Annotated in this window: 52 protein-coding genes, 3 pseudogenes and 1 riboswitch (1 of these 56 running past the window's edge); of the genes and pseudogenes, 29 read left to right on the top strand and 26 right to left on the bottom strand. The window is 65.4% G+C overall.

The window, feature by feature from the left end; translation table 11 throughout:
- From DB708_RS19355 to DB708_RS19370, 4 genes are all read right to left on the bottom strand, one after another.
- Window positions 1-487, bottom strand: a 487-nt coding sequence (locus tag DB708_RS19355) for a transglycosylase family protein (protein WP_165839871.1), incomplete at its 3' end; no start/stop codon positions are given.
- An 11-nt stretch (window positions 488-498) separates the two neighbouring features.
- Window positions 499-675, bottom strand: a riboswitch (cyclic di-AMP (ydaO/yuaA leader).
- A 237-nt stretch (window positions 676-912) separates the two neighbouring features.
- Window positions 913-1,191, bottom strand: coding sequence for a MoaD/ThiS family protein (locus DB708_RS19360; RefSeq protein ID WP_108924607.1), 279 nt, complete (start codon window positions 1,189-1,191; stop codon window positions 913-915).
- Entirely contained in the window at window positions 1,184-2,269 is a 1,086-nt protein-coding gene (gene moaA / locus DB708_RS19365) for a GTP 3',8-cyclase MoaA (RefSeq protein WP_108924608.1), read from the bottom strand. The genes DB708_RS19360 and moaA overlap by 8 nt, the downstream gene beginning before the upstream one ends.
- Entirely contained in the window at window positions 2,266-2,670 is a 405-nt protein-coding gene (locus DB708_RS19370) for a YccF domain-containing protein (RefSeq protein WP_108924610.1), read from the bottom strand. Before DB708_RS19370 ends, moaA begins: the two co-directional genes overlap by 4 nt.
- Before the next feature lie 163 nt (window positions 2,671-2,833).
- On the opposite strand from DB708_RS19370, the gene DB708_RS19375 reads away from it, so the two are divergent.
- The 3 genes from DB708_RS19375 to DB708_RS19385 all read left to right on the top strand — a co-directional run bounded on the left by DB708_RS19375 (window position 2,834) and on the right by DB708_RS19385 (window position 6,285).
- Window positions 2,834-3,241: a cold-shock protein gene (locus DB708_RS19375; RefSeq protein WP_108924611.1), complete on the top strand. Its 408-nt coding sequence runs from the start codon at window positions 2,834-2,836 to the stop codon at window positions 3,239-3,241.
- A gap of 70 nt (window positions 3,242-3,311) precedes the next feature.
- A complete protein-coding gene (locus DB708_RS19380; RefSeq protein ID WP_108924613.1) occupies window positions 3,312-5,267 on the top strand; it encodes an acyl-CoA dehydrogenase family protein in 1,956 nt (651 codons plus the stop codon).
- Between the two features lie 13 nt (window positions 5,268-5,280).
- The gene (locus DB708_RS19385) at window positions 5,281-6,285 is read left to right on the top strand and encodes a glutathione S-transferase family protein (RefSeq protein WP_108924615.1); all 1,005 of its coding nucleotides are present in this window, start codon (window positions 5,281-5,283) and stop codon (window positions 6,283-6,285) included.
- 47 nt (window positions 6,286-6,332) lie between these two features.
- Here the strand turns inward: DB708_RS19385 and DB708_RS19390 are convergent, their stop codons facing one another.
- From DB708_RS19390 to DB708_RS19405, 4 genes are all read right to left on the bottom strand, one after another.
- Window positions 6,333-7,499: a GMC oxidoreductase gene (locus DB708_RS19390; RefSeq protein WP_235616858.1), complete on the bottom strand. Its 1,167-nt coding sequence runs from the start codon at window positions 7,497-7,499 to the stop codon at window positions 6,333-6,335.
- A gap of 523 nt (window positions 7,500-8,022) precedes the next feature.
- The gene (locus tag DB708_RS19395; RefSeq protein ID WP_108924618.1) at window positions 8,023-9,207 is read right to left on the bottom strand and encodes an alkane 1-monooxygenase; all 1,185 of its coding nucleotides are present in this window, start codon (window positions 9,205-9,207) and stop codon (window positions 8,023-8,025) included.
- Between the two features lie 493 nt (window positions 9,208-9,700).
- Window positions 9,701-10,189 (bottom strand): DUF2771 domain-containing protein, encoded by a 489-nt coding sequence (locus DB708_RS19400; RefSeq protein WP_108924620.1) that lies wholly within the window; start codon window positions 10,187-10,189, stop codon window positions 9,701-9,703.
- Window positions 10,186-11,841 (bottom strand): MFS transporter, encoded by a 1,656-nt coding sequence (locus tag DB708_RS19405; protein WP_108924622.1) that lies wholly within the window; start codon window positions 11,839-11,841, stop codon window positions 10,186-10,188. The genes DB708_RS19400 and DB708_RS19405 overlap by 4 nt, the downstream gene beginning before the upstream one ends.
- 99 nt (window positions 11,842-11,940) lie before the next feature.
- Between DB708_RS19405 and DB708_RS19410 the strand changes: the two are divergent.
- A pseudogene (locus DB708_RS19410) lies at window positions 11,941-12,735 on the top strand (DUF3027 domain-containing protein); the annotation flags it as partial.
- A 267-nt stretch (window positions 12,736-13,002) separates the two neighbouring features.
- Here DB708_RS19410 and DB708_RS19415 read toward each other — a convergent pair.
- Window positions 13,003-13,278, bottom strand: a complete 276-nt coding sequence (locus DB708_RS19415; protein ID WP_108924625.1) for a DUF2530 domain-containing protein — start codon at window positions 13,276-13,278, stop codon at window positions 13,003-13,005.
- Between the two features lie 121 nt (window positions 13,279-13,399).
- Between DB708_RS19415 and DB708_RS19420 the strand changes: the two genes are divergently transcribed.
- The 3 genes from DB708_RS19420 to DB708_RS19430 are packed head-to-tail and all read left to right on the top strand — an operon-like array spanning window position 13,400 to window position 14,945.
- Window positions 13,400-13,831, top strand: a complete 432-nt coding sequence (locus DB708_RS19420) for an Rv0880 family HTH-type transcriptional regulator (protein ID WP_108924627.1) — start codon at window positions 13,400-13,402, stop codon at window positions 13,829-13,831.
- Window positions 13,828-14,661 carry a TrmH family RNA methyltransferase gene (locus DB708_RS19425; RefSeq protein WP_108924629.1) on the top strand — a complete coding sequence of 278 codons (834 nt, stop codon included), beginning with the start codon at window positions 13,828-13,830 and terminating at the stop codon, window positions 14,659-14,661. The genes DB708_RS19420 and DB708_RS19425 overlap by 4 nt, the downstream gene beginning before the upstream one ends.
- Window positions 14,658-14,945: a DUF2537 domain-containing protein gene (locus DB708_RS19430; protein ID WP_108924631.1), complete on the top strand. Its 288-nt coding sequence runs from the start codon at window positions 14,658-14,660 to the stop codon at window positions 14,943-14,945. The genes DB708_RS19425 and DB708_RS19430 overlap by 4 nt, the downstream gene beginning before the upstream one ends.
- On the opposite strand, the gene sepH is transcribed toward DB708_RS19430, so the two are convergent.
- Both sepH and serC read right to left on the bottom strand, forming a co-directional pair.
- On the bottom strand, window positions 14,946-15,716 hold the full coding sequence (gene sepH, locus DB708_RS19435) for a septation protein SepH (RefSeq protein WP_108924633.1): 771 nt from the start codon (window positions 15,714-15,716) through the stop codon (window positions 14,946-14,948).
- A gap of 123 nt (window positions 15,717-15,839) precedes the next feature.
- Entirely contained in the window at window positions 15,840-16,958 is a 1,119-nt protein-coding gene (serC, locus tag DB708_RS19440) for a phosphoserine transaminase (protein ID WP_108924635.1), read from the bottom strand.
- Window positions 16,959-17,205: 247 nt separating this feature from the next.
- On the opposite strand from serC, the gene DB708_RS19445 reads away from it, so the two are divergent.
- Window positions 17,206-18,210, top strand: coding sequence for an AurF N-oxygenase family protein (locus tag DB708_RS19445; protein WP_108924637.1), 1,005 nt, complete (start codon window positions 17,206-17,208; stop codon window positions 18,208-18,210).
- A gap of 17 nt (window positions 18,211-18,227) precedes the next feature.
- The gene (locus DB708_RS19450; RefSeq protein WP_108924638.1) at window positions 18,228-19,916 is read left to right on the top strand and encodes an FAD-dependent oxidoreductase; all 1,689 of its coding nucleotides are present in this window, start codon (window positions 18,228-18,230) and stop codon (window positions 19,914-19,916) included.
- Here the strand turns inward: DB708_RS19450 and DB708_RS19455 are convergent.
- Window positions 19,913-20,371, bottom strand: coding sequence for a VOC family protein (locus DB708_RS19455; RefSeq protein WP_108924640.1), 459 nt, complete (start codon window positions 20,369-20,371; stop codon window positions 19,913-19,915). The genes DB708_RS19450 and DB708_RS19455 overlap by 4 nt on opposite strands.
- Window positions 20,372-20,499: 128 nt before the next feature.
- Window positions 20,500-21,621, bottom strand: a complete 1,122-nt coding sequence (locus tag DB708_RS19460) for a citrate synthase 2 (RefSeq protein WP_108924642.1) — start codon at window positions 21,619-21,621, stop codon at window positions 20,500-20,502.
- Window positions 21,622-21,692: 71 nt separating this feature from the next.
- On the opposite strand from DB708_RS19460, the gene pdxH reads away from it, so the two are divergent.
- Both pdxH and DB708_RS19470 read left to right on the top strand, forming a co-directional pair.
- The gene (gene pdxH / locus DB708_RS19465) at window positions 21,693-22,364 is read left to right on the top strand and encodes a pyridoxamine 5'-phosphate oxidase (RefSeq protein WP_165839872.1); all 672 of its coding nucleotides are present in this window, start codon (window positions 21,693-21,695) and stop codon (window positions 22,362-22,364) included.
- 181 nt (window positions 22,365-22,545) lie between these two features.
- The gene (locus DB708_RS19470; protein ID WP_108924644.1) at window positions 22,546-23,838 is read left to right on the top strand and encodes a citrate synthase; all 1,293 of its coding nucleotides are present in this window, start codon (window positions 22,546-22,548) and stop codon (window positions 23,836-23,838) included.
- Here DB708_RS19470 and DB708_RS19475 read toward each other — a convergent pair.
- Together DB708_RS19475 and DB708_RS19480 are read right to left on the bottom strand one after the other, a co-directional pair.
- A complete protein-coding gene (locus DB708_RS19475; RefSeq protein WP_108924645.1) occupies window positions 23,835-25,424 on the bottom strand; it encodes a phytoene desaturase family protein in 1,590 nt (529 codons plus the stop codon). The genes DB708_RS19470 and DB708_RS19475 overlap by 4 nt on opposite strands.
- Window positions 25,425-25,426: 2 nt before the next feature.
- A complete protein-coding gene (locus DB708_RS19480) occupies window positions 25,427-25,690 on the bottom strand; it encodes a DUF2630 family protein (protein ID WP_108924647.1) in 264 nt (87 codons plus the stop codon).
- Window positions 25,691-25,832: 142 nt separating this feature from the next.
- Here DB708_RS19480 and arfA point away from each other — a divergent pair, with 142 nt between their 5' ends.
- A complete protein-coding gene (arfA, locus tag DB708_RS19485) occupies window positions 25,833-26,294 on the top strand; it encodes a channel-forming protein ArfA/OmpATb (RefSeq protein ID WP_165839873.1) in 462 nt (153 codons plus the stop codon).
- 145 nt (window positions 26,295-26,439) lie between these two features.
- Window positions 26,440-26,550 (top strand): annotated as a pseudogene (locus DB708_RS28375) (sunset domain-containing protein); the annotation flags it as partial.
- Between the two features lie 51 nt (window positions 26,551-26,601).
- Here DB708_RS28375 and DB708_RS19490 read toward each other — a convergent pair.
- Complete coding sequence (locus DB708_RS19490; protein WP_108924649.1) at window positions 26,602-27,942, bottom strand: sensor histidine kinase; 1,341 nt, start codon at window positions 27,940-27,942, stop codon at window positions 26,602-26,604.
- A 24-nt stretch (window positions 27,943-27,966) separates the two neighbouring features.
- Window positions 27,967-28,677, bottom strand: a complete 711-nt coding sequence (gene prrA, locus DB708_RS19495; protein WP_108924650.1) for a two-component system response regulator PrrA — start codon at window positions 28,675-28,677, stop codon at window positions 27,967-27,969.
- A gap of 230 nt (window positions 28,678-28,907) precedes the next feature.
- On the opposite strand from prrA, the gene DB708_RS19500 reads away from it, so the two are divergent.
- Both DB708_RS19500 and DB708_RS19505 read left to right on the top strand, forming a co-directional pair.
- Window positions 28,908-30,782: an ABC transporter ATP-binding protein gene (locus DB708_RS19500; RefSeq protein ID WP_108924652.1), complete on the top strand. Its 1,875-nt coding sequence runs from the start codon at window positions 28,908-28,910 to the stop codon at window positions 30,780-30,782.
- Window positions 30,779-32,719, top strand: coding sequence for an ABC transporter ATP-binding protein (locus DB708_RS19505; protein ID WP_108924653.1), 1,941 nt, complete (start codon window positions 30,779-30,781; stop codon window positions 32,717-32,719). The genes DB708_RS19500 and DB708_RS19505 overlap by 4 nt, the downstream gene beginning before the upstream one ends.
- On the opposite strand, the pseudogene DB708_RS19510 reads toward DB708_RS19505, so the two are convergent.
- Window positions 32,695-32,889: pseudogene (locus DB708_RS19510) on the bottom strand (acetyl-CoA carboxyl transferase); the annotation flags it as partial. The gene DB708_RS19505 and the pseudogene DB708_RS19510 overlap by 25 nt on opposite strands.
- A 259-nt stretch (window positions 32,890-33,148) precedes the next feature.
- Here DB708_RS19510 and DB708_RS19515 point away from each other — a divergent pair.
- Window positions 33,149-33,937, top strand: coding sequence for an SDR family NAD(P)-dependent oxidoreductase (locus DB708_RS19515; protein WP_108924655.1), 789 nt, complete (start codon window positions 33,149-33,151; stop codon window positions 33,935-33,937).
- 31 nt (window positions 33,938-33,968) lie between these two features.
- Here DB708_RS19515 and DB708_RS19520 read toward each other — a convergent pair whose 3' ends face one another.
- The gene (locus DB708_RS19520) at window positions 33,969-35,441 is read right to left on the bottom strand and encodes a carboxyl transferase domain-containing protein (protein ID WP_108924657.1); all 1,473 of its coding nucleotides are present in this window, start codon (window positions 35,439-35,441) and stop codon (window positions 33,969-33,971) included.
- A 27-nt stretch (window positions 35,442-35,468) separates the two neighbouring features.
- On the opposite strand from DB708_RS19520, the gene DB708_RS19525 reads away from it, so the two are divergent.
- Entirely contained in the window at window positions 35,469-36,197 is a 729-nt protein-coding gene (locus tag DB708_RS19525) for an enoyl-CoA hydratase (protein ID WP_108924659.1), read from the top strand.
- Between the two features lie 5 nt (window positions 36,198-36,202).
- The gene (locus DB708_RS19530) at window positions 36,203-37,321 is read left to right on the top strand and encodes an MBL fold metallo-hydrolase (RefSeq protein WP_108924661.1); all 1,119 of its coding nucleotides are present in this window, start codon (window positions 36,203-36,205) and stop codon (window positions 37,319-37,321) included.
- Here DB708_RS19530 and mug read toward each other — a convergent pair.
- The gene (gene mug, locus DB708_RS19535) at window positions 37,299-37,832 is read right to left on the bottom strand and encodes a G/U mismatch-specific DNA glycosylase (protein WP_108924663.1); all 534 of its coding nucleotides are present in this window, start codon (window positions 37,830-37,832) and stop codon (window positions 37,299-37,301) included. The genes DB708_RS19530 and mug overlap by 23 nt on opposite strands.
- A 44-nt stretch (window positions 37,833-37,876) precedes the next feature.
- Here mug and DB708_RS19540 point away from each other — a divergent pair, with 44 nt between their 5' ends.
- The 6 genes from DB708_RS19540 (at window position 37,877) to DB708_RS19565 (ending at window position 44,354) form a co-directional block, all read left to right on the top strand.
- Complete coding sequence (locus tag DB708_RS19540) at window positions 37,877-39,463, top strand: serine hydrolase (RefSeq protein ID WP_108924665.1); 1,587 nt, start codon at window positions 37,877-37,879, stop codon at window positions 39,461-39,463.
- Window positions 39,460-41,853, top strand: a complete 2,394-nt coding sequence (locus tag DB708_RS19545) for a cation-translocating P-type ATPase (protein WP_108924667.1) — start codon at window positions 39,460-39,462, stop codon at window positions 41,851-41,853. The genes DB708_RS19540 and DB708_RS19545 overlap by 4 nt, the downstream gene beginning before the upstream one ends.
- A 94-nt stretch (window positions 41,854-41,947) precedes the next feature.
- Window positions 41,948-42,136 (top strand): antitoxin, encoded by a 189-nt coding sequence (locus DB708_RS19550; protein ID WP_108924668.1) that lies wholly within the window; start codon window positions 41,948-41,950, stop codon window positions 42,134-42,136.
- A gap of 3 nt (window positions 42,137-42,139) precedes the next feature.
- Window positions 42,140-42,613, top strand: coding sequence for a type II toxin-antitoxin system Rv0910 family toxin (locus DB708_RS19555; RefSeq protein WP_108924670.1), 474 nt, complete (start codon window positions 42,140-42,142; stop codon window positions 42,611-42,613).
- A 184-nt stretch (window positions 42,614-42,797) separates the two neighbouring features.
- Window positions 42,798-43,841, top strand: a complete 1,044-nt coding sequence (locus DB708_RS19560; RefSeq protein ID WP_235616859.1) for an SAM-dependent methyltransferase — start codon at window positions 42,798-42,800, stop codon at window positions 43,839-43,841.
- Window positions 43,842-43,919: 78 nt separating this feature from the next.
- Entirely contained in the window at window positions 43,920-44,354 is a 435-nt protein-coding gene (locus DB708_RS19565) for a hypothetical protein (protein ID WP_108924674.1), read from the top strand.
- Between the two features lie 4 nt (window positions 44,355-44,358).
- On the opposite strand, the gene DB708_RS19570 is transcribed toward DB708_RS19565, so the two are convergent.
- The 4 genes from DB708_RS19570 to DB708_RS19585 form a co-directional block, all read right to left on the bottom strand.
- Window positions 44,359-44,850: a VOC family protein gene (locus DB708_RS19570; RefSeq protein WP_108924676.1), complete on the bottom strand. Its 492-nt coding sequence runs from the start codon at window positions 44,848-44,850 to the stop codon at window positions 44,359-44,361.
- A gap of 31 nt (window positions 44,851-44,881) precedes the next feature.
- Entirely contained in the window at window positions 44,882-46,396 is a 1,515-nt protein-coding gene (locus tag DB708_RS19575; protein WP_108924677.1) for a carotenoid oxygenase family protein, read from the bottom strand.
- Between the two features lies 1 nt (window position 46,397).
- Complete coding sequence (locus tag DB708_RS19580; protein ID WP_108924679.1) at window positions 46,398-47,624, bottom strand: acetyl-CoA acetyltransferase; 1,227 nt, start codon at window positions 47,622-47,624, stop codon at window positions 46,398-46,400.
- 228 nt (window positions 47,625-47,852) lie between these two features.
- Window positions 47,853-49,274: an MFS transporter gene (locus DB708_RS19585; RefSeq protein WP_272889527.1), complete on the bottom strand. Its 1,422-nt coding sequence runs from the start codon at window positions 49,272-49,274 to the stop codon at window positions 47,853-47,855.
- Window positions 49,275-49,369: 95 nt separating this feature from the next.
- On the opposite strand from DB708_RS19585, the gene DB708_RS19590 reads away from it, so the two are divergent.
- Both DB708_RS19590 and DB708_RS19595 read left to right on the top strand, forming a co-directional pair.
- Window positions 49,370-49,675, top strand: coding sequence for a hypothetical protein (locus DB708_RS19590; RefSeq protein WP_108924683.1), 306 nt, complete (start codon window positions 49,370-49,372; stop codon window positions 49,673-49,675).
- 477 nt (window positions 49,676-50,152) lie between these two features.
- On the top strand, window positions 50,153-51,634 hold the full coding sequence (locus tag DB708_RS19595; protein ID WP_108924685.1) for a DUF4185 domain-containing protein: 1,482 nt from the start codon (window positions 50,153-50,155) through the stop codon (window positions 51,632-51,634).
- 68 nt (window positions 51,635-51,702) lie between these two features.
- Here the strand turns inward: DB708_RS19595 and DB708_RS19600 are convergent, their stop codons facing one another.
- Window positions 51,703-52,437, bottom strand: coding sequence for a potassium channel family protein (locus DB708_RS19600; protein WP_108924687.1), 735 nt, complete (start codon window positions 52,435-52,437; stop codon window positions 51,703-51,705).
- Window positions 52,438-52,620: 183 nt separating this feature from the next.
- Between DB708_RS19600 and DB708_RS19605 the strand changes: the two genes are divergently transcribed.
- The 3 genes from DB708_RS19605 (at window position 52,621) to DB708_RS19615 (ending at window position 55,997) form a co-directional block, all read left to right on the top strand.
- Window positions 52,621-54,117, top strand: coding sequence for a potassium/proton antiporter (locus DB708_RS19605; protein ID WP_108924689.1), 1,497 nt, complete (start codon window positions 52,621-52,623; stop codon window positions 54,115-54,117).
- A 336-nt stretch (window positions 54,118-54,453) separates the two neighbouring features.
- Window positions 54,454-55,530, top strand: a complete 1,077-nt coding sequence (locus DB708_RS19610; protein WP_108924691.1) for a GGDEF domain-containing protein — start codon at window positions 54,454-54,456, stop codon at window positions 55,528-55,530.
- An 80-nt stretch (window positions 55,531-55,610) separates the two neighbouring features.
- The gene (locus DB708_RS19615; RefSeq protein ID WP_108924693.1) at window positions 55,611-55,997 is read left to right on the top strand and encodes a group I truncated hemoglobin; all 387 of its coding nucleotides are present in this window, start codon (window positions 55,611-55,613) and stop codon (window positions 55,995-55,997) included.
- Between the two features lie 62 nt (window positions 55,998-56,059).
- On the opposite strand, the gene DB708_RS19620 is transcribed toward DB708_RS19615, so the two are convergent.
- Window positions 56,060-56,624, bottom strand: the 3' portion of a protein-coding gene (locus DB708_RS19620) for a helix-turn-helix domain-containing protein (protein ID WP_108924694.1). The gene runs 467 nt beyond the window's last position; the window shows 565 of its 1,032 coding nt (coding positions 468-1,032); its start codon lies beyond the right edge, outside the window; its stop codon occupies window positions 56,060-56,062.

The following is a 56,624-nucleotide window of genomic DNA, read 5'->3' on the forward strand; positions in this document are numbered from 1 at the left end:
GGGGAGGCGGCGGGGGAGGAGCGTCCGGCGGAGGCGCGTCTGGCGGAGGCGGAGCCAGTGGGCCCGGGTCGCCGTTGAGGCCCGGCACGTCGAGACCGGCCGGTGCGGGAACGACATCGCGCGGAGTGGGAGCCGACAGCCCGCCACCGCACACGGGCCAGGCGCCCCGGCCCTGCGTCGCGAGTACTCGTTCAGCGACCGCGATCTGCTGTTCCTTGGTGGCCAGCTGAGCCGACGGGGCGTACTCGCCGCCGCCATGCGAGGCCCAGGTGCCGGCGTTGAACTGCACGCCGCCGAAATAGCCGTTGCCGGTGTTGATTCCCCAGTTACCACCCGATTCGCATCGGGCTACCTGGTCCCATTCGCCATCCGTGGCAGCGGCTGCTTGACCAGTCATTGCGATGCTGCCGCCACCAAGTACCGCCCCGGTAAAGGCGATCTTGGCGACGCTGATGTTGGATGTCGTGGGCTTGCGGTGACGTCCCATACGCGCCGAAAGTTTCCTCTCTTCACGCGCCTGCGAGGTCAGCTGTCGGGTTCGGGTTAGAGAGGCCACCCGGCCAACGTCACCTCCCAAGAGCCGACGTCGGCTTCACCCCAAGGAGCCGCAAGCGACTCCAGTCCGGCGGACCGGTGGGTCCCCCGTCTCCATCCACATTTCGGTGTCCCCCGCCCATTGGATGGAGCTCGGCGCGACGGGCAGGGGAGGAACGCCACTTGGTTTAGCTGGGCGAGCCTCCGGAGACGGTAACCGGTTCTGTTGGCCCCGTCACCTTCTGCGCTACCCGGCGTTTCCCATCCGGACATCTTCGAAAGCCGCAGGAGCACCTAGAATCTGCGCAGGTCAACGCAGCCCGATATCGGGCCGTGTCCGCACCGTTATCATTCCGTTACGTGAGCTATCTCACAAAATCAACCGCCAGCGAACGGTGGTAACACGTCGATCGTGTTACCTGACCGCAACGCTTCGGTCTCGTCGCGAACCGCGATGCCGTTGCAGAGATACGAGCATCGGCTCAACACGGTTGCGAGCTGGGTACCCGGAACCGCGAGTCCTTCAACCAACTCGGCCATCGTGGCGCCCTCACGCAGCACCACCATTTGCGATTCGGCTCCGGCCGCAGCGCGTGCGGCCGCGAAGTAGCGGATCGTCACCTCGATGCCGTCCGCATCGACGGGGAGCTCAGCCACCGATCGCGCTCATCGGTCGGGCGGGCTGGACGAAGTTCGGATCGTTGATTCCATGGCCGGCGGGCTTGCCCCACATCGCGGTGCGCCAGGCGGCCTCGATCGCGTCGTCGGACGCCCCGCCGCGCAGCAGGCCTCGCAGGTCGGTCTCGTCGGTGGAGAACAGGCAGCTGCGGATCTGGCCGTCGGCCGTCAGGCGGGTGCGATCACAGGTCGAGCAGAAGGCGTGTGACACCGAGGCGATGACACCGAACTTTCCGGCCGGCGTATTCGGGCCGGTGTCGGCCAGCCAGAGCTCGGCCGGCGCTGAACCACGCGGCGCCGGGTCCGGACGCAGCCGGAAGTGCGGCAGCAGCGCCGCCAGCACGTCGTCGGCCGTCAGCGCCGCATCGCGGCGCCATCGGTGCCCGGCGTCGAGCGGCATCTGTTCGATGACGCGCAACTGGTAGTCGTGCTCGAGGCAGAACCCCAGCAGCTCAACGACATCCTCGAGGCCGGTGGCGGGATCCAGCACGGCGTTGACTTTGACCGGCGTCAGCCCCGCTGCCTTGGCGGCGGCCAGACCGGCCAGCACGTCCGCGAGCCGGTCCCGGCGGGTGATCGCCGCGAAACGCTCCCGGTTCACGCTGTCCAGCGAAATGTTGACCCGATCCAGTCCCGCCGCGGCCAGCCCGGCGGCCCGGCGCGCGAGCCCGACGGCGTTGGTGGTCACCGAGATCTCGGGACGAGGCCGCAATCCGGCTGCCGCAGCGACCACCTCTTCGAGGTGGCGGGCCAACAGCGGCTCACCTCCGGTAAAACGCACGCTGGTCACACCGAGTCGGGTCACGGCGATATGCATCAGGCGGGCCAGCTCATCGGGTCGCAGCAGCGCCTGACCGGGCAGCCAGTCCAGGCCTTCGGCCGGCATGCAGTAGCTGCACCGCAGGTTGCAGCGATCGGTCAGCGACACGCGCAGATCGGTAGCGGCCCTGCCGTAGGTGTCGAGCAGCGGGCCTTCGGTCGGTACATCCGCGGCGTCCAGCGGTGGGCCGCCCGTCGGGCTCCGCACCGTCGGCACACCCAGTGCGGTCAGCGTCATGCGGGCACCCGTGCGAGTGGAGCCGGCGAACCAACCGGAACGATCTCCTTGCCCAGCGGCATCAGCGATACCGGGATCAATTTGAGGTTGGCCAGCGCCAGCGGAATCCCGATGATCGTCGCCGCCATGGCCGCCGCGCTCACCAGATGACCGATCGCCAGCCAGACGCCGAACAGCACTATCCAGATGACGTTCCCGATCAGGGCGCCGGTTCCGGCGGTCGGCTTGTCGACGATCGTCCGGCCGAATGGCCATAACGCGTACGAGGCGATGCGCAGCGACGCAAACCCGAACGGAATCGTGATGATGAGCAAGAAGCTGACGAGCGCCGCAACGAGGTATCCGACGGCCATCCAGAGGCCGCCGAATACAAGCCAGATTATGTTCAGAATCAGGCGCATATCTCCTCCAGCAGTACTGCCAGCCTAGCGAGTAACACCGAAACTGGCGTGCTTGCCGCCCAACCACCCGAGTAGGATCTGAATCCGCATCGCGTCCTGCACAGGCGGGACGCTTCTTGTGTGTCCATTCCTAGTTATTCCTTCAGACAAGCAGGTGAGACCAGTGCCGACCGGCAAGGTTAAGTGGTACGACGCCGAAAAAGGGTTCGGCTTCCTGTCGCAGGAAGAGGGCGAGGACGTTTACGTCCGGTCGTCGGCGTTGCCCGAGGGTGTGGAGGGCCTCAAGGCAGGACAGAAGGTGGAGTTCGGCTTGGCTTCTGGCCGGCGCGGACCGCAGGCGTTGAGTCTCAAGCTGATCGATCCGCCGCCCACCCTTGCCAAGACGCGCCGCGAGACGCCGGTCGAGCACAAACACGGGCCCGATGAGCTGCACGGCATGGTCGAGGACATGATCACGCTGCTGGAGAGTGCGGTGCAGCCCGAATTGCGGAAGGGGCGTTACCCCGATCGCAAGGTGGCGCGTCGCGTCTCCGAGGTTGTCAAGGCGGTGGCCCGGGAGCTCGACGCCTAACTCGGACCGAGTACCGCGTCTAAGTTTGGGTACTCCATCCTCGCGATAATCATGTAGCGAGGAGGCTGCGATGGCACAGCAGGCGCAGGTCACCGAGGAACAGGCGAGAGCTCTCGCCGAAGAGTCTCGCGAAAGTGGTTGGGATAAACCGTCCTTCGCCAAAGAGCTGTTTCTCGGTCATTTTCCATTGGAGCTGATACACCCGTTCCCCAAACCGTCTGACGCCGATGAGGCACGCACCCGCGCGTTTCTGGCCCAAGTACGGGAATTCCTGAACACCGTTGACGGCAGTGTCATCGAGCGCGATGCGCAGATTCCCGATGAATACGTCAAGGGCTTGGCCGAATTGGGTTGTTTCGGCATGAAGATTCCGTCCGAATACGGCGGACTGAACATGTCGCAAGTCGCCTATAACCGGGCGTTGATGATGATTTCGTCGGTTCATCCCAGTCTCGGTGCGCTGCTGTCGGCGCACCAGTCGATCGGGGTGCCTGAGCCGCTGAAGCTCGCCGGCACCGACGAGCAGAAGCGGAAATTCCTGCCGCGCTGTGCCGCTGGCGCCATCTCGGCATTTCTACTCACCGAACCGGACGTGGGTTCCGACCCCGCGCGGCTGGCCGCTACGGCGACGCCGGTGGACGACGGGCAGGCCTACGAACTCGAGGGTGTGAAGTTGTGGACCACCAACGGCGTGGTCGCCGAACTGCTCGTGGTGATGGCCCGGGTGCCCAAGAGCGACGGGCATCGCGGCGGCATCAGTGCTTTCGTGGTGGAAGCGGACTCGCCCGGGATCACCGTGGAGCGACGCAACAAGTTCATGGGATTGCGCGGCATCGAGAACGGTGTGACCCGACTGCACGCCGTCCGGGTACCCAGCGAGAACCTGATCGGGCGGGAAGGTGATGGCCTGAAGATCGCGCTGACCACGCTCAACGCCGGACGGCTTTCGATCCCCGCGAACGCGACGGGGTCGTCCAAGTGGGCGCTCAAGATCGCACGTGAATGGTCCGGTGAGCGGGTTCAGTGGGGCAAGCCGTTGGCCAGACATGAAGCGGTGGCGCACAAGATCTCGTTCATCGCGGCCACCAACTATGCGCTCGACGCCGTGCTCGAACTGTCTGCCCAGATGGCCGACGAAGGGCGCAACGACATCCGCATCGAGGCAGCGCTGGCCAAGTTGTGGTCCAGTGAAATGGCGTGCATCATCGCCGACGAGCTGCTGCAGATCCGCGGTGGCCGCGGCTACGAAACCGCCGAATCCCTGGCGGCGCGCGGCGAGCGCGCGGTACCGGCCGAGCAGGCGCTGCGCGACCTGCGGATCAACCGCATCTTCGAGGGATCCAGCGAGATCATGAAGCTGCTCATCGCCCGGGAAGCCGTCGACGCCCACTTGAGCGCCGCCGGTGACCTCGCAAAACCTGACACGAAATTGCGGGAGAAGGCTGCCGCTGCGGTCGGCGCCAGCGGGTTCTATTCAAAGTGGTTGCCGCAGCTGGTATTTGGTGAAGGGCAGCGGCCCAGGGCATACAGCGAGTTCGGTGCGCTGGCGTCATATCTGCGGTTTGTCGAACGCTCCACCCGCAAGCTGGCCCGCAACACCTTCTACGGGATGGCGCGCTGGCAGGCCAAACTCGAGCAGAAGCAGGGATTCCTGGGACGCATCGTCGATATCGGCGCCGAGCTGTTCGCGATGTCGGCGGCATGCGTGCGTGCCGAGGGGCAGCGTGTCGCGGACCCCGTCTTGGGGCAGCAGGCTTACCAGCTGGCCCAGGCGTTCTGTCAGCAAGCGACCTTGCGAGTCGAGGCGCTGTTCGACGCGTTGTGGACCAACACCGACAGCAGCGATGTGCAGCTGACTCGCGAGGTGATCCAGGGCCGGTACAGCTGGCTGGAGGACGGCATTGTGGATCAGTCGGAGGGCACCGGGCCGTGGATCGCGCACTGGGAAGCAGGCGAGTCGACCGAGGCCAACCTGGCTCGGCGGTATCTGGCGGTGTCCGCGTCGACGGGCTCGGTCGCCAAGTAGCAGAATTGTCGCCATGGCCAGCTACGTTGCCGGTGCCGGCGAATACACCCGCGACACCAACTACATCGCCACCCGCATCACCGCCGACGGGCGCGACGGCTATCCGGTGGAGCCGGGGCGGTATCGGCTCGTTGTCGCCCGTGCCTGCCCGTGGGCAAACCGCGCGATCATCGTCCGGCGATTGCTGGGGCTGGAAGATGTTCTCTCCATTGGATTTTGCGGCCCCACGCATGACCAGCGCAGTTGGACATTCGACCTCGACCCTGGTGGGGTCGACTCGGTACTGAAGATCCCGCGACTGCAGGACGCCTACTTCAAGCGCTTCCCCGACTACCCCAAAGGGATCACCGTCCCTGCGATCGTCGACGTCGGAACCGGTGCGGTCGTCACCAACGATTTCGCTCAGATGACCCTGGACTTGTCCACCGAGTGGACTGCCTACCACCGCGACGGTGCGCCCGAGCTATACCCCGAGCGGCTGCGCGGCGAGATCGACGAGGTGAGCAAACGGATCTACACCGAAATCAACAACGGGGTGTACCGGTGCGGCTTCTCCGGCTCGCAGGAGGCCTACGAGGCTGCTTACGATCGGCTGTTCACCGCGCTGGATTGGGTAAGCGATCGCCTGACCAACCAGCGATACCTGTTGGGCGACAGCATCACCGAGGCCGATGTGCGACTGTTCACCACGCTAGCCCGCTTCGACCCGGTCTACCACGGGCACTTCAAATGCAACCGAAGCAAGTTGAGCGAGATGCCGGTGCTGTGGGCCTACGCGCGTGACCTGTTCCAGACGCCGGGTTTCGGCGACACCACCGACTTCGTCCAGATCAAACAGCACTACTACATCGTGCACGCCGACATTAACCCGACCCGAATCGTGCCCAAGGGCCCCGACCTGACCAACTGGCTCACTGCGCATGGCCGGGAAACACTGGGAGGAAACCCTTTCGGAGACGGAACGCCGCCCGGGCCGCCGGTCGACGGCGAGCGGGTGCCAGCCGGCCACAGCGCATGACTGGACCCGAAGGACGATCGGAAGCTGGTCAACGCAGGTGGACGGACTCACGTGCGACCTAAGAGGATTCCTTCGATGTTGCGCTCTGCGAGCGCCGTGATGGACATGAACGGGTTGCAACCCAGGTAACCCGGCAACAGGGATGCGTCGTTGACATAGAGCCTGTCGTAGCCTTTAACCCTGCCGTAGGCATCGGTGGCTTTGCCTCGAACAACTCCGCCCAGTGGATGAACAGTGTTGGCCGCGAAGGCATTTCCCTGGAAAAGGTCGTCTCGGTACTCCACGCCGTTGGCTTGTGTGACCTTGTCGAAAACGACCTGTGCCTTGTCGTGCAAGTGATCGGTGTGACCCCGCGGCCAGTTGATGGCGATCGAGTCGGAATCCGGGTTATAGACGGCCTCAGCGCGGTCACCGGTCCGCACCATGACGTAGTAACCCAACGCGAATGTCTCGACGGGAAGCGGGATGGAGAACATACTGGCGTATACCGGCTTATCCGGATCGTCGCGCCCGTCCAGATTGATCAGTCCCATCAAGGACTGCTGAGTACCCGCAGGATCGGTGGGCGCAAGTGCGTGGGCGACCATGATGTCACCGTTGTTCCCGTATCCGCGGCCGATCTCTTCGTTCAGATTGGGCAGAGTCCCGGTGTCCCGCGCACGGAGTAGCAACTCCGTTGTACCGAGCACTCCGGCGTTGAGGTGCAATTCGTTGCAGCTGATTTCGGACTGGCCGACATGTTCCCCGTATCGGCCGATTTCGCGGATGGAGATCACGTATCGACCCGACCGCTCACGCCGGATGCGGATTACCTCGGTCAGCGGCTTCAAAGTGGCCTTGCCGGTCGCCAACGCGGCTGCGATGTAGGTCTGGTCAACACTGCCGGACCTGCCATAGTTGTTCCCGAATTGTTGTTCAAAATCGAAGGCTGAGCGTGGAACCTCGCCCGCCTCTTCCTTTTTCATGTAGTCGAACGAGTAGGCGCTGCCGTTGTAGTCGACGCGGTAGCCGGCATTCGCCGCGTACTGGCGTCCCACTCGGGCGTATTGGAACCAAGGCGTCTGCTCAAACCAGTCCATGTCGCGATAGCTGATCCGCAGCATCCTCTTGGCGCGTTCGGTGTACTTGCCCAAGAATAGATTGGAGTCGATATCTGGGAACGCCTGACTAACCTGAGCGTGTGTCGGGATTGCGGCAATTGCCGCGTTGATCATCGATCCACCGCCAACGGCAATTCCGCGGTATATCGTGTGGGCGCCTTGAGTGACCTTTTGGCAGATTCCAGCCTGAACGCGCTGCGGTGACGGAATCCGTCTGACCACGTCCTCTACCGAAACGCCGTTGTACGACGACACCAGACTCGGCGGGACGTTCGTGAACCAGCCAGCACGATTATCGGCCGGCAACATTCGTGAGAAGCGTTTGCCATCGGGATCGGGCGAAGTCCACCATCTACCCTTTTCCAGGATAAGGGTCTCGATCCCGGCTTGGGCGAGCCGTAGCGCTGAGACCCCGCCGCCATAGCCGCTGCCTACCACAATGGCTCGGTAGTGTGGCCGCAGAACGCTTGACTCGCTTCGCTTTTGAAGTTCAAGTATGTCGGCTCCAAGAGCTGCTCCGGCAATTCCGGTGGCGGCACCAAGAAAATGTCTTCGCGATAAGGCCGGCGAGCGTGGTGAACGGCGCACTTCGGGATGTCGACGAGGTTCGCACTTATGATGTTTGCCCATCGGTTGGCTAACCTGACGGCGTGATGAGGCCGGGCTTGAGTGCAGCCAACCGGATGTCGCCGCCGTAGCAGTCGAGCACACGTCGATCCATCACTCGTCGCCACAGTGGTGGCAACAGGGCCAGTAGCAGCATGTTGGCGTACCCCCCGGGCAGTTGGGGTGCTTTGTCGACATCTCGCAATACCTGGTAGTTACGTAGCGGATTGCTGTGGTGATCGGCGTGCCGTTGCAAGTGGAACAGCAAGATGTTGGCGATAAGCGAACTACTGTTCCAGCTATGGGAGGGTGTCACTCGTTCGTAGCGCCCGCTGGGTTTCTTCCTTCGCCGCAGCCCGTAGTGCTCGATGTAGTTGACTGTTTCCAGGAGGCAAAAGCCGATGATCGCCTGTCCTACCAGCCAGGGCAGCACCACCGGGCGAAACCATAGGGCGAGCCCGCTAAACAGTGCGGCGCTGAGCAGCCAGGCGGTGAGCAAGTTGTTGTTTGGTGTCCAAAAAGGCCTTCCGGTCTTGGCCAAGCGGCTCGCCTCCAGTTTCCACGCAGAGCGCAGACCGCCTCCCACCGACCGAGGAATGAAGGCGTAAACGCTCTCATGTAAGCGCGCACTGGCGGGGTCCTCGGGAGTGGCTACTCGGACATGGTGTCCACGGTTGTGCTCAACCAAAAAGTGGCCGTACCACGTTTGGGCGAGCGTGATTTTGCTCAGCTGCCGTTCGGCCTGGAGTCTTGTGTGGCCTAATTCGTGGGCGGCGTTGATCGCTAGGCCTCCGATGAGACCGACAGTCGTCATCAGGCCTACTTTGTCGACGAAATTCATCGTGACCCAGCCGCCACCGGCCCATAGCCAGCAGGCAAATACCAGCGATAGGTACTGATTTGGCACATACAGGTAAGTGGCCCAGCGGTAAAACCGGTCGCTCTGTAGGCGGGCGACGACGTTCTCCGGAGCATTGGATCGATCCGGCCCGACCAGATGATCGATAATCGGAACGACCACGAAAGCCAACAGTGGTGCGCCCCACCAGAATATCCCGAATCCCGTAGCCCGCACGGCCACCCATGACACAAAGACAAGTAGTGGGACAGCCGATGGGAGCAGCCAGAGGAACCGCTTGGGGTCATGCCAGCTGGTGGCCGAATGGTGTGGTTGACGTGGCAATCCTGTTGTGCTGCATGATAATTGGAAGTTCATATCGTCTACGCAGTTCACTTTCGTCAAATTCAACCGTCGTATTCCTGACCAAGGGATATATGGGCCGTTAAGGCCTCCGTAACCCGACGCATTACCTCCTTATCGTCGTGTTGACTGCGAAACCACAGTCGCGCGCCTACCACTCGCCATATCTGGCGGGCGAAAAGATGGTAATACCAAGGCAATCAACGGGATTCGTCAAAACTCATCCATAAATTCGCAGATTCACGCCTCTAACCATCGGAGAACGGATATCGCCATACCAACAATCTGTGTTCGAACGCATGCTGCAGTCGACGGGTGCCATCAGCCCCGCGCGGTGCTCGCAACCGGCAAAGGGGGCAGTGACTGTCTTACCAATGGACCATGCCGATTGTATCAAATTGTGACGATCGTATATGACTTTGCCTCAGCAGTGGCCGCGCGGGCAAGCCGGAGTCATGCCTAAATCGCTGCAGGGCAAGGTCTCGACCAGCCGTTTAAGTTGCCGGCGCTAGTGCGTCATCCGCACGGACCATTCCGCGTGCGGGACATCATGCAGTTCACCTGCCGGGTCGACCACCAAGGTCAGCAGTTGCACCACTATTCCGGTGAGCCGTCCCCGTTGTGGGTCGACCGACGGGATCGTGACGGCGAGCCGGGTGCCCGGACGAAACATCGTGGTCGCGGTGTTGGCGGGGTCCTCATACACCTGCAGCAGCCGCCACGGCGCCCGCGAAATCGCCTCGGGGACCGAGAGTTGCACCGGGTAGTTATCGCTGACTCGCAGCTCGCCCTGAGCCTGCGGTTGCTGACAGTCGTCGAGATTGAGCACGTTGCAATACAGGTAGGGTCCGACCCGGATCAACTGTCCGTGCGAATATGCGCTGATCTCCGGCCGCTGCGGGCCGGGCTTGCGCAGGAGCCACCAGGTGCCGACTCCGGCTCCCGCCGCAAGCAACGTCACCACGACCGCAAGCAGCACGGCCATGCCACGTTTCACTCCGGCACCGCCGCGGACATGCCGCTGTCGCGGCGGATGCCTTCCTGCTCGACCATCACCGGCCGGTTACCTCCGAGGCCCGGGATCAACGAGTTGCCGCGGAAGCTGACGACCGTCTGCGCCAGTCCCAGGATCAAAATCGCACTGACGGCCGTGAAGCCTACCCACAGCTCGGTGTAGACCATCACACCCACCGCGCCGCCCAGCACCCAGGCCAGCTGCAGCGTCGACTCCGAACGCCCGAATCCGGACGCCCGGGATTCCTCGGGCAGGTCGTCTTGCAGCGACGCGTCCAGCGACGCCTTCGCGATCGCACTGGCGCCGGATGTGACCAGGGTGGCGATCGCGGCCGCCACCAGGGTGCCGGCCACCGCGGCGGCCCAGGCAACCGCGCACACCGCCACGGTGCAGCGCACCACCAGCACAGCGGGCCTGCCGAGTTTCAGCCGTGCGCTGGTGAAGTTGCCAACGAAGTTGCCGATTCCGGCCGCGGCGCCGATGATGCCCAGCATCGCGAGCTGAGCCCAACCGTCGGCCTGGTGTGCTTTGGCGACAAACGCCGGATACAGGAACAAGAAGCCCACCATTACCTTGATGGTGCAGTTACCCCATAACGAGGTAATGATGTTGCGGCCCAACGGCTGTCGAAGTGTCCCGCTGACCTTCTTGACTTCGTGGTGCCAACTGCGTCGCGGTGGTTCGCTGTCCTGGTGATAGCTCAAGGTGGCCGGGACCTCGCCCGCAGTCACCTCGACCCATCGCGGAATCCGCATAGACAGGAAGGCGCCCGCCACCGTCACCGCCACGACGACGAACAATGCTCCGGGCAGCTTCAACAGGTGTGTGCCGGCGAACTCGAGGCCGCCGGCGATCGCGCCGCCGACGATGGTGCCGCCGAGCAGCCCGAACATGGTCAGCCGGGCGTTGACCCGCACCAGGTCGATGGTCGGAGGCATCACCCGCGGGGTCACCGCGCTGCGCAGCACGCTGAACGACTTCGAGAACACCATCATCGCGAGTGCGCACGGATAGAGCACCCACGACGGAAAACTGCCGCTGGCACCGTCGTAGTTCATGATCAGCAGCACTGCCAACGCGGTGCGCAGCGCGAATGAGAGAGCCAGCGCGACGCGTCGGCCGTGCTGCAAACGGTCCAGCGCCGGACCGATGAGCGGCGCGATCACCGCGAAGGGCGCGATGGTAATCAACAGGTAGAGCGCAACTTTGGACTTACTCTCGCCGCTGGCCGCGGCAAAGAACAGCGTGTTGGCCAGCGCGACGGCCATCGCGGAGTCGACCGCGGAGTTCGCGACCACCGGCCACGTCAGCGCCGTCAGGCCGGACTTGTCGGCGCCATCGGCGGTGGCCGCACGCTGGACCATCCAGTACATCCGGGAGCCCATCTCGCGGCTGCGCAGGGCCGCGGCGCGGGTGACGGTGATCCGTTCGCCGGGGGAGGGTTGACGCGGAGGTGGGGTGTCGCGGTTCGGTGGTTTCTGGCGACCCAGCGGCGGGAGGTAGCGATTGGCGCTGGGCGGCGGCGGTGGGCGGCGCGTGCGTCGATGGTCCGCGTCGTCGGTGGGGTAGTTGGCCATGCCCGGATGCGGACTTGCCGACCCGTTGCGGGCCCGTCGGCCCGGGTTAGAGCCCACACGGCCCGGATCATCACGCCGCTGTCCAGACACAAATCAATTCTGTCTTATGCCGAGGGTCAACCGGGCGTGGCTCGCCAACCTAGTATTGGAGACGCAATGTATGGAGAAGAAAGCGCGACCGGGCCCATCGAGGAATCCGCCGTGGCAACCGTGGCCGAGTGGCCCGAGGGGTTGGCGGCGTTGCTCAGGGGTGCTGTTGACCAGGCCAGGGCGGCCGTTGTGGAGTTCAGTGGACCAGACGCGGTCGGGGATTACCTGGGCGTCAGTTTCGAGGACCCGACTGCCGCCACCCATCGATTCTTGGCTCACCTGCCCGGTTACACCGGGTGGCAGTGGGCCGCCGTCGTAGCCGCCTACCCCGGCGCCGATCAGGTCACGATCAGTGAAGTTGTGCTGGTCCCGGGACCGACGTCGCTGCTGGCACCCGACTGGGTGCCCTGGGACCAGCGGGTGCGGCAGGGGGACCTGAGCCCCGGCGATCTGTTGCCGCCGGCCGCGAACGACGAGCGGCTGGTCCCCGGTTTCACCTCTAGCGGTGACCCGCAGGTCGACGAGACCGCCGCCGAAGTCGGGCTGGGCCGGCGTTGGGTAATGGGGCTGTGGGGCCGCGCCGACGCTGCCGAGCGATGGCACACCGGGGACTACGGTCCCGACTCGACGATGGCGCGGTCCACCAAACGCCTCTGCCGCGACTGCGGTTTCTTCCTGCCGCTGGCGGGATCGCTGGGCGCGATGTTCGGGGTCTGCGGCAACGAACTGTCGGCCGACGGACACATCGTCGACAAGCAGTACGGCTGCGGCGCCCATTCCGACACGCCTGCTCCGGCGGGCAGCGGATCGCCGATGTACGAGCCGTACGACGACGGTGTCCTCGACGTCATGGTGCCGCCGGAGCCACCCGAGTCACCGGTAGTGGTAGCCGACCAGCCCGAAGAATCGCCCGAAGCGTCGGCGGAGCCGGCGCAGCAACCGGCAGCGGAGCCCGAGGTTGTGGCCGAATCGCAGGAGGCTGCTGCCGAGTCGCTAGAGAAGCCCGCAGAACCGGCGGAGGCGGTCGCAGAGTCACCGGAGGCCGCGACGAACTCTGCGGACGCCGCGACGGACTCGCCCGACTAGCCTTTCGTTACCAACGCTCTTCCCGACCCCGCTTGGCGGGCGCTACTTGTGGTCGAGGAACGGGTCCAGAGCTGTCTGCGCGCCACGCACGCCACGGCGAGCACCCGCGAGCTGCAGCAAGAAGACCGACGTCCCTACCACGCCCGTTCCCAGCCCGGCCAGCGTGACCGGACGCCAACTCTCTAGGGCGGGAACAAGAAACGCGGCGGCCACGGCGATCAGCCAGCCGACGGCGCCGATCGCGATGAACGGCCACGCCTGCAGCAGCGCGGGCGGCAGTGGTGGCGGCTCGGGACTGTGGCCAGGTTCGGCACTCATCGCGATCAATCTAGCCCGCAGCCGATGTCACCGCGGCGCTGGCCGTATTAGGTTATGCGTCCTAGGCCACCGTTCGACGTTTCTCAGCCCGAATTCTCGTGTTCCGATGTAACCTCGCGCCATGCTTGACAGCGATGCGCGACTGGCGGCTGACCTGTCTTTGGCGGTGATGCGGCTTGCACGGCAACTGCGATTTCGGAATCCGTCCTCCCCGGTGTCGCTTTCGCAGCTGTCAGCATTGACGACGTTGGCCAACGAGGGCGCGATGACGCCGGGTGCCTTGGCGATTCGCGAACGTGTCCGGCCCCCGTCGATGACCAGGGTGATCGCTTCGCTGGCCGACGAGGGCTTCGTGGACCGCACCCCACACCCCGTCGACGGCCGGCAGGTACTGGTGTCGGTCTCTGAGTCCGGGGCCGAATTGGTCAAAGCGGCCCGGCGCGCCCGCCAGGAATGGCTGGCTGAGCAGCTCGCGACGATGGACAGCGATAAGCGCGCCACCCTTCGCGAGGCGGCCGACTTGATGTTGGCGCTGGTCGACGAAAGCCCGTGAGCCCGGGCCTGGATGTCCAGGACGTCGACGACCCCGACGACCCGCGGCTCGACGATTTCCGCGACCTGAACAGCATCGACCGGCGCCCCGATCTGCCCACCGGGAAAGGGCTGGTGATCGCCGAGGGTGTGCTCGTCGTGCAGCGCATGCTGGCGTCCCGCTTCACCCCGCATGCCCTGCTCGGCACCGAGCGCCGGCTCGACGAGCTCAAAGACGACCTGGCCGGCCCTGAGGATCAGGCGGCACCGTTCTACCGGACAACCGCCGACGTCATGGCGCAGGTGGTCGGCTTCCACCTCAACCGCGGGGTGCTGGCCGCCGCGCGGCGGGTGCCGGAGCCGGGCGTTGCCCAATTGGTCGACGGCGCGCGAACCATCGCCGTGCTCGAAGGCGTCAACGACCACGAGAACTTGGGCTCGATCTTCCGCAACGCCGCGGGCCTGGGCGTGGACGCGGTGGTGTTCGGCAGCGGCTGCGCCGATCCGCTCTACCGGCGCGCCGTTCGGGTGTCCATGGGACACGCGCTGCTGGTGCCGTATGCCCGCTGCGCGAACTGGCCCGCCGATCTCAAGACGCTGAGGGAGAGCGGATTCCGGCTGCTGGCGATGACACCGGACGGCGGGGCGTGCGCGCTGGCCGAGGCGATGGCGACGGCGCGCGACGACCGGGTTGCGGTGCTGGTGGGTGCCGAAGGGCCGGGGCTGACCCCGGCCACCCTGCGCTTGAGCGATGTGCGGGTACGCATCCCGATGTCGCGTGGCACGGACTCGCTCAACGTCGCAACCGCCGCGGCATTGGCGTTCTACGAGCGGGTTAGGCTCGGCGAGTGAGCGACAAACTCGGCCAACGCACCCAGTCTGTGCCCTGGGCAACGGGTTTGACGGTGGCGGGGTTTGTCGCCGCGGTGACCGGCGCCGCCATTGTGGTGCTCAGTCTCGGGCTGGTCCGGGTGCACCCGCTGTTGGCCGTCGGGCTCAATGTGGTGGCCGCCGGTGGACTGGCACCGACGCTGTGGGGATGGCGGCGCACACCGGTTTTGCGCTGGTTTGTACTGGGCGCGGGAGTGGGCGTGACGATCGCGTGGGTGGCGGTGCTCGCGCTCACCCTGTCCTAGCTAGCGCTGTCCGCCCGAGCGCACCCCGAGCAGCACGTCCTCCCAGGCCGGGATGACCGGCTTGCCCCGGCGGCTGTGTACCGGCGGTTCCGGCGTCGGGGCGGGTGCCACCTGCGCGGGCGCCGGCGCTGCGGGCTCTTCGAACTCGACGTGTGCCACTCGGGCAAGCGGCCGCAGCGGACGCTCGAAGGTGGGGTCGATCAGCTCAGTGGCCCCATCGTCGATCGCGGTGACCGTTCCGCCGTGGGCACCCGGCATGAAGCAGAAATGTGCCAGGTTGTCGGAACGCCCGACCTTCCACGCCAACTGCACGGTCCAGCGGTTGTCCTCATTGCGCCACGCGTCCCAGCTGAGCCCGCTGGGGTCCAGGCCGCGGGTGATCATCGCGGCACTGATGGTCTCCAGCAGCGTCATCACCGCGGGACCATCGGCAAGGATGGGATGCGCGGCGGTTGCCAGCTCGGCGGCGCGGTAGCGCTCCAGCAACACTGGGTGGGCGAACCGCCGGATCCGTGAGATGTCCGAGCCCGATGCCGCTGCGACCTGCTCGACGGAGGCACCGGCCCGGATCTTGGCCTGAATCTCTTTGGGGCTCAGCATGTTGGTGACTTCGATGTCGAGGTGCGGTTGCTCCGGCGACACCGCTTCCTTGCGCAGCAGGTCCCGCAGTCGATCGTCGGCCGGCAGCTTGAACCGCTCCGCGGGATCATTACCCTCGCAGATGACGAATTTGCTGTCGGCGTCGAGCCCAACCATCTTGAGTTCCCGCATGGCATCTCCTCGCAGGCTTCGTGCAGGTCAGCGACGACCCGTCACTGTGCCGCACTTTAGTCCAGCTAACGCCCACAACCTGTGCTGACACGCTGGGCGGTTTGCGCGATGATGGCCGGAAAGTTAAAGCCGTTCGACGATCCAGTCGACGCACTGCGTCAGGGCGGTGACGTCATCGGGGTCAACCGCGGGGAACATCGCGACCCGCAACTGGTTGCGGCCGAGTTTGCGGTACGGGTCGGTGTCGACGATCCCGTTAGCCCGCAAAACCTTGGCAACTGCCGCCGCGTCGACGTCGTCGACGAAGTCAATCGTGCCCACCACCGCCGAGCGTAGCGCCGGGTCGGTGACGAACGGCGTCGTGTAGGGCCGCTCCTGCGCCCACGAGTACAGCCGCTGTGACGAGTCCGCCGTGCGCTTGACCGCCCAATCCAGTCCGCCGTTGCCCAGCATCCAGTCGAGCTGTTCGGCCATCAGCGCCAGTGTGCCGATCGCGGGTGTGTTGTACGTCTGGTCCTTGAGGCTGTTGTCGATCGCGATCGGCAGCGACAGGAAGTCGGGAACCCAGCGGCCGGACCCGGCGATGGCCTCAACCCGGGCCAGCGCCGCGGGGCTCATGATGGCCAGCCACAACCCGCCGTCGCTGGCGAAGTTCTTCTGCGGCGAGAAGTAGTAGGCATCGGTGTCGCTGATGTCGACGGGGAGCCCGCCGGCGCCGGATGTCGCGTCGATGACGACGAGGGCATCGCCCGAGCCGGCCGGGCGCCGGATTCCGACCGCGACGCCGGTCGACGTCTCGTTGTGCGCCCAGGCGATCACGTCGACCGATGGGTCGGTTTGCGGCTCGGGTGCGCTACCGGCGTCGGCTTTGACGATGATCGGATCCCCGACGAACGGGTTGTTGGCGACCGCCGAGGCGAATTTCGAGCTGAACTCGCCATAGGTCAGGTGCAGCGAGCGCTTGTCGATCAGCCCGAACGCGGCCGAGTCCCAGAACGCGGTCGCACCGCCATTGCCCAAAATGACCTCGTACCCGTCCGGTGCCGAGAAGAGCTCCGACACCCCCTTACGCACCCGGCCCACCAGGTTCTTGACCGGAGCCTGCCGGTGCGAGGTGCCGAACAGAGCCGCCGCGGTGGTGGTCAGCGCCTGTAATTGTTCGGGTCGGACCTTGGAAGGGCCGCACCCGAAGCGGCCGTCACGGGGTTTGATGTCAGCGGGGATCTGGAGCTGGTCAGCCATGCTCCTCAGGGTAGTGAGCGGACCTGACCGGTCGGCGCGGTGGCCCGGTCGTCGGCCGGCGCCGGGGCCGCATAGCGCCTGGCCGGGCCAGCCAGGGTGACGATCAGATGTGAGCCAGGCCACACCGCACCGGTGACCACTGGTCAGGCAACAGTGGTCATCACGGCTCTGGATAATTCCCGGTACCTCCGGTACCGTCCTTAGACAAAGACGTCCAAATGTAAACCTCATTGGGGAGGGCTTGGATATGGCTAGGACCCGAATGGTCCGACGTTGGCGCAGCAAGATGTACGTGCAGATGCTTGCCACACTGTCTGAGGGGTCAGTGCGGCGAAACTTCGACCCGTACGTCGATATCGATTGGGAATCACCGGAATTCGCCGTCACCGAGAACGACCCGCGGTGGATTCTGCCGGCGACCGACCCGTTGGGCCGGCACCCCTGGTACCAGGCCCAGTCCGAAGCGCGCAAGATCGAGATCGGCATGTGGCGCCAGGCCAACGTGGCCAAGGTGGGGCTGCACTTCGAATCGATCCTGATCCGCGGCCTGATGAACTACACATTCTGGGTGCCCAACGGTTCCCCGGAGTATCGGTACTGCTTGCACGAATCGGTCGAAGAGTGCAACCACACCATGATGTTCCAGGAGATGGTCAACCGCATCGGCGCCGACGTCCCGGGCATGCCGCGGCGGCTTAAGTGGTTGTCGCCGTTTGTCCCGCTAGCGGCTGGGCCGCTGCCGGTGGCGTTCTTCATCGGAGTGCTGGCCGGCGAGGAGCCCATCGATCACACGCAGAAAAACGTTCTGCGCGAAGGCAAGTCGCTGCATCCGATCATGGAACGGGTGATGGCTATCCATGTGGCCGAGGAAGCGCGGCACATCTCGTTCGCGCATGAGTTCCTGCGCAAGCGGTTGCCGCATCTGACCAAGAGGCAGCGGTTCTGGACCGCGCTGTACTTGCCGCTGGCCATGAAGTTGTTGTGCCGGGCAATTGTGGTGCCGCCCAAAGCTTTCTGGCGCGAGTTCGACATTCCACGTGAGGTCAAGAAGGAACTGTTCTTCCGGTCGCCGGAATCGCGCAAGTGGCTCCGCGACATGTTCGGTGATGTGCGGATGCTGGCCTACGACACCGGCCTGATGGAAAACCGCTCCGCGCGGCTGATGTGGCGGATCTGCAGGATCAATGGCAAGCCGTCGCGTTACCGCAGTGAGCCACAGCGCCAGCACCTGGCCGCTGTCCCGGCCGCGTAGCCACTGCGAGTTCCTTTATGCCGCACGTTATTACCCAGTCGTGCTGTAACGACGGTTCCTGTGTGTTCGCCTGTCCGGTGAACTGCATCCACCCGTCGCCGGATGAACCGGGGTTCGCGACGACCGAGATGCTCTACATCGATCCGGTCGCCTGCGTGGACTGCGGCGCATGCGTGAGCGCCTGCCCGGTCGGAGCGATCGCGCCCGACAGTCGGCTGGAAAGCAAACAGCTGCCATTCGTCGAGATCAACGCCTCGTTCTATCCCGAGCGACCGGCCGACGTGCGGCTGCCGCCGACGTCGAAGCTGGCCCCGGTGATCCCGGCCGCCCAGGTGCATGCTCGTCGTCAGCCGCTGACCGTCGCGATCGTCGGGTCCGGGCCCGCGGCGATGTATGCCGCCGATGAACTGCTGACCCAGCACGGTGTGCGGGTCAATATCTTCGAGAAGCTGCCCACGCCTTACGGTTTGGTGCGTGCGGGGGTAGCGCCCGATCACCAGAACACGAAGAAGGTGACCCAGCTCTTCGACCGGGTCTCGCGTGATCGTCGCTTCCGCTTTTATCTCAACGTCGAGGTCGGCAAGCATCTCAGCCATGCCGAGTTACTGGCACACCATCACGCCGTGCTGTACGCGGTGGGTGCGCCCGACGATCGTCGGCTCGAGATCGACGGCATGGGCCTTGCGGGCACCGGCACCGCGACCGAGCTGGTCGCCTGGATAAACGGGCATCCCGACTTCACCGATCTACCAGTCGATCTCAGCCACGAACGGGTGGCGATCATCGGCAACGGTAACGTCGCCCTCGACGTGGCGCGCATGCTCACCACTGATCCGGACGACCTGGCCAGCACCGACATCTCCGACCGTGCACTCGCGGCGTTGCGCGGGTCCGAGGTCCGCGAGGTCGTCATCGCCGCCCGGCGCGGCCCTGCCCATTCGGCCTTCACGTTGCCGGAATTGATCGGGCTCACCGGCGTATCCGACGTCGTGCTCGACGCCGACGACCACAATCTGGTGGCACGCGATCTCGCCACCGCCTCCGACGCGTTGACCCGCAACAAGCTGGAGATCCTGAGCCGGCTTGGCGACGCGTCGGTCTTCGCCACCCGCCCACGTATCCGGCTGGCCTACCAGCTCACGCCCTCGCGCGTGCTGGGTGAGCAGCGCGCCACCGGCGTCGAGTTCTCGATTACCGGCACCGACGAGGTTCGCCAGCTCGATGCGGGCTTGGTGCTGACGTCGATTGGCTACCGCGGCAAGCTAATTCGTGATATCCCGTTCGACGAATCGGCGTCCGTCGTTCCGAATGACGGCGGCCGCGTGGTCGACCCGGGCTCCGGGCGGCCGGTGTCCGGCGCCTATGTCGCGGGGTGGATCAAGCGCGGCCCGACGGGATTCATCGGCACCAACAAGTCCTGCTCGCTGCAGACCGTCCAGGCGCTGGTCGCCGATTACAACTCCGGCGCCTTGCCTTGTCCGGAGGCCAAGCCGGACGAGCTGGACCAGCTGGTGCACGCCCGCCAGCCCAATGTGGTCGACTCCGCGGGATGGGCCGCCATCGATGCCGCGGAGATCGCTCGTGGCATTGACGACGGCCGCCCGCGCAACAAGTTCACCGATGTCGCCGACATGCTCGCGGCCGCCGCGACCGCACCACCGGCGCCGCCCCCGCGACGCCGGCTGTTGGCACGGTTGCTCGGCTAGCTGCCGGCCTGCGCAGACATCGCGGCTTGCATCTCTTCCATGCTGACCTCGCGCACCGGCTGTCCCAGCGACCAGTGGTGGCCGAACGGGTCGGCGACCGCGCCGTAGCGGTCACCCCAGAATTGGTCCTCCAACGGCATCACGACGGTGGCGCCGGCGTCCAACGCCTGCTGGAATTTGGCGTCGACATCGGTGACGGTCAGGTGGATGGTCACCGGGGTGCCGCCCAGTGCCTTCGGGGTCATCGACTTGCCGCCGCACATTTCCGGGAAGTCGTCGTTGAGCATCACCAGGAAGCCGTTGATGCGCACCGCCGCGTGCACCAGCTTGCCGTCGGGGCCGGGGACTCGGCCCAGCTCCTCGGCTCCAAAAGCCTTGACGTAGAAGTCGATCGCAGCGGCGGCGTCATCCACCACGAGGTGGGGAGATACTGCGGGTTCGATTTTGATCGCCATTGTGGGTCTCCTTGCTGTCGGTATCGCGGCCGGCCCCGGCTGGGGACCTGCTCACGGTTATTGACTGCGCCCGCGACACAAAATCATCGCGGCGAGACCCATTCAAACGCTGGGCACTGACAAGAAGGTTAAGCGTCGGTGAGAACCCGGTCCCAACCCTCGACGGCCTCCGGGCTGCGCGGGCCGGGCCCCACATAAATGGCCGACGGACGCACCAGCTTGCCGAGCCGCTTCTGCTCGAGGATGTGGGCACACCAGCCCGCGGTACGCCCACAGGCGAACATCGCCGGCATCATGTTGGCCGGCACCTCGGCAAAGTCCAGCATGACCGCGGCCCAGAACTCGACGTTGGTCTCGATGGCCCGGTCCGGGCGGCGCTCCCGTAGCTCGGCCAGGGCGGCCTGCTCCAATGCGACCGCGACCTCGTGGCGCGGCGCGCCCAGGCGCCCCGCGGTCGCACGCAGTACTCGAGCCCGCGGGTCTTCCGCGCGGTAGACCCGGTGCCCGAACCCCATCAGCTTGTCGCCGCTGTCCAGGATCTTCTTGACCAGGCCACGCGCGTCGCCGGTGCGCTCGACCTCTTCGAGCATCGGGAGAACCCGCGCCGGCGCGCCACCGTGCAGCGGACCGCTCATCGCCCCGATCGCTCCCGACAATGCCGCCGCGACGTCGGCGCCGGTGGACGCGATCACCCGCGCGGTGAAGGTCGAGGCGTTCATGCCGTGCTCGGCGGCCGACACCCAGTAGGCGTCGATGGCCTCAACGTGCTTGGGGTCGGGCTCGCCCTGCCAGCGGGTCATGAAACGCACTGTGACGGTTTGGCATTCATCGATAACGCGTTGCGGCACGGCCGGCTGGTAGATGCCGCGCGCGGATTGTGCGACATAGGACAGTGCCATCACCGACGCCCGGGCCAGCTGGTCGCGGGCAGTGGCCTCCTCGGTGTCGAGCAGCGGCTGGTAGCCCCAGATCGGCGCGAGCATCGCCAGGCCCGCCTGCACGTCGACTCGAACATCCCCGGTGTGGATCGGCAGCGGGAACGGCTCAGCGGGCGGCAAACCGTGGCCGAACCTACCGTCGACCAGCAGGCCCCAGACATCGCCGAAGGTGACCTGCTGATTCACCAGGTCCTGGATGTCGACGCCGCGGTAGCGCAGCGCACCGCCGTCCTTGTCGGGTTCGGCGATCTCGGTGGTGAAGGCGACTACGCCTTCGAGGCCGGGGACAAAATCATCCGGTACCACTGTCATAGGAAAATTCTCGCACCTCGGCTTTGAGTCGACGCTACCGGCCGGTAGCAACCGCCGGTAGCGTTGGCCCGATGGCAGGACCCGACCCCGTAACTGACCAGGATCACCTGCAGCGGATGCGTGTTGAGTACGGGTCAGCAGAGCGCGATGCCAGCCCGGATCTGGACGTTTCCTGGCTGGACGACGGTTGGCTTGCGTTGTTGCGGAAATGGATTGATGACGCCCAAAGCTTCGGCGTCTCCGAGCCAAACGCGATGGTGCTGGCGACCGTCGCGGACGGCAAGCCAGTGAGCCGTTCGGTGCTGTGCAAGAGCGTCGACGAGACGGGGATCACCTTTTTCACGAACTACGACTCAGCTAAGGGGATCGAGTTGGCACAGACACCGCACGCGTCGGCGACCTTTCCCTGGTACTTGCTGGGCCGGCAGGTGCACATCCGGGGCGCGGTGACCAGGGTCGACCCGCAGGTCACGCAGGACTACTGGTCCAAGCGGCCGCGCGGCTCACAGCTGGGCGCGTGGGCGTCGAACCAGTCGCAGCCGATCGCGTCCCGCGCCGCGCTGCTCGAGCAGGCGGCCGAGGTGACGGCTCGCTTCGCCGATTCCGAGCAGGTTCCAGTGCCGCCCGGCTGGGGCGGGTACCTGATCACCCCCGACGTGGTCGAATTCTGGCAGGGGCGCGAAAACCGGCTGCATAACCGCATTCGCGTCATCGGTGGTCGCGTCGAGCGCCTGCAGCCCTGATCGCAATCGGCGGGTAGCCGTGAGACCTAACGCCGCACGATAAGGCGGGGTTTACCGGCACGAAAGCCGTGAGCTCGGCAGAGCAGACCCCGGGCGGGCGCGTCGCCGCGATAACGACTACCTTCAGCTGTACGCACCTAGTCAGGCGCAGCCATACCAGCCAGAGCGCAAAGGGGTTCTCGTGGCCGACACGGACGACACCGCAAGTCTGAAGTACCCGGGCGGTGAGATCGACCTACAGATCGTCAAAGCCACCGAAGGCGCTGACGGTATTGCTCTCGGCCCGCTGCTGTCCAAGACCGGCTACACGACGTTCGACAACGGCTTCGTCAATACGTCCGCGTGCAAGAGCTCGATCACCTACATCGATGGCGACGCGGGAATCCTGCGCTACCGCGGCTACCCGATCGACCAGCTCGCCGAGAAGTCGACCTTCCTCGAGGTCTCCTACTTGCTGATCTACGGCGAACTGCCCACCACCGTCCAGCTGGCCGACTTCACCAAGCGGATTCAGCTGCACACGATGCTGCATGAGGACCTGAAGCGGTTCTTCGACGGGTTCCCACGCAACGCGCACCCGATGCCGGTGTTGTCCAGCGCCGTCAACGCGCTGTCCGCGTACTACCCCGACTCGCTGGACCCGATGGACACCGAGGACGTCGAGCTGTCGACGATCCGGTTGCTGGCCAAGCTGCCGACGATCGCCGCCTACGCCTACAAGAAGTCTGTCGGACAGCCGTTCCTCTACCCGGACAACTCGCTGTCGCTGGTGGAGAACTTCCTGCGGATGACGTTCGGGCTGCCCGCCGAGCCCTACGAGGCCGACCCCGAGGTAGTCCGCGCGCTGGACATGCTGCTGATCCTGCACGCCGACCACGAGCAGAACTGCTCGACGTCGACGGTGCGGTTGGTGGGCTCGTCGCAGGCCAACCTGTTCACCTCGATCTCCGGTGGCATCAATGCGCTGTGGGGGCCGCTGCACGGCGGCGCGAATCAGGCCGTGCTGGAGACGCTCGAACAGATCCGTGAAAGCGGGGACGACGTCAGCGAATTCGTCCGCAAGGTGAAGAACCGCGACGAGGGCGTCAAGCTGATGGGCTTCGGTCACCGGGTCTACAAGAACTACGACCCGCGCGCCCGGATCGTCAAGGAGCAGGCCGACAAGATCCTGGCCAAACTCGGCGGGGATCCGCTGCTGGACATCGCCAAGCAGCTCGAAGAGGCCGCGCTGACCGACGACTACTTCATCGAGCGCAAGCTGTATCCCAACGTCGACTTCTACACCGGGCTGATCTACCGGGCCCTCGGGTTCCCGGTCCGGATGTTCACCGTGTTGTTCGCGTTGGGCCGGCTGCCCGGCTGGATCGCGCACTGGCGTGAGATGCACGACGAGGGCGACAGCAAGATCGGCCGTCCGCGCCAGATCTACACCGGCTACACCGAACGCGACTACGCCGGTATCGACGGGCGCTAGGCGGCCCTGGGCGAGGCCAGCACCGCCATCGCCGCGTTGTGTCCTCCAATGCCGGATACGGCACCGCCGCGCCGAGCACCGGAGCCGCACAACATGATTCGTTCATGCGCGGTGGCCACGCCCCATTGGCGGGCGGGGTTGTCGAGCGCCTCGTCATCGTCCGCGAACGGCCAGGACAGCGTGCCGTGGAAGATGTTGCCTGCCGTCATCCCCAGGGTGCGCTGCAAGTCCAGGGTGGTGGTCGTCTCGATGCATGGCCGGCCCTGCGCGTCACTCATCAGCACCTCCTGAATCGGTTCGGCCAGAACAGAATTCAGTGACGCCAGCACCGCTTCGGTCAGCTGGTCGCGGGAGACAGCGGAGTCGCCGTCCAGCAACGAGTGTGGTGTGTGCAAACCGAACACCGTCATGGTGTGAGCGCCCGAGTCGCGCAACCCGGCCGACAGAATGCTGGGATCGCTAAGCGAATGGCAGTACGCCTCGCATGGTAACGGATCCGGCAGCTTCCCGGCGGCGGCCTGTGTGTAGGCCGAATCCAGTTGGCTCCATGTCTCGTTGACGTGAAACGTGCCGGCGAAGGCTTGTTCGGGGGTGACGCTGTCATCGCGCAGCCGGGGCAGCCGCCGTAGCGCCATGTTGACCTTCACCTGCGCCCCCGGGGCCAGCGGCGCGGACGGCTCACCGAGAAGTTCGGCCAGCACCGCCGGCGTGACGCCGGCAAGAACGAAGCGCGCTTGAATCCGGTGCTCTTCGCCGTCGCGGCGGTAGCGCACACAGCCGTCCGGTGCCACGCTGTAAACCTCTGCACCAGTGGTGATTTCAGCGCCGTGGCGGACCGCGGCGGCGGCCAGGGTCGCGGTCACCGAGCCCATCCCGCCGATCGGGACGTGCCAATCCCCGCCGACCACGTGATAGAGGAAGCAGATGTTCTGCCGCAGCGACCGTTCGTCGAGACGGGCGAAGGTGCCGATCAGCGCATCGGTCGCGATCACACCGCGGACCAGATCGTCGCGCACCGCGTCGGCGATCGCGTGCCCGATCGGCTCGTCGAGGATGGCCCGCCAGGTGGCGGCGGCTTCGGGATCGCCGGCGGTCAGGACGTGGCGGCGCGACTGCTCGCGGGTGCGCAGCGGTTCGGTCAGCGTCGGCCAGAGCCGGTCGGTCACCAGGCGGACGCGCCGGTAGAACTCGGCGAAACCGTGTTCGTCGCCGGCGGCGCCGACCGCGCGGAACGAATCGCGCTCGTGGTGCGACCCGAGCAGCAGTCCGCTGCGCCCGCCCGTCTCCGGTTGGGGCGTGTACGAGGAGAATCGCCGCCGCGCCAGCCGCACGTCGGCGCCCAAGTCCTTGAGAATTCGTGGTGGCAGCAGGCTGACCAGGTAGGAGTACCGCGACACCCGGACGTCGACGCCATCGAAGGCCTGCGCCGACACCGCGGCCCCACCGATGTGCCCCAGCCGCTCCAGCAACCGCACCCGAAGGCCGGCCCGGGCCAGGTAGCCCGCCGCCACCAGGCCGTTGTGGCCCCCGCCCACGACAATTACGTCGGAATCCGGGTCACAACCCGGCTCGCCATCGAGGGACATCGCTAGCCCAGGTAGCCCTCGACCTGGTCGCCGGGACGCACCGCGGCCTCGCGCGGATCGCCACCGGTTTCGCGCAACGCGCGCCGCTGACGCAGCAGGTCCCAGCACTGGTCGAGTTCGACCTCGACCCGGCGCAGCCGTTCGTGCTCCTCGGACTCGCTGATGTCGCGGTGCTGCAGCTGTGCCCGCAGGTCCTTCTCCTCAGCGACAAGGTTGCGAATGTGCGCCAGGGTTTCGCTGTCGGTCGGTTTCCTACTATCGGCCATTGCTCCAGTGTGCCCGACGCAAGCGGTATCGCTGGGCCGCGTCGGTAGGCTGCATATCGCCCGCAGGACGGACGCGTCCTGCGCAAGTTCATCGAGGCGGGGGCAGTCGTGGGCCTACGGGCGCGTTTCGGCCGAGCGGTTGTTGATAGCTGTAATCGGCCATGGTGCTTTCGACCGGGCCGGGGCCACCGGTGCGCCACCACCGATCGCGGTATCGGGCAAGCCCGGTAAGCCGCCGCTGTCCCTGGCGCCACTTTCAATTGCCCGCAACGGCAACAACATAACCCTCACCGGAAATTTCCCCGGCGATTCGGCCAAGTCCGTGCTGACGAAGGTGCTGAAAAGCGCCGTCCCTGCCGGCGTCAATATCATCGACCAGATCCATATCAACCCCAATGTCGATGCGCTCGATTTCTCAAACGCCGGAACGATTTTCAAGAACAGCGCTTCGGTCGCCGACTTCAATCTCACGGTCGGCGGGGACACCATCACGCTGACCGGAACCGCCGCGACGCAAGATCAGAAGAACACCATCGAGCGCGAGGCCACGCACACCTGGTCGAATCTGGTCCGATTTCCTTTGGGAATGCCGGATTCAGCCTGACCCGGGTGGCTGACCGCCGATGGTCGCGCTAAGAATCGCCGCGTCGAAATCGTAGTCGGCTGAGGACGATCCGGCATGGACGCCTGCGCCGTACGGACCCCGCTCGGCGCAGGCCAACCCCGATGGGCGCGGCCCGCCGTGATGGTTGGTCAAGGCGAGTACCGATACCCGGCATTACTACACCCCGGACAACGTCGGCTACGACGCGACGGTTGCCCAGGTGTGGTTTTACGATGAGCTAGCCGCGTTACGAGCCGGTTTTACGCCGGGCACAACAACTCGGGGAAATGACAAGGGGCGGCGGGCTTTAACTGGGGGCGGGCAGGCGCAGCAGCAGCCGGGCACCGCCCAGCGGGCTGTCTTGCAGCGACGCCGTCCCACCGTGCAAATGCGCTTGCTGGGCCACCAACGCCAGACCGAGACCCGACCCCGAGTGCGAAGCCGTCGAGCCCCGGGAGAACCGCTCGAACACCACTTGGCGCTCGCCTTCGGGCACGCCGATGCCGTTGTCGTCGACGGCGATATCCACTCCGGCACGCGAGCTGACCGCTGAGAGCTGGACCCGGGTAGCGCCGCCATGTTTGACGGCGTTGGCGATCGCGTTGTCGACCGCGAGCCGTAACCCGGCCGGCAGCCCCACGATGATGCAGGTGGGCGACGGTACCAGCGATACGTCGAGGTCCGCGTAGACCCGCGTCGCGTCGTGGGCGGCGCGGTCCAGCAGCTCGGTGATGTCGACCGGCACGTGATCGTCGGAGGTGGACAGCTCGCCCTGCGCCAACCGCTCCAGCGCGCTCAGGGTCGCCTCAATCCGGGACTGGGTGCGGATGACGTCGCTGATCACCTCATTGCGCTGGTCATCGGGGAGATCAAGGGTCGACAAGACCTCGAGATTGGTGCGCATCGCGGTCAGCGGAGTGCGCAGTTCGTGCGAGGACACGGCGGCGAAATCGCGCGCCGAGGAAAGCGCCTCCTTGGTTCGGTTCTGCTCATTCCAGATGCGTTGCAGCATGCCGCGCATGGCCTCGGCGATCTCGACGGCCTCGGTGGCGCCGTGCACTTCGACCTGCGGCGCCTCGTCGCCCGCATCGATCAACCGGGTTTGCTGCGCAAGCTGTTTGAACGGGCGCACCGCGAACGAGGCCAGCAGCCACGCAAACACCGTCGACGCGAAGATGGCAAACCCGCAGATCAGCAGCACCCTGCGGTGCAGATTGTTGGTTTCGGCCAGGGTGGTGTCATATGTCGCGCCGACGGCCAGCGTGGTGGGCAGCGGTCCCGGGATCTCTACCGTGCGCACCCGGTAGCGCACGCCGTAAACGTAGGTGTCGGCATAGTCGACCTCGAGGCGGGGCAGCGTCACGTCGGAATTCGACTTGACCTGGTCCCCGCGCCGGATCGTCATGATCGCGTCCCGGTCGTTGGGCGAATGCGGAATTTCGTCCAGGCCGCGCGGCAAGAAGGGAATCGCGAAACCCGCGGCCTCGTCGAGGCGGCGGTCCAGCCGTTCCTTGCGGTCGTTGGTGATCCCGACCCAGACGACTGCCCCGACGATGAGCACCGGGATCGCGGCGCCGATAGCTGTTGCGAGCACCACCCGGGTCCGCAGCGAGGGCGTACGGACCAAGATCCGCGACAGGAAATTCATTGGCTGCTGCTGCCTACCGCGTCGTTACTGCATCCGCAGTACGAACCCAACCCCACGGACGGTGTGCAGCAACCTCGGGCCGCCGTTGGCCTCCAGCTTGCGGCGCAGATACCCGATGAAGACGTCGACGACGTTCGTGTCGGCGGCGAAGTCGTAGCCCCACACCAGCTCGAGCAGCTGGGCGCGGGACAGCACCGCCGTCTTGTGCTCGGCCAGCACCGCCAGCAGGTCGAACTCGCGCTTGGTCAAATCGACGTCGACGCCGTTGACCCGCGCCCGCCGGCCGGGGATGTCCACTTCCAGCGGGCCCACCGTGATGGTCTCCGAGGAGGTCGAGGCGGTGGCGCCGCGGCGGCGCAGCAGTGCCTTCACCCGAGCGACCAGCTCGGCCAGCACGAACGGCTTGACCAGGTAATCGTCGGCACCGGCCTCCAGGCCGGCCACCCGGTCGTCAACCGAGCTGCGCGCCGACAGCACACAGACCGGCACGTCGTTGTCCATGGCGCGCAGGGCGGTGACGACGCTGACGCCGTCCAGCACGGGCATGTTGATATCGAGCACGATCGCGTCCGGGCGGGTCTCGGTGGCGCTACGCAGCGCCTCGGCGCCGTCAACAGCGGTGGAAACTTCGAAGCCGGAAAGTCGCAGGCCGCGTTCCAGCGAGGCAAGCACATCGGAGTCGTCATCGACGACCAAGACGCGAGGTGAGCTGACGCCAGAGTCCATGCCGCCCATTTTGCCGGATTGTCGCCCACAACGGGTCACAGGGGAGCACCACAGTGGCTAAATGGTTACGTTTTCGAGTCTCGGCCGCGACTGCCGACCAATGACGCCGTGCCATGATCGAATCCAGGTGGCAGGCCAAGACATTGGGGTTCTTGGTCAGCGTTGATGTTGCGGGCCTTCGATTTCGGTGCCACTGCCGCACAGGAACTTCTACAGGCGGAATCGTTGTGACTGAGGCCATGGGCCCGCTGGATGCACCTGCCCTTCGCTCATCGTCTGCGATCGCCGCTGCGCCCAAACGCCCGGGTGCGGCGTCGGACCTGAAGCGGCTCCTTCCCTACCTTATTCCGCACCGCGCGCGCTGGATCGTCATCGTATCGGTGGCGATCGCCAGTCTCGTTGCCACGGTGGGCATCCCGATCATGACCCGAGCGGTGATCGACGGGCCGGTACGCCACCATGACCAGAGCGGTTTGTGGATGCTGGGCATCGGGGTGACAGCCCTTGGTCTGGGCGACGCGGTGATGTTGTTCATCCGCCGCTGGTTCACCGCGCACGCCACGATGGGCGTCGAAACGGATATCCGCAGGGACCTGCACGCCCGCCTGCAGATGATGCCCATGTCGTTTCACCATCGGTGGCAAACCGGCCAACTGGTGTCGCGGATCATGAATGATCTGGCCACGATCCGCGATCTGATGTCGTTCGGAGCGGTGTTCATGCTGCTCAACGTCCTGCAGATCACCGTGGTGACGGTGTGTCTGTTGGTGATGTACTGGCCGTTGGGCCTCGTGGTGCTGGCCTCGATCGTGCCGATCATGGCCACCGTGCTGCATTACCAGGGCGAGTTCACCCGACTGTCGCGACAGGCGCAGGATCAATCCGGCCATCTCGCAACGCATGTCGAGGAGTCGGCACTGGGCCGCGGCGTGGTCCTGGCATTCGGTCGCGAGGAGCATGTGTTCGAGCGCTTCGACGCGCAAGCCAGCCGGATGTACGAAATCGGCCGCGCTAAAGTGTCAGTGGCGGCGAAGTTTTGGACCATCCTCGAGGTCATCCCCAACGTGGCGCTGGTTGCGCTGCTGGGCTTCGGTGCATACGCGGCGGGCCACGGTTTGGTGACCATCGGCACGCTGGCCGCATTCATCACAATGACGCTGTCGCTGGTCTGGCCGGTCGCATCGATGGGCTTTCTCCTCTCGATGACTCAGGAGGCGATGACGGCGGCAAACCGGATCGCCGAAATCTTCGACGCACCCTGCACTATCACCGACGGGCCCAATCCCAACCTCGAACCGGTCCGCGCTGGGCGACTCGAGCTGCGCGATGTGGGCTTTCGGGTGCCCGACCCGACAGCGGGCCACAGCTGGTTGCTCCGCCATGTGACGCTGGCCGTCGAGCCCGGCGAGACGCTGGCCCTCGTCGGCGCCACCGGTGCGGGCAAAACCCTTCTGACAGCGTTGCTTTCCCGAATCTACGACGCCTCGGAGGGGCAAATACTGCTGGACGGGCAGGACATTCGCCAGATGTCGCTGCCGTCGCTGCGTGGCTCGGTGTGTACGGCCTTCGAGGATCCGACGGTGTTTTCGATGTCGGTGGCCGAGAACCTGCGGATGGGCCGGCCGGACGCCACCGATGCGGAGCTGGCCGCGGCCGTCGACATCGCGGCGGCGCGGTTTGTCTACGAGCTGCCGTTTGGGATCGATACCCGCATCGGCGAACAGGGCATGCGGCTATCCGGTGGGCAGCGCCAGCGGTTGTGCCTGGCCCGAGCCATCGTCGCGGCGCCGCAACTGCTGGTGATCGACGACGCCCTGTCCGGGCTCGACGCGCATTCCGAGACCGAGATCACCGCGGCACTGCGGGTGGCGCTCAAGGGGGTCACCGGCATCATCGTCGCGCGCCGGCTGTCCACTGTGCTGCTTGCGGATCGAGTGGCGTTACTGGAAGACGGCGAATCTGGTCCAACTATCACCCACGTCGGCAGGCATCGGGAGCTTTTCGCCCGGGTGCCGCGCTACCGCTACCTATTGACCGCCCACCAGGGTTCTGACAACGACGTCATCGATTGCACTACAAAAGATTTCGCACTGAAGATGACGGAGCATCAATGACCACGCTGGATACCAGGCCCATTTTGATCGTTACCGACCAAACCGACCACGACCACCACGACCCAGCCCTCGACGAGACTCAGGTTCGCGGCCGGGATGCGCGAGCCCTGTTGGGTGCGCTGATGCGGCCGCACGTGCTGACCCTGGTGCTGCTGCTGGGCGTCGCGTTGGTGGAAAATGCTGCGCGGCTTTCGGTTCCAATGCTGGTGCGGCGGGGTATCGACGATGGAATTCCAGCGGTCACGCACGGTGGCTCGGCGCGCGGACTGGTGCTCGTCGTCGGCGCGCTGTGCGGGGTGGTGGTGGTGCACGGCATCAGCCGCTGGCTTTTCCTGAACCGGGCCGGACGGCTCCGTCAGAAAGTGTTGCTGGACTTACGCCGTCGGCTGTTCCGGCACTTCCAGCGGCTCGACATCGCCTTTCACGAGCGCTACACCACCGGCCGGGTGGTGACCCGGCTGACCAACGACGTCGAAGCCGTTGACGACATGCTGTTCGCGGGATTCGACTGTTTGATCACCGCTGCGCTCACCCCGCTGGGCATAGCGGTCCTGCTGGTCGTCCTGGACTGGCGGCTCGGGCTTATGTGCCTGGCGGTATTCCCGATCCTGTTGGTTATGGGCGCGTGGTTCCGTCGCCATTCGGCCAGGACCTACGGGGAGGTGCGCGAAAGCACCGCGCTGGTCATCATGCAGTTCATCGAGACGATGTCGGGCATCAAGGCATTGCAGGCATACCGGCGCGAGTCGCGGGCCCAGGTGGCTTTCGAGGACATCGCCCACCAGTACCGGGCGATCCTGGAGAAGGCGTTCAAGCTGATGGCTGTCTTCACCCCCGGTGTCAAGGTGATCGGCAACGTCACCACCGCAGTGGTGATCCTTTACGGCGGCAGCCGGGTGCTGGGTGGTGATATGACGATCGGCACTTTCGCTGCCTTCCTGCTCTACCTGCGGATGTTCTTCGAGCCGCTGCATGAGATCACGCATTTCTTCAACGCATTTCAAGCCGCGACGGCGGCGTTGGAGAAGCTTGCCGTCGCGCTCAACCGGCGCCCGGCGATCGCGGAACCGGAGATGCCCTTGGCGCGCTCCGGTGACGCGCGGGCAACAGACTTTGCTTCTGGCACAGTCATTTTCGACGACGTACATTTCAGCTATGTGCCGGGACGGCCGGTTCTCTCGGGTCTGTCGGTGACGATACCGGCCGGTCAGACGGTGGCGCTGGTCGGACGCAGCGGCACGGGAAAGTCCACCATCGCCAAGCTGCTGGCCAGGTTCTACGACCCGACCTCGGGATCGATCACGCTGGACGGCGTCGACCTTCGCGATCTCGCGCACACCGATTTGCGCCGCAATGTGGTGCTGGTTGCGCAGGAGAGCTTCCTGTTCACTGGCACGATCGCCGACAACATTCGGTTTGGCCGGCCCGACGCAACCGATGCGGAGGTCCGGGATGCGGCCGCGGCGATCGGCGCGGACCTGTTCATTGCCGCGCTGCCCGAGGGGTATCAGACCGAGGTCAGCAACGGCGGGGTAGCGCTGTCGGCGGGTCAGCGTCAGCTCATTGCCCTATCTCGCGCGTTCCTGGCCGACTCGGCGGTGCTGATTGTCGACGAGGTGACGTCGGCGCTGGACGTCCCCGGCGAGCGGATGGTCCAGCACGCACTGGAGACCGTGCTGGCCGACCGCACCGCCCTGATCATCGCCCACCGGCTTGACGTGGTCGACAGCGCCGACCGGGTGCTGGTGCTGGGCGAGCACGGCGAGATCGTCGCCGACGGCACCCCGGCCGAACTGATCCACCACGGCGGGCAAACGCCGCGTCGCTGTGGTTGTGGCGGCCGATCGGCGGTACCTCGCGCCGCCCAACTGCAACATCAGCTGCCGTCGCACAGCCGTTACGTCCAAGGGCCTCAGGGCAATCCGATGCCGCGGTAGCGGCGCAGCCGTTCGGAGATGCGCTCGGCGCCGGGTACCTCGCGCAGCGCGGGTACCTCCGCGGCGATGGCGGCCGGTAGTCGCGGGGAGAACTCGATCGGCTCGTCGGCGGCGTCGGGAGGCTCGGGCACGATGGCGTCGACGATCCCGGACCGCAGCAGGTCGGCCGACGGCCGGCGGTCGTGGAACCCGAGATGCCATTGGCGCGTTCGGGCGACGTACGTGCGACCGACTTTGCATCCAGGACAGTCGTTTTCGACGACGGCTGTTCGCTGTTGCTGGTGCACCGTGACGGACGATATGTCGTGGTCCGACCCGGCGCCAACCGCTTCGAATTGGTCAGGAAGGCAGGTGACTGGGCGATAGTCCATCGACAACCCATGTTCTCAACGGGTCGCAGGATGCCCGCGAGTTGCTAGTGTCGGCGTGATGGCGGGGCAACTGGACGGACGTGTCGCGTTGGTCACTGGTGGCGGCGCGGGAATCGGCGAGGGGGTCGCGCGCAGATTCGCCGACGAAGGCGCGCGTGTCGTCGTCGCCGAATTCGATCCCAACTCCGGGCAGCGGGTGGCCGACCAGATCCGCGGGTTCTACGTACGCGTCGATGTCACAGTCAAAGAGCAGGTGGTGACGGCCGTGCGGACCGCTGTCGAGCGGTATGGGTCGATCGACATCGTCGTCAACAACGCGTGGAGCGGCGGAGCCATCGGGCGCGTTGAACACAAGACGGACCAAGCGCTGCGCGACGGCATCGAAATGGGTTACCTGGCCCCGTTTTGGGCGATGCAGGCCGCCTACCCGCACATGCGGGAACGGGGCTGGGGCCGAATCATCAACATGGTAAGTCTCAATGGCGTCAACGCCCACATGGGCTCGTTGGAGTACAACTCCGCAAAGGAAGCGCTGCGGGCACTGACCCGTACCGCCGCCCGCGAGTGGGCGCCAACCGGAGTGACCGTCAACGCGATCGCGCCGGCAGCTAAGACGCCGGCCTTCCTCAAGGTCGTTGGCGACAATCCGGACATTGTGGCGCTGGCCGACATGGCGAACCCGATGGGCCGGATGGGCGACCCTTACGACGACATTGCCCCGGTCGCGGTGTTCCTCGCCTCCGACGCCAGCAGCTACCTGACCGGCAACACCCTTTTCGTCGATGGGGGATCGCACATCAACGGTGTCGCCTGGGCGCCGGACCTCGACGCATCCTCGACAGCATGATGCGTCGGCCACCTGGCTGCGCCCAAGTGCTTCACGGCAATCCGATGCCGCGGTAGCGCCGCAGCCGTTCGCTGATGCGCTCGGAGCCCGGGATGTCGCGCAGTGCATGTACTTCCGCGGCGATGGCACCCGACAGTCGCTGGGAGAACTCGATCGGTTCGTCGGCGGCGTCGGGAAGCTCCGGCACGATCGCGTCGACGATCCCGGAGCGCAGCAGGTCTGCGGACCGGATGCCTTGGGCCGCAGCAAGTTCAGGAGCGTGCTCGGTGTCGCGGAAGACAATCGCGCTGGCGCCCTCGGGTGGCAGCGGGGCCAGCCAGCCGTGCAGCGCGGCCAGCACCCGGTCGGCGGGCACCATCGACAGCGCCGGCCCGCCGCTGCCCTGGCCCAGCAGCACCGACACCGTCGGGGTATCCAGCGTCACCAGCTCGGCCACGCATTGGGCGATCTGACCGGCCAACCCGCCCTGCTCCGCCTCGGCCGACAGCGCGGGACCGGCGGTGTCGATCACCAGCACCAGCGGCAGCCGCAGCTCAGCGGCCAACGCCATGCCGCGACGCGCTTCCCGCAACGACGCGGGCCCGACGAGCCCCCCGGTGAGGCGCTGCTGGCCGAGGACCACCGTGGGCTGGCCGGCGAATCGGGCCAACGCCAACAGCGTGGTCGCGGCCTCTCCGCTGCCGGTACCGGACAACAGCACCAGGTCGGTGGCGCCGTGTCCCAGCAGATGGCCGACACCCGGTCGGTCCGGCCGCCGCGACGCCAGCACCGAATCCCATGCCGGCACATCGGGTATCGATTCGGCGGGCCCCGCGGCGGGCAGCGGCCCGGGCGGGTCGGCTATGACCGTCAGCGCGCGATCCACGGTTCGGCGCAGCTCGTCGATGGCGACGACGCCGTCGATCACCCCATGCCGCTGCAAGTTCTCCGCGGTCTGGATGCCGGGCGGGAACGGTTCGCCGTAGAGCTGCTCGTACACCCGCGGTCCGAGGAACCCGATCAGCGCGCCCGGCTCGGCGACGGTGATGTGACCGAGCGATCCCCATGACGCGAAAACCCCGCCGGTGGTGGGGTTCCGCAGGTAGACGAGGTAGGGCAGGTGCGCCTGCTTGTGCAGCCGGACAGCCGCGGCGATCTTCACCATCTGCAGAAACGCGACGGTGCCCTCTTGCATGCGGGTGCCGCCGGAGCTTGGCGAGGCCAGCAGCGGGAGCCGCTCGGCCGTGGCGCGCTGCACGGCATCGGTGATGCGTTCGGCCGCCGCGACCCCGATCGACCCACCGAGGAAGCTGAACTCACACACCACCACCGCCACCCGGCGGCCGAATATTCGTCCTTCGCCGGTCAGCACCGCTTCGTCGCGGCCGGTGGCGGCCCGGGCGTCGGCCAGCTCTCGCGCGTAGGCGTCGCTAATCGGTATCGCCAGCGGTTCGCTGTCCCAGCTCACGAAGGAGCCCTCGTCCAGCACCGCATCCTGCAGTTGGTCGGTCGTGATGCGACTCACGGGTTGAGGCTATATAGGCTGGCGCCCATGATCGGTATCACGCAGGTCGAAGCCGTAATGACCATCGAGTTGCAGCGTCCTGAGCGTCGCAACGCCCTGAACTCGCAGCTGGTCGAGGAGCTGCGGGAGGCGGTGCTGAAGGCCGCTGACGGATCCACCCGCGCGATCGTGCTGACCGGCCAGGGCACGGTGTTCTGCGCCGGTGCTGACCTGAGCGGCGACGCGTTCGCCGCCGACTACCCGGACCGGCTCATCGAACTGCACAAGGCCCTGGACGCGGCTCCCATCACGGTGATCGGCGCCATCAACGGGCCGGCTATCGGCGCGGGCCTGCAGCTGGCCATGCAATGTGATCTGCGGGTCGTCGCCCCGGATGCGTTCTTCCAGTTTCCGACTTCGAAATACGGTCTTGCCCTTGACAACTGGAGCATCCGGCGGCTGTCGTCGCTGGTCGGTCACGGCCGGGCCCGGGCGATGCTGCTGACCGCGGAGAAGCTGAGCGCCGAGACAGCGCTGCAGACCGGGATGGCCAACCGCCTTGGCACTCTCGAAGATGCGCAGGCCTGGGCGCAAGAGATCGCCGGACTGGCGCCGCTGGCGATCCAGCACGCCAAGCGGGTACTCAACGACGACGCCATCGAGGAGGCGGGGCCAGTGCACAAGGAGCTTTTCGACAAGGCCTGGGGCAGTCAGGACGTCATCGAAGCGCAGGTCGCCCGGATAGAGAAGCGGGCGCCTAGGTTCCAGGGGGCCTGACGGTCATGGTCCCCGCCGCGCTGCGCCTTGCCGCCGGCACAGTCACGCTCGCCGCAGGCGGGTGGATGTCGCGCGCGCTGCACGGCGCTCCGGCTGCACTCGGAGCCGACCCGTCGTCGATCCGGGCGGTGACGCAGCACTCGCCGAATGTCCGCGACGGCGTCTTCGCCAACCTCGAAGCCGCCTCGAATCCCAACTTGGATCGCGAGCAGCTCGCACTGATTGCGAGGGAGTTCGTGGGTGCACGCGGCAGGGGCCGGCCGGCGGCGCCAATCCCGTTGGCGGCGCCCGGGGCGTTCGACGCCGACCCCGGCGGATTAGCCGTCAGCTGGCTGGGCCATTCCACTGCCCTGCTGGAGATCGACGGTTACCGGGTGCTTACCGATCCGGTGTGGAGTCAGCGCTGCTCGCCGTCGGACGTGATCGGACCGGAGCGCCTGCATCCGGCGCCACTGGAGCTCGAAGCGCTGCCTGCGATCGACGCCGTGGTGATCAGCCATGACCACTACGACCACCTCGACATCGACACCGCCCTCGCACTCGCCCGCACTCAGCGGGCGCCGTTCTTCGTGCCGCTCGGCGTGGGCGCTCACCTGCGCGCGTGGGGCATACCCGGTCATCGCGTCGTCGAACTCGACTGGAATGAAACCGGTCACGTCGACGAACTGAGCCTGATTTGCCTGCCGGCACGGCACTTTTCGGGTCGCTTCCTGGACCGCAACACCACGCTGTGGGCATCGTGGGGAATCATCGGCCCCAGCCACCGCGCCTATTTCGGTGGGGACAGCGGCTACACGAAAAGCTACCAGCAGATCGGCGCCGATCACGGACCGTTCGATCTGACCCTGTTGCCCATCGGCGCCTACATCCCGGGACTGCCGGACGTGCACATGAATCCCGAGGAGGCGGTGCGAGCCCACCTGGATCTCACCGCCGCCGGATCCGGGCTGTTGGTGCCCATCCACTGGTGCACCTTCCGGCTGGCGCCGCACCCCTGGGCAGAACCGGTGGAGCGGATGTTGGCGGCTGCGCAAGCCGCCGAAGTCATGGTCGCGGTTCCCGCGCCCGGACAACGCATTGACCCCGCCGGGCTCCTGCGATTCAACCCGTGGTGGCGGTTGTAGAACCGGATTCGCTAAGCGCACAGCGTAGTTCGGTGTAAGCGCTAACGAGATCGTTCAGCGTGAATCCTCTGTTGAGGCCGCTTGGATTGGGCAGCACCCATGCGGTGGTGTCGGCAAACCCGGGAGTGTAGGGGCCCCAACCGATTTTCGGTCGGCCGGTCATCGCTGCCAGGGCGCGTTTCCCGAGGAATCCGATCGCTCGCGGCGCGTAGCGGCGCATCTTCGCCTCGAATTCGGGTCGGGCCCGCCGGAACTCTTCCGTCGAGACATCGCTGGCCTGTCGAGTCGGCCGACTGACAACCGCGGTGATACCGCAGCCGTAGTCGAGTAGCCGGCGCTCATCTTCGGGCCGCAATCGCGTATCGGTAAATCCGGCCAGGTGCAGTACGGACCAAAAACGGTTGCTCCGGTTCGAGAAGTTATGGCCGTCGACGGCCGCGGTTGTCGCGGGGTTCATGCCGCAGAAGACGATGTCGAGAGCTGGGGCGAGGATGTCTGGTTCGTACGCCATAATGCCGATACTCCCATCGGACCGGCACGCTAAAGTCTGCGGGCATGACGAAACGCGCGGCACGTGCCGCTGTTGTGGTTATGGTGTTGCTCGCATTGGTCGGATGCGGATCTGGGCAACCCGTGTCGAGCCCGCCGCCGGCGTTGTCTGACGCGCCTCCCAACGAAGTGTCGGGTACCGACATTCCGCCCGGCCGCATCGACGAGGCCATTTCGAAGGTCGACGGCCTGATCAACGACCTGATGCACACCACCGGCGTTCCGGGCATGTCCGTTGCCATTGTCCGCGGCGGAAAAGCGGTGTACGCCAAGGGCTTCGGCGTGAAGGATGCCAGTAAAGGCACCGGTCAAGACAACAAGGTCGACGCTGACACCGTTTTCCAGCTTGCTTCGGTGTCGAAATCGGTGGGAGCGACCGTGGTGGCACACGAGGTGACCAATAACGTCGTCACCTGGGACACGCCAGTGGCGGCCAAGCTGCCATGGTTCGCGCTGTCGGATCCCTACGTCACCGGTCACGTGACCGTCGCTGACATGTACTCGCACCGCTCCGGGCTGCCCGACCACGCCGGCGACAAACTGGAAGATCTCGGCTATGACCGCCGGCAGGTGCTGGAGCGGCTGAAATATCTACCGCTGGCGCCGTTTCGAAGCAGCTACGCCTACACCAACTTTGGCTTGACCGCGGCCGCCGAGGCGGTGGCGGCCGCGGCGGGCAAGTCCTGGGAGGACCTGTCCGACGAGGCGCTCTACCGGCCTCTGGGTATGGCGTCGACGAGTTCCAAGTACGCCGATTATCTGGCCAGGCCCAACCGTGCGGTGCTGCACGTCAAGGCCGGGGACAAGTGGGAGCCACGCTTCCAGCGCGACGCCGACGCGCAGACGCCCGCCGGCGGAGTGAGCTCGTCGATCAACGACATGGCGCGCTGGCTCACGATGGTGATGGCCAACGGAACCTACAACGGACAGCAGATCACCTCGCCCGAGGCGTTGCTGTCCGCCATCACGCCGCAGGTGATCTCGATGCCCGCGTCATCGCCGAAAGCGCGAGCCGGCACCTATGGTCAAGGTTTCAACGCCACGGTGAGCTCGTCGGGGCGCACCGAGTACAGCCACTCCGGAGGCTTTTCGTCGGGCGCGGCGACCAACTTCGTGGTGATGCCGTCGGAGGATGTCGGCATTATCGCGCTGACCAATGGTGCACCGTATGGGATTCCGGAAGCGCTGACCGCGCAATTCATGGATCTCGTGCAGTACGGCCAAGTTCGGGAGAACTGGGTGAGTCTGTACAACCACGCGCTCGGTTGGATGAACAACCCGCAGGGCTCGCTGGTCGGCAAGCAGCCTCCGGCCAATCCCGCGCCGGCCAGACCGCTCACCGACTACCTCGGCGTCTACGCCAGCGATTACTGGGGTCCGGCAGTCGTGACCCAAAATAACGGGCAACTGCAGCTGGCATTGGGTCCGAAGAATCAGGCGTTCGCCCTGTCGCACTGGGATGGCGACACGTTCACCTTCTCGATAACGGACGAAAATGCACCTCCCGGAACGGTTTCCAAGGCTGTGTTTTCCCCGAACACACTGAATCTGGAGTATTACGACACCGACAAGCTGGGAACGTTCACCCGATGAACGGCGGGCTAACCGCCGCCGAGGTGGCGCAACGGGTAGCCGAAGGTAATACCAACGCGATTGCAGCCCGCGCCGCCCGCAGCACCGCGGACATCGTTCGCGCCAACGTCTTCACCCGGATCAACGCAATTCTGGGCGTGCTGCTGGCGATCGTGCTGGCGACCGGTTCGCTGATCAACGGGCTGTTCGGCCTACTCATCATCGCCAACAGCGTCATCGGGATGGTGCAGGAGATTCGGGCCAAGCGGACACTGGACGCCCTCGCGATCGTCGGACAGGCGAAACCTTTGGTGCGCAGGCAATCCGGGACTCACACGCTGTCGCCTAGCGAGGTGGTGCTCGACGACGTCATCGAGCTCGGCCCCGGCGATCAGATTGTGGTCGATGGCGAGGTTCTCGAGGAGGAGAACCTGGAGGTCGACGAATCGCTGCTGACCGGTGAGGCCGACCCGATCGGCAAGGATGCCGGTGACGTGGTCATGTCGGGCAGTTTCGTCGTCGCCGGCACCGGCGCCTACCGGGCCACCAAGGTTGGCCCGGCGGCCTACGCTGCCAAGCTCGCCGACGAGGCCAGCAAATTCACACTAGTGAAATCCGAACTGCGCAATGGCATTAACCGCATTCTGCAGTTCATCACCTACCTGTTGGTGCCGGCCGGCCTGCTGACGATCTACACGCAGTTGTTCACCACGCATGCGGGGTGGCGGCAGTCGGTGCTGCGGACGGTGGGTGCGCTGGTGCCGATGGTGCCCGAAGGTCTGGTGCTGATGACATCGATCGCATTCGCGGTCGGTGTGATCAGGCTGGGGCAGCGTCGCTGCCTGGTGCAGGAATTGCCCGCGATCGAGGGGTTGGCTCGCGTGGACGTGGTCTGCGCCGACAAGACGGGCACCTTGACCGAAAACGGGATGCGGGTCTGCGATGTCGCCGAACTCGCCGCGCAGCAGTCGGCGGCCATCGCGGATGCGCTGGCCGCGCTGGCCGCGGCCGACTCGCGTCCCAACGCCAGCATGCAGGCGATCGCCGAAACCTTTGACCAGCCGCCCAACTGGACAGCCACGGCCACAGCGCCTTTCAAGTCTGCGACCAAATGGAGCGGCGTATCCTACCGCGACCACGGCAACTGGGTCATCGGTGCGCCAGACGTGTTGCTCGACCCGGCTTCGGCGGCGGCTACGCAGGCCGAACGGATCGGGGCGCGGGGAATGCGGGTACTGCTGCTCGGCGCGGCCGAGGTAGCGATGGACGACCCCGGCGCGCCGGGTCGAGTTACGCCGGCCGCGCTGGTGGTGCTGGAACAGAAGGTGCGCCCGGACGCCCGCGAGACAGTGGAGTATTTTGCCGCCCAAGATGTTTCGGTGAAGGTGATCTCCGGCGACAACGCGGTCTCAGTCGGTGCGGTGGCCGCCAATCTCGGGCTGCCCGGTGAGGCGCTGGACGCACGCCAACTACCCACCGACCCCGGCGAACTTGCCGACACACTGGACGCCTACACCACCTTTGGCCGGGTGCGGCCCGATCAGAAACGCGCAATCGTGCACGCTTTGCAGGCGCACGGACATACCGTTGCGATGACGGGCGACGGCGTCAACGACGTGCTGGCCCTCAAGGACGCCGACATCGGCGTTGCGATGGGTGCCGGTAGCCCGGCGTCGCGTGCTGTAGCACAGATAGTGTTGCTGGACAACAAGTTTGCCACGCTCCCCTACGTCGTCGGCGAGGGTCGCAGAGTGATCGGCAACATCGAGCGGGTGGCCAACCTGTTTCTCACCAAAACGGTGTATTCGGTACTGCTCGCGTTGTTCGTGGGTATCGAGTGTCTGCTGTCTAAAACCCTGCGAGCAGATCCGCTGCTCTATCCGTTCCAGCCGATCCACGTCACGATCGCCGCGTGGTTCACCATCGGCATTCCGTCGTTCGTCTTGTCGCTGGCTCCCAACAACGAACGTGCTTATCCCGGCTTCGTCCGGCGTGTGCTGACCTCGGCGCTGCCGTCCGGATTGATCGTTGGCACCGCGACTTTCGTCTCCTACCTGGTGGCCTACCGGGGCCGCCATGCCACCTTCGCCGAACAGGACCAAGCGTCGACCGCCGCGCTGATCACGCTGCTGGTGACCGCGCTGTGGGTGCTCGCGGTGGTGGCGCGTCCCTACCAGTGGTGGCGGGTCGCGCTGGTGGCCACCTGCGGGCTGGCCTATGTCGCGATCTTCAGTGTCCCGCTGGCTCAGCAGAAGTTTCTGCTCGACCCGTCGAATCTGGTGGTCACTTCGACCGCGTTGGGGATCGGGGTGTTGGGCGCCGCGGCGGTCGAGGCGACGTGGTGGATCCGGGCCAGGATGCTCGGGATCGAGCCGCGGTTGTGGCGGGCCGACCAGGCCGAAGCCGACTAGGGCGATGAGGATGGTCCTGACTCCGGCCAGTAGGGTTCTACCAGCAAAGAAGGATCCCCGGCAGCCCCGGGGATTGGCGGGGAAGGGACAGCGCATGGGATTCCTGGACAAGGCGAAGGACCTGTTGGCGCAGAACGCCGACAAGGTGGAGACGGCGATCGACAAGGCCGGCGAGTTCGTCGACGACAAGACGCAGGGCAAGTACTCCGACACCATCCACAAGGTGGCCGAAGAAGCCAAGAAGGCCGCTAACCCGGATGCCCCGGACGGCCAGCAGGGCTAGCGCATGGCGAAACTGTCCGGATCGATCGACGTACCGCTGCCGCCGGACGAGGCCTGGAAGCACGCCTCCGATCTGTCCCGCTTCAAGGACTGGCTGAGCATCCACCGGGTGTGGCGCAGCAAGCTGCCCGACGACCTGCAAAAGGGCACGGTCATCGAGTCGATCGTCGAGGTCAAGGGCATGCTCAATCGGATCAAGTGGACGATCGTGCATTACAAGCCGCCGGAAGGCATGACGCTCAACGGTGCCGGCGTCGGCGGCGTCAAGGTCAAGCTGATAGCCAAGGTCAAGCCGAAAGCCGACGGTTCGGTCGTCAGCTTTGACGTGCACCTCGGTGGCCCGGCGCTGTTCGGGCCGATCGGCATGATCGTCGCGGCGGCGTTGAGAAGCGACATCGACGAATCCCTGGAAAGATTCGTCACCGTGTTCACCACTCCAGATCCCAACCGCAACGGAGATCGTGGCGTCGGCCGCTGACCGCCTGGCGGACCTGCTTGCAACCACCGTCGGTCTCGAACTGCCGGTTCGGCTACGCGCCTGGGACGGAAGTGAGGCCGGCCCGCTAAACGAGCCAGAGGGTCCGGTTCTGATAGTCCGTTCCCGACGTGCATTGCGCCGATTGCTTTGGCGCCCAGGCGAACTAGGCTTGGCCCGCGCCTACGTGACCGGTGATATCGACGTCGAGGGCGATCTGGCCGACGGCCTGCGCCGGGCCTGGCGGCTGACCCGCTCGCACCCCGTCGCCGCGTTCTCCGCGCGGGGCGCGATGGTGGCGGCGACGCGCGCGGCGCGGCTCGGGGCCATCGGAGGGCCGCCTGCAATCCCGGCCAGCGAAGCGCGGCTATCCGGACGGCGGCACAGCCGCCGACGCGATCGAGCGGTGATCGCCCATCACTACGACCTGTCCAACGACTTCTACCGGCTGCTGCTCGACGACCACATGGCTTACTCGGCGGCGTATTTCACCGATGAAAGCCAATCACTGCACGACGCACAGACCGCGAAGCTGGATCTGATCTGCCGCAAACTCGAACTCGAACCGGGCATGCGGCTCCTCGATGTGGGCTGCGGCTGGGGATCGCTGATCCTGTACGCGGTGCGGCACTACGGCGTGCGCGCCACCGGCATCACGCTCTCGGGCCAGCAGCGCCAGTTCGTCGAAGACCGGGCTGCCGAGCGCGGGCTGGCCGATAGCGTCGAGGTTCGGTTGCAGGATTACCGCGACTTCGGCAACGACCCGGAGTCGGCGGGGGTCTTTGATGCCGTCGCTTCCATCGAGATGGGCGAACACGTCGGCGAGCACTGGTATCCGGTCTACCTGCGGATCCTTGGCCGCGCGCTCAAACCCGGCGCGAAGCTGTTGCTGCAGCAGATGTCGCGTCGGGCCGACGCGGCGCCGGGCGGGGGAGCGTTCATCGAGGCCTACATCGCCGCCGACATGCACATGCGACCGCTCTGGCAGACGTTGCGTTACCTGCAGGATGCGGACTTCGAGGTGGCATCCGTCCAGGCGATGCGCGAGCACTACGCCCGCACCGCGCAGTGCTGGATCGCGACGCTGGAAGAGCGCTTCGACGAGTTCGTGGACCTGCTGGGCGACGAGGTCGCCCGCGTCTGGCGGTTGTATCTGGCCGGCGGCATGCTGGCGTTCGAGGAAGGCCGGATGGGCGTGGATCAGGTCCTCGCCGTCAAACCCGCCGGATGAACCGGCCGTGACCGTCGCACCCGCGGCGTAGCGCGTGGCGAGCGGCGGCCGGTCCGGCGCCCTATTAAGGTCGCACCCATGACTCGCCGCCTGCGTCCCGGATGGCTGGTGGCGTTGTTTGCCCTGGTCGTTTCGGCCAGCGCCTGGTTGCCCTGGTTGACGACGTCGGTCGGCGGCGGTGGCTGGGCCAGTGCGATCGGCGGCAAGCACGGCAGCCTGCAGCTTCCGCCGGGATTCGGCGCGGGCCAGCTCATTGTGCTGCTGTCCTCGGCCCTGTTGGTGACCGGGGCGATGGTGGGCCGTGGCTTGTCAGTGCGGCTTGCTTCGATTGCTGCGCTGATCATTTCGCTGCTCATCGCGGCGCTGGTGGCGTGGTACTACAAGCTCAATGTCAATCCGCCGGTGAATGCGGAGTACGGACTCTATGTCGGCGGGGTCGCCGCGGTCGGTGCGGTCGTGTGTTCGGTTGCGTCGCTGCTCGCCGCCATCGTCGCGGGTCGCTCCAGGCGGTGAGACGTCAGACCGACGGGAACTCGTGTTTGCCTGAGACGGAGCTGTCGCCGGGCTCGTTGACGCCGAATACAAAGGGCGCGAACACGACCTCGCGGCCGTCGGGATCGCGATAGGTGACCGCGCCCGTCGCCTCCCAGTACGGATGCTGCGGCTCAGCTTCGAGCCCGGCCTCCCGCAAGCGCGCGACCGCGGCCTGCTGCGACGGCTGGTCGGGGAAGTACAGGCACAGTTGCTCGTGGTGGTCGACCGCGACGTCGCTGTCGAGGGCCTGCACGATCTCCATCGTCAGGTTCCAGCTGGGCATACCGAAAATCGCCCCGTTGCTGCCATAGCTGGCCTCGAATGTCTCGAACAGTGGCAGCCCGACCAGGTCGCGGTAGAACCGCACGGTCTCTTCGAAGTTCGACGACCGGCGGGCGAAGCGAATGGCGCCGATCGGCGCCAGCTGGATGGGCCAGTGCGTTGTCCGACGGGGCTGTTGGTTGTTCTGTGCCATCTTATGGTGACGTGTCGCAGGGGCGCGGGGTTCAGAGCCCCACGGCCGATGCCGCGGACTCGGCGCTGTCCCAGCGTCGCAGCTGGGACCCGGGCGCCCACGTCGAATGGGTACCGCTGGAAATACGTTCCGGCAGTTGCAGTTTGCACACCGGCCCGTCGGTTATCCGGGCAGCGTCGAACACCACGCAATAGGACGCGTCGGTGTTCATGTCGGTGGTGAGAGTGATCAGGTAGCCGTCGTCTTCAGCGGCGGCACCCACCCGCGGCGCCATCGCGGTCTCGCTGCCGTACACACCGTCGCCGAATGAGATGCCTTCCTGGCCTCCGGTGCGCAGGTCATGTTTGATCAACCCGTCGAACAGGAACCAGCCCGGCTTCCCGGTGGCGGCGTAGGTGTAGCGGTAACTGCCGCCCGCGTAGTCGGAGTTGATGGTCCCGAACTCGGTGATGGAGTCCGACAACTGCTCCTCTTTCACTGCGCCCGTGACCAGATTGAAGCGCCACCGGTGTAGCCGGGCCTGCAGGCGATCCAGCGCGAGAAAGCGAAATAGCTTCTCCCACTTCGTTCCTCCGGTGTCAAGCGGCTGAGGATCGCCTTCGAAAAAGCCGTCCAACACGATCTCGTCGCCGTCCTCGTAGGCGTTGGTGAAGTGCAGCACGAACGTCGGGTCGGCCTCGAACCATCGGATGTCCGCGGTCGAGCCGCGGCGCGGGATCACCGCGAAGCGCGACGGGATGTCCGGGTAGAAGCGCGGCAGGTGCACATCGTGTTCGAGCAGCCGCGGATCCCAGAACAACGGGAAATCGTTAAGGATGGCGTAGTTTTCGGTAAACGCCATGTCGTGGGGAAGCCGCGGGCCCGGCAGCGGGATGTCGACGTAGTGGGCGAGTTCGTTGCCTTCGTCCACGACGCCGTAGCGCATGTACGGGTCCTGCTTGCTGTAGTTGAAGAAGAGCAGTTCTCCGGTTTTGTTGTCGACCTTTGGATGCGCGGACACGCCCCACTGGAAAGGGAAGTGCCCGTTCCAGCTTTCCTTGCCGAGTGTGTTGGCCGAGTACGGATCGATCCGGTACAGATCCCCGCACTGGTAGAAGCTGGTCAACGCGATGCCGCGGTGCACGATGACGTCGGTGCTCGAGGCGTCCTTCATCTTCGTACGCGCACCCCAGCCTTCCTCGCGCTGGGCCAACTGCACTGGCTCGGCCAGCCCCGGCCACAGCGGCTCGCCGGCGTCGTTCTCGGCCAGGAAGCCGTCGGTGCGGATAAAACGGTTGCGGTAGAAGGCTTTTCCATCGCGAAAGCCGACCACATGCACCATGCCGTCACCGTCGAAAGGGTGGTAGGTCTTCAACGCCGGATGCAGCGGGTTCTCGGTGTTGCGCAGGTAGATGCCGTCGAGGTCGTTGGGGATTTCCCCTTCCACCGGGACGAGGTCGTTGGCGTCCCATTCGGTGGTCTGGGGTCGCCACGGGCCGGTGCGGTAGGGGTGGTCGTCGTCTTCGGGCAGGGTCGACAGGAACTTGCCGACGATCTCGACATCCATGTCACGCGCCTTTGGTTGTACTGACCACGAAACTGACCGTCGTGGCGGTGCTGCCGCCGAAATTCAGCGTTCCGAAGGTGTTTGCATCCTCGATTTGATAGTCACCGGCCCCGCCGCTGACTTGTTTAGCCGCATCAAGAAGCATCCGCACACCGGACGCCCCGACCGGATGTCCGCCGCCGATCAGCCCGCCGCTGGGGTTGATCGGGAGCCGGCCGCCGATTTCGATCTCCCCGTTTTCGATGGCCTTCCATGATTCGCCCGGGCCGGTCAGCCCGATGTGGTCGATGGCCAGGTACTCGCTGGGGGTGAAGCAGTCATGCACCTCGAACCCGTCGATGTCGTCGAGGGTGACCTGGGCGCGGCGCAACGCGTCGAGCACCGCGGACCGCACGTGGGGGAGTACGTAGGGGTCGTCGGCGGACCGGTCCAGTTTTTGCTGCAGGCCCAACCCGACGGTGCGGTGCCCCCAGCCGTCGATACGGCCGATCGGGCGGGCATCGGGATGGTCGCGCAGATAGGCGTCGTTCACCAGGACCAATCCCGCACCGCCGTCGGTCATTTGACTGCAGTCGAATCGCCGCAGCCGGCCTTCGGTGATCGGGTTGGTCGCGTCGTCGTCGGGGATCGGGTCGGGGACAGTCCAGCCGCGGGTTTGGGCGTTGGGGTTGCGCCGCGCGTTGGTGAAGTTGAGATGTGCGATCGCCCGCAGATGGGTGTCGTCCAAGCCGTAGCGCCGGTCGTACTCGTCGGCGACTTGGGCGAACATCGACGGCCATAGGTAGCGAGCGCCGGCGCCCTCGTGTCCGGTCCAGGCGGCGGCGCCGAGATACACGGCGGCGATGTCCCCGGGCACGGGCTTCTCCAGCTCGATGCCGATCACCAGCGCGGTGTCGTAGGCGCCTGAACGCAGGTCCGCGATCGCCGACAGCGCAGCGATGCTGCCGGACGCGCACGCGGCCTCATGTCGGGAGGCCGGGGTGTCCCAGAGCCCGTCGCACACCGTCGCCGGCATGGCGCCAAGGTGGCCCTGGCTGGCGAACATCTCGCCGAACGCATTTCCGACGTGGACCACTCCGATGTCGGTGGCGTCGACCTTGGCCGCGGCCAGGGTGGCGTCGACGACCTCGGCGGTCAATGCGGCGAAGTCGCGGTTCTCTTTGGTGAGATTGCGGGCGAAGTCACTCTGATAGCCGCCCAGAATCCATACGTTTGCCGAGCCATCCATACCAGCGCACGGTACTCCTGGATGACCCGGAAAATGGCGGACCCGTCGGCTCTCGGGCTGAACCGACGGGACCTAGGTGTGCGCGTAGGCCGGCCAACGCGCACACCCTGTTGGGGCATTACCATCCCCGGGCGCGGGCAAACATGGCAGAACAACTTGCCTCATCATTCGCTGACACCGCTCTGACCTGTGCTAACGACGATTGCCCTGCTCAGCGGCGTGTGGCGGCTAGACAGCGCCTCCGACGAGCTCGGTCGGTTCGGGTTCATCCGGAGGCCGGGGAAAGGGATCCGACGGTGCGGCCGCGTGCCGGGAGTCGGCAAGATCAACGTCGGCGAGATCGATGCCGTTGGTCTCGTGGGCTGCCAGAGCGGCCAGGGCGCTCACCGCCGCGGCTGCCGCCAAATACCAGGCGATGGGCACCGACGAGTTATAGGTCTTGAGCAGTTGCACGGCGATGATCGGCGCCAGCGACCCGGCCACTATCGACGTGACCTGATAACCCAGCGACACTCCTGAATACCGCATCCGGGTCGGGAACATCTCGGCCATGGTCGACGGCTGAACCGCGTACATCACTCCGTGGAACACCAAACCGATCACCACCGCCGACATGATGATCGCGTTGTTGCCGCTGTTCATCATTGGGAATGCGAAGAATCCCCAGGTGCCGGCAGCGACGGAACCCGCGAAATAGACTGGGCGCCTGCCTATTCGGTCACTGAGTTGCCCGAATAGGGGAATGACCGCGAAATGCACAGCATGCGCGACCAGTAGCCACCACAAGATCGCCTTGGTGTTGGCGTGGACCTGCACCTTGAGATAGGTGATCGAGAAGGTGACCACCAGGTAGTACATGATGTTCTCGCCCACGCGTAGTCCCATAGTGAAAATGCCACGCGGGTAACGCTTTAACACCTCGAGCACGCCGGCTCGAGCCGATTCGGAGTGCGCCGCTCGTCGCTGCGCTTCGAGGAAGATCGGGGCGTCAGTGACCTTGGTGCGGATGTAGTAACCGATCAGAACGACGATCGCGGACAGCCAGAAAGCCACTCGCCAGCCCCAGCTGAGGAACTCCGCATCCGACAGCGTCGAGGTGAGAATCAGGAGCACCGCCGTGGCCAGCATGTTCCCGCCCGGCACGCCGGCCTGCGGCCAACTCGCCCAGAAACCGCGGCTGGCATTCGGACTGTGCTCGGCGACAAGCAGAACGGCCCCGCCCCATTCGCCGCCAACGGCAAAGCCCTGGACGAACCGCAGCGTCACCAGCAGGGCCGGGGCCCAGTACCCGATCTGAGCGAACGTTGGCAGGCATCCCATTCCGAAGGTGGAGACACCCACTAGCAGCAGGCTCAGCTGCAGCAACTTCTTGCGTCCGTGCCGATCCCCGAGTTGGCCGAACACGATGCCGCCCAGCGGGCGGGCGGCGAAGCCGACGGCGTAAGTCACGAAGGCGGCGAAAATGGCGTCAAGGTCGTTGCCCCCCTGGGCAAAGAAGACTTTGCTGAACACCAGCGTGGCCGCGGTGCCGTAGAGAAAGAATTCGTACCATTCGACGACGGTGCCAGCCATGGAGGCAGCCACCACTCGCCGAAGGTAAGCGCGTCCGGTTCCAAATCGTTTGGGCTGCAAACCATCACCTGTGCTCACCGCTCGCCCTCCTTGGCGAAGCGCTCACCCGAGAGTCCGGGTGTGCTGCGGATGGGAGCGTACCCGTCCTGACCTGGCAACGCAGGTTGTCGACGGTGTCTCAGGATTCCCTGACGGCCCATCGGATTTCGACAGGCCGGCTGACGGGCGTCTACCCGCCGTGCGGGCGCTACCGCGGCACCGGTGGTAGCGCCGGGGCCGCAGAAGGAGGTGGGGGAACCTGGGGTGCCGAGGACGGTAGCGGCGGTGCCTCGGACGGCAAGGAGGGCGCAGACGACGGCAGCGGTGGCGGCTCGGGCGGAGTGAGTGTCGTGGTCGTAGTTGTCGTCGTCGTCGTTGTTGTCGAGTCGGAGGGCGTCGTCGTGGTGGGCGTCGCGCTCACGATCCCGCCGGGGCTGTGACCGATCCACACCGCCGCTGTGATGGCGATGCCTGCGGCGGGCAACAAAGCAATGAGCCGGATATCCGGACTTGTCATGTCAGAGCCTTACTCGTGATGTGGCAGCATTATCCGTATAACGGTCCATTGCAATCCGATATACGGATCAAATGTGGTGATGTTAGCACCGCGGGTAGCGCGGATAACAGCACAATGCGCAGGGCAGGCACCGTTCATCGGCGCTTCGAGGTGTGTTGGTGGGGCGGCTGCTCGATCGGCCACGTCAAGCACCGGGAGTGCGCCTGACGAAGTCGGCTAGCAAACGTGCGGAGGGAGCGCTGGAAACCAGGGTTGCGACGCGGTCACGGATGGATACCTATTAGCTGCTGGCTAGTCACAGAAGCCCCTTAAGTCACTATCGTCACATACGCCAACTGCGAACGTCAATGTGGCGTCTCGCTCCTGGAAAGGTGTGACTTTGTCGGGGATTCTTCGGACCATGTCGCTAGCGCTGGTGCCGGTGGCCGCTATCGCATACATCGTTGCGGCAGGACCCGCGCCATCAGCAAACGCCACGCCATGTGGTGCACCCGAGGCGAACGTCGAACCTCCTGCTGCACCGCCGGCCATGCCCGCGCCGCAGCCGGTTGTTCAACCGCCGACTGGGCGAAGGCCTTCGCACACGAATGACCAGGCGCCGCTGCCGAAGTTGGGGCCGCTGATCGCTTCGTTGCTCACGCCGACGGCTCCCGGCCAGCGATACTCGGCTCCGATGGTCCCGCAGGCGGGTGTAGTACCACCGCCGGGGCCGAACCCGCCCGCACCGGGGGGCCCGCAGTCACCGAACGTCACACCGTTGCGGCCGAACGCGGCCCCGGGTCAGCAGCCGGCGGCACAGCCGGCTCCCGAGGCGGCACCCCCGCCTCCGGCCCAGATCGCGGGAGCGCCGACGTCGTTGGTTGACTGGGTGACCGGCCCCAACGGCCCGAACAAGACGCTGCAACGTTTCGGCATTTCCGGGACGGACCTCGGAATCGTCTGGGACAACGGCGATCCTACGAACCGCCAGGCCCTGATGGCTTTTGGTGACACCTTCGGCTACTGCAAGGTCCGCGGCCAGCAATGGCGGTACAACGTGCTGTTCCGCAGCAATGACCATGACTTGTCCCAGGGAATCCACATCGCGGACGGTGTGCCCAACAACAACTACTCCGGCTCCCCGGTGTGGACCAACGGCCTCTCCAAGCAGGTCGTGAACACCATTCACAAGGCGAGTCACGAAACGGGAATCATCCCGACGTCGGCCATGTCGCTGGGCCGAACGCAGTACATGAGCTACATGTCGATTCGGCAATGGGGACATGACGGCGAATGGTCGACGAACTATTCGGCCATCGCGAGGTCCAACGACAACGGCCAGAACTGGGGGATATTCCCCGGTAGCATCCGCACGGCCGGCGCCGACACGGTGCCGGGCGCCGGGTTCACCCCGGGCAATGAGAACTTTCAAATGGGCGCCTTCATGAAGGGCAACGACGGCTATATCTACAACTTCGGGACGCCGTCGGGACGTGGCGGTGCGGCATTCCTGTCGCGCGTTCCCCCGGGTCAGCTGCCCGACTTGAGCAAGTACCAGTACTGGAACGGCGACAACGGCGGGCACTGGGTCCCGGCCAACCCGGGCGCGGCGACGCCGCTTTGGCCCGGGCCGGTCGGCGAGATGTCGGCCCAGTACAACAGCTACTTGAAGCAGTACCTGGTGCTGTACACCAACGGTGGCAGTAACGACGTGGTGGCACGGACCGCGCCGACGCCGCAAGGGCCGTGGAGTCCAGAGCAGCCGCTCGTCTCGTCGTTCCAGATGCCCGGCGGTATCTACGCGCCGATGATCCATCCCTGGTCGTCGGGTCGGGACCTCTACTTCAACCTATCGCTGTGGTCGGCGTACGACGTGATGCTGATGCACACGGTGCTGCCGTAGTCATGTCCTGGGTTGCGCACGGCAGAACGTGAATTGAGTTGCCGCACAAAACGTATGCCGGCGGGTAACTACTTCGCGTTCGATGATCCGGAGCCGAGGCCGCGCTGGGCGTCCCTGCGCCAGACTTTTCGGATCGTCTCCCACAGGGGCCCGCCTGTGTCGGCATTGCTCGATTGGTCCGGGAAGTTGTTACTGACGAACAACATCTCGTCGCCGGCTTCGAGCACCTCGCCGGGCTGAGGAACTATCACGTTGTCTCCTCGGAGTACGGTGACCAAAACGGTGGCCTCAGGCAAATCCAATTCGCGCACTTGCTGCCCGACGAGTGGGTCACGTTCGGGCAGCGTCAGTTTCGTTAGTGCTGCTCGTCCTTCGTGAAACGCCATCAATCGCACCAAGTGGCCAACGTCGATGGCGCCCTCGATTCCTGCAACCATGGCCTCCGGCGTCGAGACGGCCACGTCGATACCCCATGTTTGGGTGAAGAGCCACTCGTTGCGGACATCGTTGATCCGTGCCACCACCCTGGGCACCCCGAATTCGACCTTGGCCAGCAGGCCCACCACCAGATTGGACTTGTCATCTCCAGTTGCGGCAATCACGACGTCGCACGTCTGAAGGCCCGCCTCTTGCAATGCTGTCAGCTCGCAAGCGTCCGCATTCAGCCAGTCCGCATCGGGAACCGTGTTTGGTTCAAAGTTGCTGCGTTCGCGTTCAATCAACAGAATCTTGTGGCCGCTTTCCAGCAACTCGCCCGCGATCGAACGGCCGATCTTGCCCGCGCCGGCAATCGCGATTCGCATTTTTCGCTTCACCACTCAGCCATCTTGTCTCATCGAGGGTGGCAGGGTCCGGATACTTCACCAACCACACCGAGCGTTGCGCGGCCTGGTGCTGATTTACTGGCAGCACGCCAAGGCAGTGCCTTCGTCGTAGATGAGTGCCGACCGGCACCGGCTGCCGGGACATATCCGGACGGGAATGTAATGAGCTTGCAACAGCTGTATCTGGCGTTGCTGATCGGTGGCCTCGTGCTGCTGGCCAGCATTGTCGGCACTCGGGTGGCAAGTCGCGTCGGGTTTCCCAGCCTCCTTTTCTTCCTGTTGGTCGGCGTCGTGCTGGGCGAGGACGCGCTCGGTCTTCAGTTCGACGACGTGGAACTAGCCAGGAACATGGGCACAGCGGCGCTGGCCGTGATCCTCGTCGAAGGCGGTCTGACCACCCGGTTCGCCGACATTCGGAAGGTGCTGGCACCCGCGACCGCATTGGCCACAATCGGCGTCGTCATCAGCACGGTGATCACTGCCCTGGGGGCGCACCTACTCCTTCACATCGACTGGCAGCTCGCCTTGTTGCTCGGAGCCATTGTTTCCTCGACGGATGCCGCCGCGGTGTTCTCGGTCCTGCGGGTGCTCCCGTTGCCCCGGCGGGTGGCCGGACTGCTCGAGGCCGAGTCCGGTTTCAACGATGCGCCCGGTGTGATTCTGGTGCTGATGTTCAGTGTCACGCCCTTCGTGTTCGAGCCGGAGGGCGCGGTCACCGACCTGGCCGGTGAACTCCTCGGTGGTGTCGCGATCGGGGTGGCCATTGGGTACCTGGGTTCCTTCGGGCTGCGACGCATCGCGTTGCCGGCCTCGGGTCTGTACCCGATCGCGACCTTCGGATTGGGGCTTGTCGCGTTCGCCGCCGCCGGCGAGACGCATGCGAGCGGATTCATCGCCGCCTACCTGTCCGCGGTGGTGTTGGCCAACTCAGGGCTGCCACACAAGTCGGCGACCCGGTCGTTCGCCGAAGGAGTCGGCTGGTTGGCGCAGATCGGGCTGTTCGTGCTGCTCGGACTGTTGGTGAACCCCAGCGCCCTGGCGGGTGACATGGTCGCCGCGGTCGTCGTCGGACTCGTCCTGCTGCTCGTCGCCCGGCCGCTGTCAGTCGTGGTTTCGCTCGTATGGTTTGGCGTTCCCTGGCGCGAGCAGGTATTCCTCTCGTGGGCCGGTCTGCGGGGCGCAGTCCCCATCGTGTTGGCGACCTTTCCGGTAGTCGCCGGAGTGGCCGACAGCTATCGCTTGCTGAACATCGTGTTCGTGCTCGTCGTGGTGTTCACCTTGGTGCAGGGTCCCAGCCTTCGCCCGGTGGCTCAGCGGCTGGGCCTGATCGCCCGTGAATCCACCCGGGAAATCCAAGTTGAGGCTGCGCCTCTAGACATGCTCGACGCGGAACTGCTGACGATGACGGTGCAAGCGCCGTCGCGGCTGCACAGTGTCACCATCGTCGAACTCCGGCTACCCGACCCTGCCGTCATCACGCTGATCATCCGCGACGGCCACACGTTCGTGCCAATTCCCGACACCCGGATCAAGACCGGCGACGAGTTGCTGATCGTCACTACCAGCAAAACGCGGGCCGCGGCCGAATCCAGGCTTCGTGCAGTAAGCCGGCGCGGCAAACTCGCCTATTGGTTCGACGAATACGGAGAAGTTGAATGAGCCGTCGATGGCTGCTGCCGTAGCGGCACCCGTCATGACGGGGCGATGACGCGGTGCTCGTAGGCGACCACAGTCTCACCCGGCAAGGCCACAACCTGCTGGAACGCTGAGACCAGCCCGGGCTACCACCCCATTTCTCGATGCTGGCTACCCCAATGGGTGGTAAGCGCGCTACCCCCTCGTAGGGTGGACCGCGACGCGGTCCCAATTTACTTGTCAGCGCACACCGGCAACTGCGCTACGTGGCGCTCTTTGAGTGACGAATGTGGTTTCACATATGCGACTCGAAATTCTTCAGCTGGTAATTCCTGCTGGCTCCAGACGGGTGGGTCGGTAGTGAAACAATCCGATCACTACGACCTGCTCACTGCTTATTTAAAAAACCGCGGTCTGCAAACCGTTTGGCAAAGATCGAATTTCGTTGTCATTGCCGCGCAGTCGGCGCTGCCGGCGATCCTGCTGTCCAGCCCTACCGGGCCTGCCCAGCCGGCCGCGCGGGCGGTATCGGTCGCGATATCGGCACTGGGGCTCGTCGGCGCAACGCTGTGGCTGATCCGTTGGCCCAGCCGCCGAGAGTCGACCCTCTTCGCGTTTTCGGCAATGGCGGCCATCGCAGTCGGGTCCTTGTTCTTGTCCAACCCCTACACCGGTCTGATGGGATGCACGATCTTCGCGGTCCTCGGTGGCTTCATCGCGTACTTCCACTCGATTCGCCTCGTGCTGACCAACTTCGCCGTGGCGGCGACTTGCGCGGTGATCCTGGCGCATCGATTCATCGTGGAGACCGGCGATGTCGCCTTGATCTGCGCCGGGCTGATAACCGTTGCGGTGCTCAATCTCGGTGTGCCGTTTGGCATTCTGTCGTTGATGCATACGCTGCGCAACGACCTCCGAAGTTCTGACCGCGATTCACTCACCGGCTTGCACAACCGGCGCTCGTTCTACAACGCGGTGTCCGAGCTGATGGCGCTGCACGGCCGCCCGGCGGGAACGTATCTGGTGACGGCGGTGATCGACCTGGACAACTTCAAGCAGATCAACGACACCCAGGGGCATGCCGTCGGTGATCAGGCGTTGGTGGCAGTCGGCTCGGCTCTCGAGCAGAACTGCCGGCCGGCTGCAGTGATCGCTCGTATCGGCGGCGAGGAATTCGTCGTCGTCGATACCGCCGCCACGCCGCAGCACGCGAATATGACCGAAGGGCTCCGCCAGGCGGTAGCCGACGTTCCCTTCCCGATTACCGCCAGCATCGGGACATCCGCCATCGCACTGACAGAGCTGTCGGCGATACCCGACATGCAAGTCATCGATGACTTGATCGGAACTGCCGACGCCGCGATGTATGAGGCCAAACGCGCCGGGGGCAACCGGGTATCTCACTCCGCGGAATTGGAACCACGCGCCGCGCCCTGAAGCAGGCTGGTAGGTCAGGACTTTCACGTCGAAGTGATTGGGTCGTGGCGCGCCTTCGGGCGGGCCTAGATCATGAACGGATGACTCAGAGCGCAGCAAGCATCTACACCCAAATCGGCGGATACGAGGCTATCGAGTGCGTGGTCGCAGATTTCTACGACCGCGTGCTTGCCGACGACCAACTTTCAGCATTCTTCACCGGTACGAATATAAGCCGTCTGAAGGGTAAACAGGTCGAGTTTTTCGCTGCTGCGCTCGGCGGGCCCACGGACTACACGGGTGCATCGATGAAGCAAGTGCATCAGGGGCGGGGAATTGCCATGCACCACTTCGATCTAGTCGTTCAGCATTTGGTTCACGCGCTGACCACCGCCGGAGTTCCGCCGAGAACAATGGGGCAGATCATCGCTGCCGTTGCTCCGCTTGCCAGCGAAATTGCATCCGGTGGCGCCGAAAAAATTAGCTGAGTCGAGCACATCTACTTCGCAACGCTCAAGAGCCGCAGTCGGTTACGCCTATCTGCAGTGGATCAATTCCGCGTGGCGGGCAACATGAGATCTGCTCGGTGGTCGGAAATCTCTTCCAGTACGCCGTATGCGCGTGCCTCGCTGGGGGTGTGGCCGAAATTTTTCTTGAACACAGTGTTGAAGGTGCTTCTCGAACGAAAGCCGCAAGCGATGGCGACGCTGTCGATCGAAGTATTCGACGGCGACTGGCGCAGCAGGTCTGCGGCGCGAGTGAGCCGGGTTGAGCGGATCAGGTCGCTTGTCGTGGTCCCGGCCCGCTGAAGGGCCAGCTGGATTTGACGGACCGACCATCCCAACGAGTGGGCGACGCTACGTGGCGTGAGGTCTGGATCGCTTGCGTGCCGGGCGACATGCTCACGTACTGCCTGCTCGACCGAACCGAGAGTGTCCGGACCTCCGCCGCGACCGAGCATGCAAGTCGATAGCAGGTCACTGATGGTGGCGCAGGAACGCGAGAACTCGTAGTCGTCGAGGGTTTCATGCTGCCCGCTCAAGGTCGAGATCATCGCGCTGACCACGGAGCCGAGCCCACCTCGAAAGTCCATGGCGACCGGGCCGCGCGGCATG

Origin of the sequence: Mycobacterium montefiorense (assembly GCF_003112775.1) — a bacterium.
In the GTDB taxonomy this organism is placed as follows: Bacteria; Actinomycetota; Actinomycetes; order Mycobacteriales; family Mycobacteriaceae; genus Mycobacterium; species Mycobacterium montefiorense.

What these genes read in the sequence shown, in the direction of transcription:
- DB708_RS19370 (WP_108924610.1), bottom strand. Translation starts at nt 2,670, where the DNA reads ATGCGCCTGATTCTGAACATAATCTGGCTTGTATTCGGCGGCCTCTGG.
- DB708_RS19555 (WP_108924670.1), top strand. Translation starts at nt 42,140, where the DNA reads ATGGCGAAACTGTCCGGATCGATCGACGTACCGCTGCCGCCGGACGAG.
- DB708_RS19580 (WP_108924679.1), bottom strand. Translation starts at nt 47,624, where the DNA reads ATGGATGGCTCGGCAAACGTATGGATTCTGGGCGGCTATCAGAGTGAC.
- DB708_RS19575 (WP_108924677.1), bottom strand. Translation starts at nt 46,396, where the DNA reads ATGGATGTCGAGATCGTCGGCAAGTTCCTGTCGACCCTGCCCGAAGAC.
- DB708_RS19550 (WP_108924668.1), top strand. Translation starts at nt 41,948, where the DNA reads ATGGGATTCCTGGACAAGGCGAAGGACCTGTTGGCGCAGAACGCCGAC.
- DB708_RS19525 (WP_108924659.1), top strand. Translation starts at nt 35,469, where the DNA reads ATGATCGGTATCACGCAGGTCGAAGCCGTAATGACCATCGAGTTGCAG.
- mug (WP_108924663.1), bottom strand. Translation starts at nt 37,832, where the DNA reads ATGGCGTACGAACCAGACATCCTCGCCCCAGCTCTCGACATCGTCTTC.
- DB708_RS19455 (WP_108924640.1), bottom strand. Translation starts at nt 20,371, where the DNA reads ATGGCGATCAAAATCGAACCCGCAGTATCTCCCCACCTCGTGGTGGAT.
- DB708_RS19540 (WP_108924665.1), top strand. Translation starts at nt 37,877, where the DNA reads ATGACGAAACGCGCGGCACGTGCCGCTGTTGTGGTTATGGTGTTGCTC.
- DB708_RS19395 (WP_108924618.1), bottom strand. Translation starts at nt 9,207, where the DNA reads ATGAACTTCCAATTATCATGCAGCACAACAGGATTGCCACGTCAACCA.
- DB708_RS19415 (WP_108924625.1), bottom strand. Translation starts at nt 13,278, where the DNA reads ATGAGTGCCGAACCTGGCCACAGTCCCGAGCCGCCACCACTGCCGCCC.
- DB708_RS19385 (WP_108924615.1), top strand. Translation starts at nt 5,281, where the DNA reads ATGGCCAGCTACGTTGCCGGTGCCGGCGAATACACCCGCGACACCAAC.
- prrA (WP_108924650.1), bottom strand. Translation starts at nt 28,677, where the DNA reads ATGGGCGGCATGGACTCTGGCGTCAGCTCACCTCGCGTCTTGGTCGTC.
- moaA (WP_108924608.1), bottom strand. Translation starts at nt 2,269, where the DNA reads ATGACGCTGACCGCACTGGGTGTGCCGACGGTGCGGAGCCCGACGGGC.
- DB708_RS19570 (WP_108924676.1), bottom strand. Translation starts at nt 44,850, where the DNA reads ATGGCACAGAACAACCAACAGCCCCGTCGGACAACGCACTGGCCCATC.
- DB708_RS19600 (WP_108924687.1), bottom strand. Translation starts at nt 52,437, where the DNA reads ATGCGAATCGCGATTGCCGGCGCGGGCAAGATCGGCCGTTCGATCGCG.
- DB708_RS19490 (WP_108924649.1), bottom strand. Translation starts at nt 27,942, where the DNA reads ATGAATTTCCTGTCGCGGATCTTGGTCCGTACGCCCTCGCTGCGGACC.
- DB708_RS19500 (WP_108924652.1), top strand. Translation starts at nt 28,908, where the DNA reads ATGGGCCCGCTGGATGCACCTGCCCTTCGCTCATCGTCTGCGATCGCC.
- DB708_RS19390 (WP_235616858.1), bottom strand. Translation starts at nt 7,499, where the DNA reads ATGATCAACGCGGCAATTGCCGCAATCCCGACACACGCTCAGGTTAGT.
- DB708_RS19515 (WP_108924655.1), top strand. Translation starts at nt 33,149, where the DNA reads ATGGCGGGGCAACTGGACGGACGTGTCGCGTTGGTCACTGGTGGCGGC.
- sepH (WP_108924633.1), bottom strand. Translation starts at nt 15,716, where the DNA reads ATGCGGGAACTCAAGATGGTTGGGCTCGACGCCGACAGCAAATTCGTC.
- DB708_RS19565 (WP_108924674.1), top strand. Translation starts at nt 43,920, where the DNA reads ATGACTCGCCGCCTGCGTCCCGGATGGCTGGTGGCGTTGTTTGCCCTG.
- DB708_RS19475 (WP_108924645.1), bottom strand. Translation starts at nt 25,424, where the DNA reads ATGTCCCTCGATGGCGAGCCGGGTTGTGACCCGGATTCCGACGTAATT.
- DB708_RS19505 (WP_108924653.1), top strand. Translation starts at nt 30,779, where the DNA reads ATGACCACGCTGGATACCAGGCCCATTTTGATCGTTACCGACCAAACC.
- DB708_RS19450 (WP_108924638.1), top strand. Translation starts at nt 18,228, where the DNA reads ATGCCGCACGTTATTACCCAGTCGTGCTGTAACGACGGTTCCTGTGTG.
- DB708_RS19545 (WP_108924667.1), top strand. Translation starts at nt 39,460, where the DNA reads ATGAACGGCGGGCTAACCGCCGCCGAGGTGGCGCAACGGGTAGCCGAA.
- serC (WP_108924635.1), bottom strand. Translation starts at nt 16,958, where the DNA reads ATGGCTGACCAGCTCCAGATCCCCGCTGACATCAAACCCCGTGACGGC.
- DB708_RS19595 (WP_108924685.1), top strand. Translation starts at nt 50,153, where the DNA reads ATGTCGCTAGCGCTGGTGCCGGTGGCCGCTATCGCATACATCGTTGCG.
- DB708_RS19530 (WP_108924661.1), top strand. Translation starts at nt 36,203, where the DNA reads ATGGTCCCCGCCGCGCTGCGCCTTGCCGCCGGCACAGTCACGCTCGCC.
- DB708_RS19480 (WP_108924647.1), bottom strand. Translation starts at nt 25,690, where the DNA reads ATGGCCGATAGTAGGAAACCGACCGACAGCGAAACCCTGGCGCACATT.
- pdxH (WP_165839872.1), top strand. Translation starts at nt 21,693, where the DNA reads ATGGCAGGACCCGACCCCGTAACTGACCAGGATCACCTGCAGCGGATG.
- DB708_RS19615 (WP_108924693.1), top strand. Translation starts at nt 55,611, where the DNA reads ATGACTCAGAGCGCAGCAAGCATCTACACCCAAATCGGCGGATACGAG.
- DB708_RS19380 (WP_108924613.1), top strand. Translation starts at nt 3,312, where the DNA reads ATGGCACAGCAGGCGCAGGTCACCGAGGAACAGGCGAGAGCTCTCGCC.
- DB708_RS19605 (WP_108924689.1), top strand. Translation starts at nt 52,621, where the DNA reads ATGAGCTTGCAACAGCTGTATCTGGCGTTGCTGATCGGTGGCCTCGTG.
- DB708_RS19420 (WP_108924627.1), top strand. Translation starts at nt 13,400, where the DNA reads ATGCTTGACAGCGATGCGCGACTGGCGGCTGACCTGTCTTTGGCGGTG.
- DB708_RS19460 (WP_108924642.1), bottom strand. Translation starts at nt 21,621, where the DNA reads ATGACAGTGGTACCGGATGATTTTGTCCCCGGCCTCGAAGGCGTAGTC.
- DB708_RS19445 (WP_108924637.1), top strand. Translation starts at nt 17,206, where the DNA reads ATGGCTAGGACCCGAATGGTCCGACGTTGGCGCAGCAAGATGTACGTG.